The organism is Burkholderia sp. IO2, from assembly GCF_029522185.1.
Lineage (GTDB): Bacteria > Pseudomonadota > Gammaproteobacteria > Burkholderiales > Burkholderiaceae > Burkholderia > Burkholderia cenocepacia.
Genome location: NZ_JAKWFH010000021.1, coordinates 55760 through 113430, shown reverse-complemented (window position 1 = coordinate 113430; position 57671 = coordinate 55760). Strand labels below are relative to the sequence as shown.

Genomic DNA, 57671 nt, shown 5'->3' with positions numbered 1-57671 from the left:
GCATCGCGAGCGCCTGCGTGCGCAGCAGCGCGTCGTCGCGCGCATTGCGGCCGCTCGCGTCGTAGAGCGGCATGATCGCGCTCGTCGCGAGCTCGACGTAGTGTTTCAGCTCGACTTCCTTGCTCGACAGGTACGCGGCCTGGATCGTCGCGTGCTGCGTGCGCGCGAGCGACGTCGCCTGCTGGCGCACGCCGAAGCCGATGCCGGCGATCGCGAGCAGGAACGGCACGATGGCCAGAAGGAAGATCTTTGCCTTGAGTCTCATGGTGGTGCGAAGCGGCCGCGAACCGGCGCGGCCGTGGTGCGGCTGGCCAGGCGCGGCCAGCCAGGCGCGGCCCGGCCGGGGACGTCGGCCGCGCGGCGGCGCGGTGGCGTATCGAGCCGATATTGTCGGTGATTTTGCCTGCGGACGGCGGCGGCCCCGCCGCTGCCCGTACGCTCAGGCCCGCCGCGACTGGCGATCGTCGGGCGGCGTGGCCGCCTGCACGACGATGCGGTTGCGCCCGCCTTCCTTCGCCCGGTACAGCGCATCGTCGGCCAGCTTCAGCGCGGCCTGGATGTTGTCGTCGCGTTCGGGATAGCTGGTCGTCACGCCGATGCTCACCGTCAGCCGGCCGACCGTGCCGGCGTCGTGGCGGATGCCGAGATCGAGGACGCCCGTGCGGATCGTTTCGGCGATCGTCACCGCGCCGTCCGAGTCGATGTCCGGCAGCACCACGACGAATTCCTCGCCGCCATAGCGCGCCGCATAGTCGGCCGGGCGGCGCAGGCAGCCGGCGATGCAGTGGCCGACCGCGGCGAGGGCGTCGTCGCCGGCCTGGTGGCCCTGCGTGTCGTTGTAGCGCTTGAAGTAATCGACGTCGATGAACAGCAGCGACAGCGCATGTTGCGAGCGCGCGGCACGCCGCCATTCGCGCGCGAGCGTGACGTCGAGCATCCGGCGGTTGTCGAGGCCCGTCAGGCCGTCGGTGCGCGCGAGCGCCTGCAGCTCGGTTTCCGCGCGATGACGCTTGCGCAATTGCACGTCGAGCAGCAGCGACAGGCCGACGAAGCCGATCGCGAGCACGACCATCGCGGAGCCGATCGGGATCGCACGGTCGTACCACGCGGCGTAGGTGTCCGCTTCCGAGCGCGCGACCATGACGATCAGCGGCAGGCCGTCGAGGTGCCGGAACACGTACAGGCGTCGCACGCCGTCGATCGACGCGGTATCGGCGAAGCTCCCTTCGCTGGCGGTCATGAAATGCCGGAACGTGCTCGCGCGACTGATGTCGCGGCCGACAATCCTGGGGTCGTAGGGCTCGCGCGCGACCATCTTGCCGTCCGTGTTGATCAGGGCAACCGAGCCGCGGTCGCCGAGCGACAGGCGCGAGAACAGATTCTGGAAATATTCGAGCCGGATCGACATCACGGCGACGCCGCCGAACGACCCGTCGGGCCGCGTGATTCGCCGGCTGAGCGCGATGCTCGGCGAGCCGCCGCGCAGCCGAGAATGATACGGGGGGCTCACGTACAGGCCGATCTCGGGGTGGTCGCGGGGCACGGTGAAGTACGGTTCGTTCGCGAAGTTGGCCTTGCGCGGCACGTCGCTCTTGCCGTCGACCGCGATGTCGCCCTTTGCGTCGAGCACGTAGATGCCGCCGAGGTACTTGGCCGTCGTCGCGCGGTCGAACAGCACCTGGCGGCGCAGCGGCATCGGCAGCTTGGTGACGTCGGGGTCGTTCGCGCCTTCGACGACCGCCTGCAGCGACAGCGAATAGATCTCGATGTTGCGTTCGATGTCCCACGACGCCATCAGCGCGAGATTCTGCTGCATGCTGCGCGAACGGTCGCGCGCGTCGATGCGGCCTTCGTACAGCACGATTCCGCACAGGAGCAGCAGGATCAGCGCGATCAGCAGCCCCGTATAGAAGATCAGGTGCGGCAGCAGGAACCGGCGCAGATGAGCGGCGACACGGCTCGTCAGGCCGGATTCGCTGGGCATTGCGTAGTCGGTTTCGGCCATGGTCCGTGGATCGGGGGCATCGTCGCCGGGCGGCGGGTCGATGCGATTGTTCGTATGACTACCGGTGGCGATCCGGTGCGCAGCCCTCTGCCCGTGCCAGCCTTTCGTTCAGCGGAAAAAACGGCCGCCGATTATCGACAATCGCGACCGGATAAACCCTATATTTACAGGTAAACATTGACTGCAATTCGACGATCTGACGAATTGCGTGATGCGAATTCCACGGAGTATAACGCGCGTGTTTGCGTGCGCGGAAAATGTTGCATCCTGTTGATCGGGGTCAAATTACGGTGTAATCCCGGGCTTGCCAATATCGGGCGCAGCGTTGCGGCGCAAGGCTTTGCGGGGCAGCGGGGAGGTCGCGCCGACGGTTGCGGATACCGGCGGATTAATGGTGGGCCGGCGACAGGCGCCGATTATCGGTTTCAACGCTCGGCTGAACGCGAATATGAAAACGGGCAGCCGCGAGGCTGCCCGTTTCGCGAGGCCGGCGTACGGCCGGCGCCCGGCATGCGGGACGAACCCGCATGCGCAGGTTTATGCGCCGCGCTGTTGCGCCTTGAACGCGAGCCGGAACTGATGCAGCAGCGGCTCGGTATAACCGCTCGGCTGCGACGTACCTTGCAGCGCGAGCGCGCACGCGGCCTGGAACGCGGTCGACTGGTCGTAGCCGGGCGCCATCGGGCGATAGTTCGGATCGCCGGCGTTCTGCTGGTCGACGACGCGCGCCATCCGCTTGAACACGTCGAGCACGAATGCCTCGGTGATCACGCCGTGGCGCAGCCAGTTCGCGATGTGTTGGCTCGAAATGCGCAGCGTCGCGCGATCTTCCATCAGGCCGACGTCGTGGATGTCCGGCACCTTCGAGCAGCCGACGCCCTGTTCGACCCAGCGCACGACGTAGCCGAGGATGCCCTGCGCGTTGTTCTCGACCTCGCTCAGGATTTCCGCCTCGCTCCACGCGGCACGCTCGACGACCGGCACGGTCAGCAACCCTTCGAGCAGTGCGTCGCGCTCGCTCGCGTACGGCGTCTTCTCGAGTTCCTGCTGGACGGCCTGCACGTCGACGAGGTGGTAGTGCAGCGCGTGCAGCGTCGCGGCGGTCGGCGACGGCACCCATGCGGTGTTCGCGCCGGCGCGCGGATGCGCGATCTTCTGCTCGAGCATCGCATGCATCAGGTCCGGCATCGCCCACATGCCCTTGCCGATCTGCGCGCGGCCGCGCAGGCCGGCCGACAGGCCCGCGAGCACGTTGTTGCGCTCGTACGACTGGATCCACGCCGACGACTTCATGTCGCCCTTGCGGATCATCGGGCCCGCTTCCATCGCGGTGTGCATCTCGTCGCCGGTGCGGTCGAGGAAGCCGGTGTTGATGAACGCCACGCGCGCGGCGGCGGCGGCGATACATGCGGCGAGGTTCACGCTGGTGCGGCGCTCCTCGTCCATGATGCCCATCTTCAGCGTGTTGCGCGGCAGGCCGTACAGATCCTCGATGCGCGCGAACAGCGTGTCGGCGAACGCGACTTCCACCGGGCCGTGCATCTTCGGCTTCACGATGTAGATCGAACCCGTGCGCGAATTGCGCTTCGCCTTCAGGTCGTGCAGCGCGCACAGCACCGTGACGACACCGTCGAGAATCCCTTCCGGAATCTCGTTGCCGTCGCGGTCGAGCACCGCGCCGTTGGTCATCAGGTGGCCGACGTTGCGCACGAACAGCAGCGAGCGGCCATGCAGCGACAGCGTGCCGCCGGCGGGCGTCGTGTACTCGCGATCGGCGTTCAGGCGGCGCGTGAAGGTCTTGCCGCCCTTCGCGACTTCCTCGACCAGCGTGCCCTGCATCAGGCCGAGCCAGTTGCGGTAGAGCTGGACCTTGTCGTCGGCGTCGACCGCCGCGACCGAATCCTCGCAGTCGATGATCGTGCTGACCGCGGCTTCGAGCACGACGTCCTTCACGTTCGCGAGATCGGCGCGGCCGATCGGCGTCGACGCGTCGATCTGGATCTCGAGGTGGAGGCCGTTGTGCTTCAGCAGGATCGCGGACGGCGCATCGGCCGCGCCCTGGTAGCCGACGAACTGCGCGGGCTGCGCGAGCGCGACGTTGCCCTGCGCGGTTTCGACCGCGAGCTGGCCGTCCTGCACGCGGTAGCGCAGCGCGTCGCGGTGCGAGCCGCTCGCGAGCGGCGCCGCGGTGTCGAGCACGTTGCGCGCGTAGTCGATCACGCGCTGGCCGCGCGTCGGGTTGTAGGCCGACGTGCGTTCGGCGCCGCCGTCTTCGGGCAGTGCGTCGGTGCCGTACAGCGCGTCGTACAGGCTGCCCCAGCGCGCGTTCGCGGCGTTCAGCGCATAGCGTGCGTTCGACAGCGGCACGACGAGCTGCGGGCCGGCCTGCGTGGCGATCTCGCTGTCGACGTTCGCGGTGGCTGCCGCGACGTTCGACGGGACCGGCACGAGGTAGCCGATTCGTTCGAGGAATGCGCGATACGCGGCATGGTCGCGAACCGGGCCGGGGTGCGCGCGATGCCACGCGTCGAGTTCCTGCTGCAGGCGGTCGCGTTCGGCGAGCAGCTCGCGGTTGCGCGGCGCGAGGTCGTGCACCAGGGCCGAGAAACCGCTCCAGAACGCGGCCTTGTCGATGCCGGTGCCCGGCAGCGCTTCGTTTTCAATGAACTGGCTCAGCGCTGGCGCGACTTGCAGTCCTGCTTGGTCGATCATCGTGAATCCTCCCGGGGAAAATGCGCGCGGTTTGGCTGGTTATTCCGCGACGCTCTGTGTACCGGCGCGGGCGATCTGCGCGTCCTGTTCGGACTTTACGCCAGACACACCGATCGCGCCTGCAATCCGGCCGCCGACCGTGACCGGCACGCCGCCTTCGAGCAAGCCCGTTAGCGGCGCGCTCAGAAACGCGGTGCGGCCACCGTTGATCATATCCTCATACGCCTTCGTCTCGCGACGGCCGAGCGCCGCCGCGCGGGCCTTGTCCTGCGCGAGGGTGCTGCTGGCCGGCGATGCGCCGTTCAGCCGCGCGAACGCGAGCAGGTGGCCGCCGTCGTCGACGACGGCGATCGACACGGCCCAGCCGTGGCGTTCCGCTTCCGCGCGCGCCGCGGCGAGCATGCGCTCGGCATCGGCCAGTTCGAGTTCGGGTTTCGTTTGCATGGGTTTCCTCCGGAAGCGGCGGTCAGGTGACCAGCCGGTTGTCGACGAGCTCGATCCAGTGGCGCACGGGCGTGCGGCCCGCGCCGTTCAGATGAGTCTGGCAGCCGACGTTGGCGGTGACAATCAGGTCCGGCTGCGCCGCTTCGAGCGCATCGAGCTTGTTGTCGCGTAGTGTCGTCGCGAGGTCGGGTTGCGTCAGCGCATACGTGCCGGCCGAGCCGCAGCACAGATGGCCGTCGGCGACATTCGTCAGATCGAAGCCCAGCCGCGTCAGGATGCGCTCGACCGCACCGCCGAGGCGCTGCGCGTGCTGCAGCGTGCACGGGCAATGGACCGCGACGCGCCGTGGCGTCGCATCGGCGAGTGCGTCGAGCGGCTCGGCCGCGATCACTTCGGCCAGATCGCGCGTGAGCGCGCTGACGCGCCGCGCCTTCTCCGCATAGACGGGGTCGGAGCGCAGCAGGTCGCCGTATTCCTTCACGAACGCGCCGCAGCCGCTCGCGGTCAGCACGATCGCCTCCGCACCGGCCTCGATCGCGGGCCACCATGCGTCGATGTTGTGGCGCGCGCGCTGAAGGCCCGCATCCTGCGCGTTCAGGTGATATTCGGTCGCGCCGCAGCAGCCGGCTTCGCGCGCGGGGCTCACGCTGATGCCGAGCCGGTCGAGCACGCGCGCGGCGGCCGCATTGGTGTTCGGCGACAGCGACGGCTGCACGCAGCCCTCTAGCATCAGCACGCGCCGTGCATGACGCACGGCCGGGCGCGGCGCGGCGGCGGGCACGGCGGCCGGGATCTTGTCCCGCAGCGTGCCGGGCAGCAGCGGGCGCAGCGCGCGGCCGGCCTTCAGCAGCGCGGCGAACGTGGCCGGGCGCGGCACCACGTGACGCAACCCGGCGCGCAGCAGGCGTTCGCGCGCCGGCCGTTGCACGCGCTTTTCGGCTTCCGCGCGACCGATGTCGAGCAGCGTGTGATAGCGCACGCCGGACGGGCAGGTCGTCTCGCAGTTGCGGCACGTCAGGCAGCGGTCGAGATGCCGTTGCGTGCGTTCGCCGCACGGCTCGCCTTCGAGCAACTGCTTGATCAGGTAGATGCGGCCGCGCGGCCCGTCGAGCTCGTTGCCGAGCACCTGATAGGTCGGGCAGGTCGCATTGCAGAAGCCGCAGTGCACGCACGCGCGCAGGATCGCTTCCGCTTCGTCGGCCCGGGCGAGGGCCTTGCTTGCTTCGCTGAGATTGGTTTGCATCGGCGGGTCGGGATCGGGTTCGCGTCAGAAGTCGGCGTAGAGCCGGCCGGGATTGAAGATCGCGTGCGGGTCGAGCTGCGCCTTGAGCTGCCGGTGCACGCGCAGCAGCGCGGGCGGCAGCGGCTGGAACGGCTCAGGTGTCGTGCCCGGCGTGAAGCAGGTCGCGTGGCCGCCCCATTGCGCGGCCAGGCGCTGCACGTCGGCCGGCGCCGCGTCGCTTTTCAGCCAGCGCTGCGCGCCGCCCCAGTCGACGAGCTGCGCGCCCGGCCACGCGTCGAGCGGCGCGGCAGCCGGCACCGACACGCGCCACAGCGGACGCGGGTCGTCGAAGAACGGCAGCGCGAGATCGCGCAGCCGCGCCCAGCATGCGTCGCCGCGGTCGTCCATCCGGTCGCCGCCGATCATGTCGCGCGCGGCCTTCACCGAGCCGTCGCCGCCTTCGATCCGCACGCGCAGTACGCCGTTCGCGTGGCACGCACCCGCGAGCGGCAGCCCCGCGCGACGCCACGCGGCGACGCGCTGCACGGCTTCGCTTGCCGCAAGCGTCAACGCGAGATCGCACGTCGCGCGCGGCTTCGGCAGCACCTTCAGCGACACTTCGGTCACGACGCCGAGGCAACCGAAACTGCCGGCTAGCAGGCGCGACACGTCGTAGCCCGCGACGTTCTTCATCACTTCGCCGCCGAAGCGCAGATGCTTCGCGTGGCCGGTGATCACGCGGCAGCCGAGCACGAAGTCGCGCACCGCGCCGGCCCACGGACGACGCGGGCCCGACAGCGCCGCCGCGAACATGCCGCCGACGGTGGCCGCGCCGCCGAACGACGGCGGCTCGCACGGCAGCATCTGGCCGGCCGCGTCGAGCATCGCGTCCAGATCGGCGAGCGGCGTGCCCGCGCGCGCGGTGATCACGAGTTCGGTCGGGTCGTACGACACGATGCCGCGATGCGTGCGCACGTCGAGCGTGCGGCCTTCGACCGGGCGGCCGACGAACGCCTTCGTGCCGGCGCCGCGGATGCGCAGCGGCTGGCGATCGCGGATCGCCGCGTCGACCTGCGCGACGAGCGCCGCGCTGTCGTCGATGGATTCGATGTCGCGTCGCATCAGAAGCGCTCCAGTTCGGGAAACGGCAGCTTGCCGTGATGGACGTGCATTGCGCCGAATTCGGCGCAGCGGTGCAGCGTCGGGATGTTCTTGCCGGGATTGAGCAGCCCCTGCGGATCGAATGCGGCCTTCACCGCGTGGAAGAACGTGATTTCGTCGGCGTTGAACTGCACGCACATCTGGTTGATCTTCTCGCGCCCGACACCGTGCTCGCCGGTGATGCTGCCGCCCGCCGCGACGCACAGCTCGAGGATCTTGCCGCCGAGCGCTTCCGCGCGGTCGAGCTCGCCGGGCCGGTTCGCATCGAACAGGATCAGCGGGTGCATGTTGCCGTCGCCCGCGTGGAACACGTTCGCGACCGGCAGCCGGTATTCGGCGGACAGCGCGGCGATCCCTTCGAGCACGCGCGGCAGCTCGCGGCGCGGGATCGTGCCGTCCATGCAGTAGTAGTCGGGCGACATCCGGCCGACCGCCGGGAACGCGTTCTTGCGGCCGGCCCAGAAGCGCTGGCGCTCGGCTTCGTCGCGCGCGACGCGAATCTCGCTTGCGCCCGCGTCGCGCAGCAGCGCGGCGACGCGTTCGGCATCCTCGTCGACGTCGCTGGCCGCGCCGTCGAGCTCGCACAGCAGGATCGCCTGCGCGTCGACCGGATAGCCCGCGTGGATGAAGTCCTCGGCCGCGCGGATCGCGAGGTTGTCCATCATCTCGAGGCCGCCGGGGATCACGCCCGCGCCGATGATCCGCGCGACCGCGGCGCCCGCCTCGGCGACGTCGTCGAAGCTCGCCATCAGCACCTTCACGCTCGGCGGCTTCGGCAACAGCTTCACCGTCACCTCGGTGACGATGCCGAGCATCCCTTCGGAGCCGGTGAACAGCGCGAGCAGGTCGAAGCCCGGTGCATCGAGCGCGTCGGCGCCGAGCGTGAGCGTGTCGCCGTCGATCGTCAGGATCTCGACCTTCAGGATGTTGTGCACCGTGAGCCCGTATTTCAGGCAGTGGACGCCGCCCGCGTTCTCGGCGACGTTGCCGCCGATCGAGCACGCGATCTGCGACGACGGATCGGGCGCGTAGTAGAGGCCGTGCGGCGCGGCGGCCTGCGAGATCGCGAGATTGCGCACGCCGGGCTGCACGCGCGCGATGCCGGCATCGGGGTCGATGTCGAGGATCCGGTTGAACTTCGCCATCACCAGCAGGATGCCTTTTTCGAGCGGCATCGCGCCGCCCGACAATCCGGTGCCCGCGCCGCGCGCGACGACCGGCACGCCGTGCGCGGCTGCGACGCGCAACACCGCGCGCACCTGGTCGACCGTGTCGGGTAGCACGACCGCGAGCGGCACCGTGCGGTACGCGGCCAGCCCGTCGCATTCGAACGGCTTGAGCGCCTCGCGTTCGTGCAGCACGTCGAGGCCGGGCGCCGCCGCGTGCAGCGCGGCGACGAGGGTGGCGCGATCGACGGTCGCCAGCGGCCCGTCGATCCGTTCGTCGTAGATGAAACTCATTGGTTCGTCTCCACCATGCGGGCGGCCGCGCGAGGCGCGACACGCCGGAAGGACAGGATTCTTGGTGGCCCGCGCGGGCATGTCCAGACGTCGCGAAGGTGGTCATACCAGTTTTTGATACGCGATCGGTCCTGCGTTCGTGAAGGATCGGTAAAACCCAATGACTACAAGGCTTTATGCGAAAATCGGCGTCATCTGTCCAAAGTGGTCATACCAGTATGGAAATGCAGGAGCGGGAAGGGCCGGCGCGACGCGTGGCCGACGTCGTCGCCGAGCGGATCGAGCAGTTGATCGTCGACGGCGTGCTGAAGGCCGGGCAGGCGCTGCCGTCGGAGCGGCGGCTGACCGAGAAGCTCGGCGTGTCGCGCACGGCCGTGCGCGAAGGCATGAAGCTGCTGCACGCGCGCGGGATCATCGACACGACGCACGGCAAGGGTTCGTTCGTCGCGAGCCTGACCCCGCAGCGTGCGATCACGCCGATGATGCATCTGCTCGGCTCGCAGCCGCGTACGCTGTACGACCTGTTCGAGGTGCGCGGAATGCTCGAGGCCGAAGCCGCGCGGCTCGCGGCGCTGCGCGGCACGCCGGCCGATTTCATCCTGATCCGGCGCCGCTACGAGGAAATGACGGCGGCCGACGCGCAGGATCTCGATCCCGCCGCGCGCGCGAAACTCGACCACGCGTTTCATCTTGCGATCTGCGAGGCGTCGCACAACCCCGTGCTCGTCAATACGCTGCAGTCGCTGACCGACCTGCTGCTCAGCTCGGTGTTCGCGTCGGTGAACAACCTCTATCACCGCGAACCGCTGAAAAAGCAGATCGACCGTCAGCACGCGCGGCTCTACAACGCGGTCACGGGGCGGCTGCCCGACCAGGCGCGCAAGGCCGCGAGCGAACATATCCGTCAGTGCGTAGACTATCTGCGCGAGATCGAGCAGGAGGAGCAGCGGCTCGTGCGTTCGACGTTGCGGCTCGAAGGGTGGACGTAAACGGGCGGCGGCTCGCCTGCACGTTGATGTAAATCACGCTTGGTGCGTTGACGCTGCGGCCTCACGATCGAATATGTCACAATGTGATCTATTCGGTGCGCGGCTTGGCATCGCTCGTGCACGTGGATGCAACACGTACGGCGTACCGTCGAGCGTGATACGCCACCGATCCCGCTTCTGACAGGAGGATGCTGCATGTCGATTCCGACGCGTGGCGACGGGCACGACGCCCGCGCCATCCAGATCCTGCATCGCCCCGTCTGCGACCTGCTCGGCTGCACCTGGCCGATCGTGCTCGCGGGCATGGGCGGTGTCGCGCGCGCGGAGCTCGCGAGCGCCGTGAGCGCGGCCGGCGGGTTCGGCTTTCTCGGCATGGTGCGCGAGCCGGTTGCGCTGATCCGCAGCGAAGTGCAGCGAGTACGCGCGGCGACCGATCGCCCGTTCGGCATCAATCTGATTCCCGCGTCGACGCCGCCCGATCTGCTCGATGCCCAGCTCGACGCATGCGTCGAGCTGGGCGTGCCCGTCGTCGCGCTGTTCTGGGACGTGATGCCGGCCGTCGTGCGGCGCCTGCGCGACGCGGGCGTGTGCGTGGTGCATCAGGTCGGCTCGCTCGACGATGCGCGCGCGGCCGAAGCGGCCGGGGCGCAGGCATTGATCGTGCAGGGGCGCGAGGCGGGCGGCCATGTCCGCGGCGACCGGCCGCTTGCCGCGTTGCTGCCCGACGTGATCGGTGCCGCGAACGTGCCGGTACTCGCGGCGGGCGGGATCGTCGACGGTGCGGGCGTGGCGGCCGCGATGGCGCTCGGCGCGCAGGGCGCGGTGATGGGCACGGCCTTCATCGCGACCCACGAATCGTTCGCGCATGCGTATCACAAGCAGCGCATCGTCGAGGCGCACGAAGGCGACACGCTGCTGACCGACATCTTCCACATCAACTGGCCCCGCGGCGCGAGGGTGCGCGTGCTGCCGTCGAGCGTGACGCGCGGCGAACGCGGCGATCCGTTCGGCGACGCGCGGACCGTGATCGGCGACGAGGAAGGGCGGCCGATCTATCTGTTCAGCACCGATTCGCCGCTGCGCACGATGACCGGCGATGTCGAGGCGATGGCGCTGTATGCGGGCACGGGCGCGGGGCGGATCGAGGCGGTCGAGATGGCCGGCGACGTGTTGCAGCGGATCGTCGCCGGCGCGGCCGCGATACTCGACAAAGGCGGCACGGGGACGCCGGCCGGCGCCGTCGACGAGCGCGAACACGAGCGCCGCGCCGCGTTGCTGGCTACGCTCGATGAATTGCTGGAAGCCGAGCGCGCGGGTGCGCGCGTCGCGTCCGAGACGGCGACCGAGGTGACCGACGATCCCGAGCTGCATCGGCTGATCGCCCGTATCCGCCAGGACGAGGCGCACTGGTGCAGCGTGCTCGTCGACGCGATCCGGTCGCTCGACGCGGTGCCGACGCGCGCGACCGGCGCGTTCTATGAGAAGGCGATGGCGATCGACGATCTGGCGGAGCGGATGGCGTTCCTGAATCGCGGCCAACGCTGGGTCGTGCGCAAGCTGCAGACCTTGCTTCCGACGCTCGCCGATCCGGACATTCACCACGCGCTGTCGTTGATGCTGGTCGCGCACGAGAAGAATATCGGGGCGGTGGACGTGCGGCTGCGCGGCGGCGTGGGCGGGGCGCAACCGGCGCGGTAACCGCTAGAATTGCGGTTTTCGCCCGGAATACGTCCATGTCTTTTGCCTCGCTTGGCCTGATCGAGCCGTTGCTGCGTAACCTGCAGGGCCTCAATTACCAGACACCCACGCCGGTGCAGGCCAAGGCGATTCCCGCCGTGCTCGGCGGCAAGGACGTGATGGCCGCGGCCCAGACCGGCACCGGCAAGACGGCCGGTTTTGCGCTGCCGCTGTTGCAACGGCTGGTGCAACACGGCCCGGCGGTATCCAGCAACCGCGCGCGCGTGCTGGTGCTGGTGCCCACGCGCGAACTGGCCGAACAGGTGCTGCAAAGCTTCGTCGAATACGGCAAAGGCCTCGATCTGCGGTTTCTGGCCGCCTACGGCGGGGTGAGCATCAATCCTCAGATGATGAAGCTGCGCAAGGGCGTCGACGTGCTCGTGGCGACGCCGGGCCGCTTGCTCGACCTCAATCGCCAGAACGCGGTGCAGTTCGATCAGGTGCAGACGCTGGTGCTCGACGAAGCCGACCGCATGCTCGATCTCGGCTTCGCGCGCGAACTCGACGCGGTCTTTGCCGCGTTGCCCGCCAAGCGCCAGACATTGCTGTTCTCCGCCACGTTCTCCGACGAGATCCGCACGATGGCGGCGGGCATTCTGCGCAGCCCGGTCGATATCAGCGTCAGCGCGCCCAACGCCACGGCCAGCAAGATCAAGCAGTGGGTGGTGACGGTCGACAAGCGGAACAAGCCGGACCTGTTCATGCATCTGGTGGCGCAAAACAAGTGGGAGCACGCGCTGGTGTTCGTCAAGACCCGCAATGGCGTCGATTATCTGGCGGTGATGCTGGAGAAAGCCGGCTATGCGGTCGACACGATCCACGGCGACAAGCCGCAACCCGCGCGTTTGCGGGCGCTGGAGCGTTTCAAGGCGGGCGAAGTGCAGATGCTGGTCGCCACCGATGTGGCGGCGCGCGGACTGGATATCGACGATCTGCCGCTCGTGATCAACGTCGATCTGCCGATCGTCGCGCAAGACTATGTGCACCGTATCGGCCGCACCGGCCGCGCGGGCGCCAGCGGCGTGGCGGTATCCCTGGTATGCGCCGATGAAGCGCCGCAACTGGCCGCGATCGAAGCGCTGATCCGGCAGACGCTGCGGCGCGAAGAAGAGCCGGGTTTCGAAGCCGAGCATCGCGTGCCGGAAACCAGCGCGACGGGCCAGATCATCAAGAAACCGAAAAAGCCGAAGAAGCCCAAGGTGCCGCAAGCCGCGCCGGTCGCGAGGCAAACGCCGGGCAAGAAGCCGCATACGCCGAGCAACGACGGCAGGCGCAAGCCGGGGGCGCAGCATGCGACGGCCGCTGGTGCCGGTAAAGGTCCGGACTACACCATCGGCAGCCCGTTCAGCGTGCAGAAGCCGCGCAGCAAGCCAGCCGGGAAGACGGGGGCGGCGAAGCCCGCCGGGAAATCCGCCGGTGGGCGCGGCAAACCGGGCAAACCGTCCAGGTAGGCCGAATCTTCCTGTCCGGGGTGCCGAGACGATTGAATCGTCCGATGCAGTGGACGAATACGGGTGGCTGGAAGCAGCGCGGCCGGTTTTTTCGTTGCCGACCTGAAACCGGCCGCGACCCGGCCTTCCCGGCGTGACCGACGATGTGCGATGACTGAAGTGAGAGAGGGAATGACGACGACATTCGACGAGGCGACAACGGCGGCGATCGCCGCGTTTGCCCAACTGGATTTGTACACGGCCGTGCAAGCGATGCGCGCCGAGGCCGATTATGACCACGAGCGGGACCAGTGGATCACGCGCTATATCGACGAGCACGGCGGCGGCGTGGACGATGCCGAGTACGACGCCTTGCATGCTCAGGCGCAGGCAACGCCGGAATACGCGCACTTCATCGATGGGGTTCGCCAAGAAATCCGCGAATACTTCGGCGTGACCGACGATCAACTGGACTGCATGATCGTGCTGCGCGAGGATGACAGCGATGCGCTGTGGGCGGAGGTCAACCGCCAGCGGAGCGCGCTGGGAACCGGTGAAGTGCGCGGCGATCTCTGACAGGCCCGTCATTCGCCGGTACTGTGGGTGGGTCATTCGAGCATGTCGATTCCACCCGGGTATCGGATGCTCGCCTATCGGTCTTCTCGCGCAAGTCGCAGCAAGACGTCGGCGAGGGCCCGAATTTTCGGTTGTGCCGCACGTTGGGGCGGATAGACGACGAAGTACGAAAGGCCGTCTCGAGCCACGTCGTCGAACGGCGTCACCAGCGATCCGGCGCGGAGCCGGTCTCTTGCCATTCGCGGGTCGCCGATTGCAACGCCGTGTCCTTCCATCGATGCCGCGAGCGTCAATTCGAGGGTATCGAATACGAGTCCGCGTCCCGCATCGACCTGGCGTGCCCCGACATGATCGAGCCAGCACCTCCATTCCGCGTGGCTGGGCCCGGGATGGAGCAATTCGACCTGCGCAAGGTCGGCAACGGATCGCAGTGAGGTTGCCAAGGCGGGCGCGCACATCGGCGTGAGCATCTCGGCAAACAGCGGGATCGCCTCCATACCGGTCCATTGTCCCGTGCCGCGCACGACGACGGCATCGACGTCGGACGTCGTGAAATCCGGCGTGTCGTCCGCGGATGTCGAGATACGAAGCTCCGTTCCGCTCATCGCGCGCTGGATGTCCGGCAGCCGCGGGAGCAGCCAGCGAACGGCGAACGTGGAAGGCAGCTTCAACGTGAGCACCGAGATCGCCCGTGCATGGACGTCCGCGTGCCGAACCAATTGCGTGAGCACGTTGACCGCGACCGTCAGCAGTGCATTCCCTTCCGCCGTCAACGTCAGGCCCGATACGTGGCGCACGAAGAGTGCGCATCGGTAATGCGTTTCCAGCTGCTGTATCTGGCGGCTGACCGCACCTTGCGTCCGGCATAGGTGGTCCGCCGCCTTGCTGACGCTGCCCAGCTGCGCCGCGGCGACGAACGACTGAATCGCCGCCAACGGCGGGAGCGGCCGCGTCAGGTCGGCCAGCGGGTATGCATGCGCCGCATACCCGGGTTGCAAATTTTTCGATTGTTCGGTCATCGGGGCGTCGCTATCGTGCGTCTACCGGATGCCCTGTTCTTGCGAGTGAACGGGGTCGTCAACGAATGATCGGAGGATAGCCTTGGGCTCAACGTCGGGATCACTATATACGCAACAGGTTCGCGCCTACCTTCGGGAACTGGAGCGAGGCGATGTCGGCGCCATCTGCGCGCTATTTACGCCGGACGCGCGGATTTTCTCGCCCTTTCTCGGCTGGATGCAGCCTGAGCCCTTCTTTTCGAAGGTCGCTGCCGCGTCGGGAGAAAGCAGGATTACGCCGATCGATATCTGCGTCAGCACGAGTGGCGCTCGCCGTGCGACCGGTTACTTCATCTACGACTGGGGCCTGAAAGACGGCTCGGCGGCGCGCTTCGAGTGCGTCGACGTATTCGAGTTCGACGTCGCGGGGCTCATCGAACGAATGATCATCGTCTACGACACCCATCCGATTCGCAGTACGGTCGGCGACAAGTACGCGTAGCCGAATCGATGTCGAGCAAAGTCGCGCCCAGACGTCCAGGCGCGTCGAAACCGCCAGCATCCAGCTGCGCGTTTAATCGGTTGGCGGCATTGGAGCCTGGATGGCGGGCCGAGGTCGCCAACCGACATCGCCTCAATCTGCAAAGCATGAAAAAAGCCCGCCGAAGCGGGCAACCTCACGATGCGGAGGGGGAGATTCGAAACGCGAGCGGCGCGCGTTCAGCCTTTCGTCGCGCCGAACGTGAGTCCCGCGACGAAATGCTTCTGCATCGCGAAGAACATCGCGACCGACGGCAGCGCGGCGAGAATCGACCCGGCCGAGACGAGGTTCCACGAAGTCGTCCATTGACCTTTCAGCGCGGCGACGCCCGCCGTGATCGGCGCCGCCTCGTCGCCTTGCGTAAGGCACAGCGCCCAGAAGTAGTCGTTCCACACGAACGTGAACACGAGAATCGCGAGCGCGGCCAGCGCCGGCCGGATCAGCGGCAGCACGATCCGCCAGAACACCGTCCATTCGCCCGCGCCTTCGATGCGCGCCGCCTCGATCAGCTCGAACGGCAGCTGCTTGATGAAGTTGCGCAGGAACAGCGTGCAGAACCCCGTCTGAAATGCGACGTGGAACAGGATCAGCGCTTCGACGGTATTGAACACGCCGAGCCGCAGCGACAGGTCGCGCACCGGAATCATCAGCACCTGCACCGGCACGAAATTGCCGGCGACGAACGTGCCGAACAGCGCGGTATTGCCGCGAAACCGGTAGGTCGCGAGCGCGAAGCCGGCCATCGCCGCGAGCGCGATCGAGCCGATGACCGACGGCACGGTGATCTGCACGCTGTTCCAGAAGTAATGCAGCATCGGCGACGTGGTCAGCGCATCGCGATAGTTCTCGATCATCGCGAAGCGGCGCGGCCAGCCCCAGTAGTGACCTTCGACGAGTTCCTCCGTCGAGCGCACCGACGTGACGAACACCGCGATCATCGGCAGCAGCCAGATCACGAGCGCGACGGGCAGCGACAGCTTGTACAGCCGGCGCGATACCGGCTTCCAGTGGGCAACGGGTGTCGGAAACATGATGAGTGGGCTCCCGAAAGGTCACTGCTCGTTGCGCAGCATGCGGCGCAACTGGAACACGATGTAGACGAGCATGATCGCGAACAGCACGACCGCGATCGACGCGGAATAGCCGAGCCGGTAGTACTTGATCGCCTGGTCGTACATGTAATACGCAAGCACGGTCGAGCTTTCGAACGGGCCGCCGCCCGTCATCACCGAGATCAGGTCGAAGCTGCGCAGCGCGCCGATCACGGTGACGACGATCGCCATGAAGGTGGTCGGCCGCAGTTGCGGCAGCACGACGTGCCACAGCAGCGCGAAGCCGCGCGCGCCTTCCATCCGCGCGGCTTCGATCTGTTCCGGGTTGATCGACGTGAGGCCGGTCAGGTACAGGATCATGCAGTACGCCGTCTGCGGCCACAGCGCCGCGAACACCACGCCGAGCGTCGCATAGCGTGCGTCGCCGAGCACCGGGATGCCGTGCCCGGCGATGACCGCGAGCAGCCCGAAAGTCGGATCGTAGAACCACGAGAAGATCAGCCCGACGACCACGCCCGACAGCACGAACGGCGCGAAGAACAGCGACTTCACGAGCCGGATGCCGCCGACCGCCTGGTTCAGGTACAGCGCGAGCGCGAGGCCGAGCGGCGGTGCGAGCATGAACAGCACGAGCCAGATCACGTTGTTGCGCAGCGCGGTGTAGAACGTCGGCGCCTGCAGCAGCTCCGCGTAGTTCGCGAGCCCGACGAAGGTGCGCTCGGTCATCCCGTCCCAGTTGTACAGGCTCAGCCACAACGTCGACAGGATCGGCCAGATCACATAAATGGCAACCATTGCGCAGGCCGGCGCGAGAAACAGCCACGCGGCGCGCCGTTGCCGCCGCACGGCGGGCGACGGCCGGCGCGCGGGCAACGCGGTGGTGGACGGGCCGCGCGGCGGCGGTGCGGTGCCGGCGGGCGGGGTGGACGTGATCGGACTGGACACGGCAAGCCTCCTGAACGGACACGGCGGCGCGCGGCCGCCGGTTGGGTCACGCGGTCACTTCTTGTAGATCCGCTTGCGGGTCTGTTCGAGTTGCGCGAGCACCGTATCGAGCTGCGCGGGATTCGCGAGGAACTGCTGCATGCCCTTCATCCCTTCGTCGGCCATTTCCTTGGTCATGTCGCGGTCGTAGAACTGCGCGACGCCGCCCTTCGTGTCGGCGAGGATCCGGAAGCCGATGCGCGAGATCGGATCGGCCGGCTCGGGCGACTTGCTGTTGGCCGACAGCGAGCCGAGCCCTTCGGCGAGCTTCGCGCCCATCTCGGGCGTTTCGACGAACGCGAGGAACGTGTGCGCGTCGGCCTTGTTCTTCGCCTTGGTCGGGATGTGCAGCGATTCGACCGGGCCGTCCTCGGCGGTCGGCACCTTCGGGTCGATGATCGGAAAGCGGTAGTAACCCATTTCCGGCTTCACGTTCGGCGGGAAACCGGCCGCGATGAAGGTACCCATCAGCATCATCGCGGCCTTGCCCTGGAACAGGAACGGCTGCGCGCCGTCGAGATCGTAGGACAGCGCGTTGTCGATGAAGTAGCCCGAGTCGATCAGCGATTTCCACGTCGTGTAGACCTTCTTCACGCGCGGGTCGGTGTACGGCACGTCGCCGGCCATCAGTTGCTGATGGAACGCGTTGCCGTTCAGGCGCAGGTCGAGATAGTCGAACCAGCCGGCGAGCGTCCACGCGTCGCGGCCGCCGATCGCGATCGGCGTGATGCCGGCCGCCTTCAGTTTCTTGCACGCATCGAGAAACTGGTCCCACGTCTTCGGCTCGTCGGCGATGCCGACCTTGCGGAACAGGTCCTTGCGGTAGAACAGCCCCCACGAGTAGTAGACGGTCGGCGCCGCGTATTGCTTGCCGTTATAGGACGACGCGCTGCGCGTCGACGCATACATCGCATCCCAGCCGTTCTTCGTCCAGTCGCCGCTCAGGTCCTCGAACAGCCCGCGCTTCGCGTAGTACGCCATCCGTTCGCCCGCGTGCCAGTTCACGACGTCCGGCGCGACGGTGGTGAGCCACGCCGGGAGCTGCACCTTGTACGCTTCCTCGTCGACGAAGGTCGGCTTCACGTCGATGTCGGGATGCGCCTTGTGGAACGCTTCGATCGTCGACTGCCAGACCGCGCGCTGGCTCGCGCCCTTGAACGCGATGTTGAGGGTCAGCGTGCCGGCATCGGCGGGCGCCGTCGTGCCGAGCGACGCGAAGGCGACCGCGGCGGCCGTGGCGAGCCGGGGGGCGGCGCGAAGGGGGCGATGTGTCATGGTGTCTCCAGTCCTGTGTGTCGTTGTGCGTGCCCGGCGCGTCGCGGCGCCGGTGAGGGGTTACGAACGGCTTCGATACACGGCTACGTCCTGCGGTCCGACCTGCGCGGCGCCGAACACGAACGCCGACGGCGGTACCGCGTCGATCGTGTGCGGCGTGCTGCCGTAGTTGAACACGTAGGTCAGGCCGCCGCGGCGGCTCACGCGTACGCCGTCGGGCAGCGGCGTCGGCGCGAGGCCCGCTTCGGCCGCGACATCGGCGAACAGGCGCATGGTGGTCGCGTCGTCGAACAGCGCGGCCCAGTAATGCAGCGCGCCATGCGACACGCAGGCCGGATGACCGTCGGCGAAGCGCGCATGCACGACGCTGCGCGTGTCGTCGTGCAGTTCGACGAAGTCGCGCCAGTGGCGCGCCGCGCCCGCGAGCGGCGAGCCGTCGCGCAGCGTGCCGTCGATCCGTTCGGTCAGGTTCGGCCGCAGCGATTCGACGCGCCACACGCGTACCGGCAGGATCGACGCGAGCGGGCCGGGCGGCAGCGCCGGCGGAATCTGCAGGTCGACGGTTTTCGAGCCGGTGCGCGGCCCGAACACCACATGGGCGCCCGATGCGGCGAGTCGTGACGCGAAATCGTCCGGCACGATCGGCAGCGGCGGCACCACGACGACGCGGTAGCCGTCGAGCGGCGCGTGCGCGGACACGATGTCGACGTCGAGGCCGAGCGCGCGCAGCGCCGAGTAGTACTCGAACGCGAAACGCGGGTAGTGGAAATCGGCACCCTGCGGCTGCACTTCGAACAGCCACTTCGCCTCGTAGTCGAACACCAGCGCAACGGGCGCGCGCACCGCGCCGTCCGCGTCCGCGCCGGCGTCGTGCACGGTCGCGATCTCGCGCGCGACGCGCTGCGCTTCGCGGCCGCCTTCGTCGAGCTTGTCGTCGGGCGTGTGCAGCCCCGCGTGCATCTGTTCCTGCGCGAACGGCGCTTGCCGCCAGCGGAAGTAGGACACGCAGCCGGCGCCGTGCGCGAACGCCTCCCAGCTCCACAGCCGCACCATGCCCGGCAGCGGCGCGGGGTTCCACTGCGCCCAGTTCACGGGCCCCGGCTGCTGTTCCATCACCCAGAACGGCAGCTTCGACATGCCGCGATACAGATCGTGATTGAACGACGCGAAATCCGGATGGCCGGTGCGCAGCCAGCGCGCCTTCACGTCGGGCGCGAACCATTGCTCCTCCAGCGCGCCGAGCGGGTAGCTGTCCCACGTCGCGATGTCGAGGTCGCGGGCGACCTCGTAGTGATCGAACTCGGTGAACAGCTGCATGAAGTTGTGCGCGACCGGCCGGCCCGGCGAGTGTGCGCGGATCACGTCGACCTGCATCCGGTGATAGCGCGCGAGCTCGTCGGACGCAAAGCGTCGGTAGTCGAGGCGATGCGACGGATGGGCTTCGGTCACGGTGCCCACCGGCGCGTCGACTTCGTCGAAATGGCGATACTCCATGCTCCAGAACACGGTGCCCCATGCACGGTTCAGCGCGTCGATCGTGCCGTAGCGCGCCTTCAGCCATTCGCGGAAGCGCACGAGCGCGGCCGGCGAGTAGCTGACGACGGTCTGGTGGCAGCCGAGCTCGTTGTCGGTCTGCCAGTAGCGCACGGCCGGATGGCGGCCGTAGCGCTCGGCGACCGCCGTGCAGATCTGGCGCGACGCTTCGAGATAGGTCGGCGACGAGAAATCGTAGTGGCGGCGCGAGCCGAACGCGCGCGGCCGGCCGTCCGCGCCGATCGCGAGGATGTCGGGATGACGGTCGACCAGCCATTTCGGCGGCGTCGCGGTCGGCGTGCACATCACGATCTCGAGGCCGGCCGCGCCGAGCACGTCGACCGCACGGTCGAGCCAGCCCCAGTCGTATTCGCCCGGCGACGGCTCGATGCGGCTCCACGCGAATTCGGCGATCCGCACCTGCTCGATGCCGAGCGTTTTCATCCGGTGGGCGTCGTCGGCCCACATCGATTCCGGCCAGTGTTCCGGGTAGTAGCAGACTCCGAGGCGCATGCCGATCCTTATGCGTAGTGGTGAACGTGGACGTCGGCGCACGCGGGCACCGCGCGGCCGTCTTCGGTGAACAGGTGGCAGGCCGCGGCCGGCGCGTGCACGTGCACGCGTTCGCCGGTGCGCACCTGCGCGTCGCCGGGCACCTTCGCGATCAGCGGCGTCGCGTCGGCCAGGCCAGGCGAATCGAGGTGCACGTAGGTCTGTTCGCCCAGGCGTTCGACGAGCGCGACGTCGCGCGCGAGCGTCGTTGCGTCGGCCGCGGCGCCGAGCGTCAGGTGTTCGGGACGGACGCCGAGCGTCACGGTGGCGCCGGCGCCCAGCGCCGAGCCGTCACGCGGCAGCGCGAAGGTTTCGCCGGACGGCACCAGCTTGACGGTCGTGCGCTGCGCGTCGCACGCAGTCACGACGGCCGGCAGGAAGTTCATCCGCGGCGAGCCGATGAAGCCCGCGACGAAGCGGCTGGCCGGGTGGTGGTAAAGGTCGAGCGGCGCGCCGACCTGCGCGATGCTGCCGTGCTGCGCGGTATCCGCGCCGGCGTGCAGCAGCACGATCTTGTCGGCGAGCGTCATCGCCTCGGTCTGGTCGTGCGTCACGTAGACGACGCTCGCGCGTTCGAACTGCCGGTGCAGCCGCGCGATCTCGATGCGGGTCTGGCCGCGCAGCGCCGCGTCGAGATTGGACAGCGGTTCGTCGAACAGGAACACGCCGGGCTCGCGAACGATCGCGCGGCCGATCGCGACGCGCTGCCGCTGGCCGCCCGACAGCGCCTTCGGCTTGCGTTCGAGCAGCGTGTCGAGCTGCAGGATGCGCGCGGCGTCGCGCACCTTCCGGTCGATCTCGGCTTTCGGCACGCGCGCGAGCTTCAGCCCGAACGCCATGTTCTCGTACACCGTCATGTGCGGAAACAGCGCGTAGCTCTGGAACACCATCGCGACGCCGCGCTCGGCGGCCGGCACGTCGTCGACGCGGCGGCCGTCGATCGACAACTCGCCCGCGCTCAGATCCTCGAGCCCGGCGATCATGCGCAACAGGGTCGACTTCCCGCATCCGGACGGCCCGAGAAACACGCAGAACTCGTGCGCGCCGATCTCCAGATCGACGTCGCGAATGACCGGCGCGTGCTCGCCATAGACTTTCTGCACGCGTCGCATCGAGATGCTCGCCATTGTCTCCGCTCCATGTTTTAATGCGTCACACTGCTTGATTAAGCGCTTAATCATCGCGATCAAAAAAAGGGGCGATGCGATCGCGGCCGAGTCGCGCCCGTCGGTCGGGCGGCAGGGTGTGCGGCGATAGTGCGCCGCTTCGGTGAGCGAAGCAAATATTGGATCGACGTCTCATATAATGAGCAAACGATGGCAACTCTGGATGAAGTGGCGCGCCGCGCCGGCGTGACGGCCGCGACGGTGTCGAACGTGCTGCGCGATCGCGGCCGGGTCGGCGACGCGACGCGGGCGCGGGTGCTCGAAGCGGTCGACGCGCTCGGGTATCGCCCGCACCTCGCCGCGCGGGCGCTGGCGGAAGGGCGCGCGCCGACGGTCGCGCTGATGGTATCGAGCATCGCGAACCCGTTCTATCCGGAGTTCGCGCTGGCGGTCGAGCGCGCGGTGCGCCGCAACGGGCAGTTCCTGATCGTCTGCAATACGAACGAAGATCCGTTGCAGGGGCGCGCGTATCTCGACCAGATTGCCGGCACGATCTCCGAAGGGATTCTCGTGACCAATGCGAACCTGCACCTGCCGGACCTGCTCGACGTCGCGCGGCGCGGCGTGCCGGTCGTGCTGTGCCTGTGGGAGCGGCCCGACGCGCCGCCCGACGGGTTGCCGTGCGTGGCGATCGATTTCCGCGAGGCGGGACGGATCGCGACGCGGCATCTGCTCGAACTCGGTCACGAGACAATCGGCGTGATCGTCGGCGGCGCGGCGAGCGGCGTGCAGGCGGCGCGCTACGACGGCTTCGTCGACGTGATGCGCGATGCGGGGCTCGACGCGTCGATCGTCGCGGCCGAGCGTGATTCGATCGAAGGCGGGCTGCGTGCGGCGGGCCGGCTGCTCGATGCGCACCCGCGGTTGACCGCGCTGGTCGCGACCAACGACCTGCCGGCGATCGGCGCGATGCATGCGGCGGCCGATCGTGGCCGGCGCGTGCCCGACGATCTGTCGATCGTCGGCATCACCGACATTCATCTCGCGCGCGACACGCGGCCCACGCTGACGACCGTCGCGATCCCCACCGCCGAAGCGGCCGGCCTCGCAGTCGAGCTGCTCAATACGCTGCGCGAGGCGGGCGGGCAGGGCGACGACGCGTCGCGCGTGCGGGTCGCGTCGCTGCCGACGCTGACGGTGCGCGGCACGACCGGGCCGGTGCCGCGCGCGGCATGACGAAACGCGAGCGGTAGCCCGCCGGCTTCAGCCGCCTTCGACGAGCCGCAGCACGATGCGGCGGGCCGAATCGAGATGCGCGACGGTCATCGCGCGGGCGCCGCGGGCATCGCGTTCGAGGCACGCCTTCAGGATATCGTCGTGTTCGACCTGGAACGACGGGGTATCCGCGAGCAGCGTGGCCTGCAGGCGCTCGTAACGTTCGACCTGGCCGCGCAGTTCGGCGATCGACTTCAGCTGCCGCGCGTTGCCGCAGCACGAATACAGCAACGCGTGGAATTCGCGGTTCAGTTCGCCTTGCCGGCGTGGCACGGTTGCATCGCCGAGCAGCCGATGCACGAGTTCGGCGCGGGCGAGCGTTTCGTCGTCGAGCCGCTTCACGCTGCGGTAGATCGCATCGCCTTCGAGCAGCACGCGCAGATCGTAGATTTCCTGCACGTCCGACGCGCTCAACATGCGCACGACGGCGCCGCGATTCCGGAAGATGTCGAGCAAGCCCTCGCGTTCCAGCCGCTGGATCGCCTCGCGCATCGGAATCCGGCTGATGCCGAAGCGCTCGGCCAGATCGCGCTCGACGAGCCGCTCGCCGGCCGCCAGTTCGCCGTTGATGATCATGTCGCGCAGCGACGCGGCGACCGCGTCCGCCGTGGAGTCGAGTTTGGCTTCCATGCCTGCCTGTTTCGTCATTTTGGAATAATGGTATACCAAACGGCCATCCAGTGCCACAATGGCGACCATCGGCGGGCTTCACGCAACGGCGTCCGGCCCGGTCGAGGCAACCGACATCAATGGAGAGCGAGATGGCATCGGGCGAACACCAGTATCGCGTCGCAGTGGAGTGGACGGGCAATCGTGGCACCGGCACGTCGGGGTATCGCGAGTACGGGCGCGATCATGTGATCCGCGCAGACTCCAAGCCGGATATCCCTGGCTCGTCGGACCCGGCGTTTCGCGGCGACGCGGCGCGCTGGAACCCTGAAGACCTGCTGCTCGCGTCGGCATCGGCGTGCCACAAGCTGTGGTATCTGCACCTGTGTTCGGAAGCCGGCATCCGCGTGCTGGCCTATGTCGACCACGCGGAAGGCACGATGCTCGACGGCGCCGAAGCGGGTCGCTTCACCGAAATCGTGCTGCGCCCGCAGGTGACGATCCGGGCCGGCGACGATCGTGAACGCGCGGCGCAGCTGCATCACGATGCGCATGCGAAGTGCTACATCGCGAATTCGGTCAATTTTCCGATTCGGTGCGAGCCGGTGATCGAGGTTGCCGCGGCGTAGAAAACCGCGGCTGCGTCGTCACAGCGCGACCCCATAAACCTCCCGCGCCGCGGCCCGAATCGCCTCGACCATCACCGTCACCGCCGGCGAATGCAGCCGGTCGGTGCGCGTGATGATCCCGAAATCGTCCATCCGGCAATCCATCTCCAGCGGCAGCATCGTGACGATCCCGTGCCGCGCGTAGTAGCGCGCGACGTCCTCGGCGAGCACCGCGATCATGTCGCTCTGTTCGAGCAGTTGCGTGATGAACAGCAGCGCCGACGTTTCGACGAGGTTCGCCGGCGGCGCGAGGCTCGCGCGCTGGAACACGAGTTCGAAGCGGTGCCGCAGCACGCTGCCGGCCGGCGGCACGACCCACGCGGCGCGCTGGACGTCCGCGAGCGCCAGCGGCGCTTGCGCGAGCAGCGGATGGCCGGGCCGCACGACCGCGGCCACCGATTCGCCGGTCAGCGGCTCGTAGCGCAGGCGCAGCTTGTCGTGTTCGGCGGACAGCCGGCCGAGCACGATGTCGATCTTTTCCTGCGCGAGATGTTCGAGCAGCACGTTGCTGGTGTCGATCTCGACCGACACGTGCAGGCCCGCATGCGTGCCCTTCACCGCGGCGACGGCCGGCGGCACGAGCCGCAGGGCCGGCGACGTGATCGCCCCCACCGCCACGTGGCCGAGATGGCCGGCCTTCAGCGCGGCCAGCTCCTCGCGTGCCTGGTCGAGGCTGCCGAGCGCCGCGCGCGCGTGGCGGATCAGCGCGTCGCCGTACAGCGTCGGCCGCATCCCGCGCGGCAGACGCTCGAACAGCACCGCGCCGATCGATTCCTCGAGTTCGCGCAGCAGCTTCGACGCGGCCGGCTGCGTCATGTTCAGCGCGGCCGCCGCGCGGTGGATGCTGCCTTCGTCGGCGAGCGCGACGACCAGCAGCAACTGGCGCGTCTTCAGGCGGGCGCGGTTTCCCCACGGACTGGCTTCGGTCATCGTACGGGTTTATATCGATATCGGAATCGATATCGTAATCGCCAAAAACGTCATTAGCCAGTTATCAAAATTCTGCCTAGACTGCGCCGGTATCCCGTCACCACAGGACTGACGATGTCGGCAACAAAACCCAGGCTGCGCTCCGCCCAATGGTTCGGCACGAACGACAAGAACGGCTTCATGTACCGGAGCTGGATGAAGAACCAGGGCATTCCCGATCACGAATTCGACGGCCGGCCGATCATCGGCATCTGCAATACGTGGTCCGAACTGACGCCGTGCAACGCGCACTTCCGCAAGCTCGCCGAGCACGTGAAGCGCGGGATTTCGGAAGCGGGCGGCTTCCCGGTCGAGTTCCCGGTGTTCTCGAACGGCGAATCGAACCTGCGGCCGTCGGCGATGCTCACGCGCAACCTCGCGTCGATGGACGTCGAGGAAGCGATCCGCGGCAACCCGATCGACGCGGTCGTGCTGCTCGCCGGCTGCGACAAGACGACGCCCGCGCTGCTGATGGGCGCGGCGAGCTGCGACGTGCCGGCGATCGTCGTGTCGGGCGGCCCGATGCTCAACGGCAAGCTCGAAGGCAAGAACATCGGTTCGGGCACGGCCGTGTGGCAACTGCACGAAGCGCTGAAGGCCGGCGAGATCGACCTGCATCACTTCCTGTCGGCCGAAGCCGGGATGTCGCGCTCGGCCGGCACCTGCAACACGATGGGCACCGCGTCGACGATGGCGTGCATGGCCGAGGCGCTCGGCGTCGCGCTGCCGCACAACGCGGCGATTCCGGCCGTCGATTCGCGCCGCTACGTGCTCGCGCACATGTCGGGCATCCGCATCGTCGAGATGGCGCTCGAAGGGCTCGTGCTGTCGAAGGTCCTGACGCGTGCGGCGTTCGAGAACGCGATCCGCGCGAATGCGGCGATCGGCGGCTCGACCAACGCGGTGATCCACCTGAAGGCGATCGCCGGCCGCATCGGCGTGCCGCTCGAACTGGAAGACTGGATGCGTATCGGCCGCGACACGCCGACGATCGTCGACCTGATGCCGTCGGGGCGCTTCCTGATGGAGGAGTTCTATTACGCGGGCGGGCTGCCGGCCGTGCTGCGCCGGCTCGGCGAAGGCGGGCTGCTGCCGCACCCGGACGCGCTGACGGTCAACGGCAAATCGCTGTGGGACAACGTGCGCGAAGCGCCGAACTACGACGACGAGGTGATTCGTCCGCTCGACCGGCCGCTGATCGCGGACGGCGGGATCTGCATCCTGCGCGGCAATCTCGCGCCGCGCGGCGCGGTGCTGAAACCGTCGGCGGCGAGCCCCGAACTGCTCAAGCATCGCGGCCGCGCGGTGGTGTTCGAGAACCTCGACCACTACAAGGCGACGATCAACGACGAAGCGCTCGACGTCGACGCGAGTTCGGTGATGGTGCTGAAGAACTGCGGGCCGCGCGGCTATCCGGGCATGGCCGAGGTCGGCAACATGGGGCTGCCGCCGAAGCTGCTGCGCCAGGGCGTGAAGGACATGGTGCGGATTTCCGATGCGCGGATGAGCGGCACCGCGTACGGCACGGTCGTGCTGCACGTCGCGCCGGAAGCGGCCGCTGGCGGGCCGCTCGCCGCGGTGCGCAACGGCGACTGGATCGAACTGGACTGCGAGGCCGGCACGCTGCATCTCGACATTCCGGATGAAGAGTTGCAGCGCCGCCTGTCCGACGTCGATCCGACCGCGGCGCCGGGCGTGGCCGGCCAGCTCGGCAAGGGCGGCTACGCGCGGCTGTATATCGATCACGTGCTGCAGGCGGACGAGGGGTGCGACCTCGACTTCCTGGTCGGCACGCGCGGCGCGGACGTGCCGAGCCATTCGCATTGAGCAGGCGGGCGGCGCGACCTGCGTCGCCGCCGGTTGCGGGCCTTCCCGGCCCGCGCTTCATGAAACCGTGAACGCATGACGGCCGGCGACAACCGGGCCGAAGCAGGACGCGAACCATGACATCGAGCAGCACGCCGCGCTATCGCGGCATCTTTCCCGTCGTTCCGACGACGTTTGCCGATACCGGCGAGCTCGACCTCGCGAGCCAGAAGCGCGCGGTCGATTTCATGATCGACGCCGGCTCGGACGGGCTGTGCATCCTCGCGAACTTCTCCGAGCAGTTCGCGATCACCGACGACGAACGCGACGTGCTCACGCGCACGATCCTCGAGCACGTGGCCGGCCGCGTGCCGGTGATCGTCACGACGTCGCACTACAGCACGCAGGTGTGCGCGGCGCGCAGCCTGCGCGCGCAGCAGCTCGGCGCCGCGATGGTGATGATGATGCCGCCGTATCACGGCGCGACGTTCCGCGTGCCGGAAGCGCAGATCTTCGAGTTCTATGCACGCGTGTCCGACGCGATCGCGATCCCGATCATGATCCAGGACGCGCCTGCGAGCGGCACCGCGCTGTCCGCGCCGTTCCTCGCCCGGATGGCGCGCGAGATCGAGCAGGTCGCGTACTTCAAGATCGAGACGCCGGGCGCGGCGAACAAGCTGCGCGAGCTGATCCGGCTCGGCGGTGACGCGATCGAGGGGCCGTGGGATGGCGAGGAAGCGATCACGCTGCTCGCCGACCTCCATGCGGGCGCGACCGGCGCGATGACGGGCGGCGGCTTTCCGGACGGCATCCGGCCGATCCTCGAAGCGTTCCGCGAAGGGCGGCACGACGATGCGTTCGCGCATTACCAGGCGTGGCTGCCGCTGATCAATCACGAGAACCGCCAGTCCGGGATCCTCACCGCGAAGGCGCTGATGCGCGCAGGCGGCGTGATCGCGTGCGAGCGGCCGCGGCATCCGATGCCGGAACTGCACCCGGACACGCGCGCGGAATTGCTCGCGATCGCGCGCCGGCTCGATCCGCTCGTGCTGCGCTGGGCGCGCTGAGCGATTCGCGAAGGAGAAAGGCACGATGAGTGAACCGATTTCGCTGGGCGTCGTCGGGATCGGCAAGATCGCACGCGACCAGCATCTGCCGGCGATCGCCGCCGAACCGGGCTTCGCGCTGACCGCATGCGCGAGCCGTCACGCGGAAGTCACGGGCGTACGCAACTACCCCGACCTGCGCGCGCTGCTCGCCGCCGAACCCGAACTCGACGCGGTGTCGCTGTGCGCGCCGCCGCAGGTGCGCTACGCGCAGGCGCGCGCCGCGCTCGAAGCCGGCAAGCACGTGATGCTCGAGAAGCCGCCGGGCGCGACGCTCGGCGAAGTGGCCGCGCTGGACGCGCTGGCCCGCGAGCGCGGCCTCACGCTGTTCGCGACCTGGCATTCGCGTTGCGCGAGCGCGGTCGAGCCCGCGCGCGCATGGCTCGCGCACCGCGCGATCCGCGCGGTGCAGGTGCGCTGGAAGGAAGACGTGCGGCGCTGGCATCCGGGGCAGCAGTGGATCTGGGAGCCGGGCGGCCTCGGCGTGTTCGATCCGGGCATCAACGCGCTGTCGATCGTCACGCGCATCCTGCCGCGCGAACTCGTGCTGCGCGAGGCGACGCTCATCGTGCCGAGCGACGTGCAGACGCCGATCGCGGCCGAACTCGATTGCGCGGATACCGACGGCGTGCCGGTGCGCGCGGAATTCGACTGGCGCCACGGCCCCGTCGAGCAATGGGAGATCGCGGTCGACACGGCCGACGGCGTGCTCGCGATCAGCCGCGGCGGCGCGCAATTGTCGATCGCGGGCGAGCCGGTCGAGATCGGGCCCGAACGCGAATACCCGGCGCTGTATGCGCACTTCCATGCGCTGATCGCGCGTGGCGAAAGCGATGTCGACGTGCGGCCGCTTCGGCTCGTCGCCGATGCCTTCCTGTTCGGCCGGCGCGTGCAGACCGACGCGTTCGGCCGCTGAACCTGCGCGCGCGCTTCGGTACGAACAAGCGCGCGCGACGAATGATTGATTACGGCACACATCACGGCATCAGCCGATACAAAGGAGACACCCATGAACCGCACGACTCACACGATTCGCCGCCATACCCTGCGCGCGCTGCTGGCCGCGCTCTGCATCGCGCCGCTCGGCATGCAGGGCGCCGCGCACGCCGACGCGCCGCTGAAGATCGGCTTCCTCGTGAAGATGCCGGAGCAGGCGTGGTTCATCAACGAGCAGAACGCGGCGTCCGCGCTCGGCCAGAAGGAGAATTTCTCGGTCGTGAAGATCGGCACGCCGGACGGCGAGAAGGTGCTGGCCGCGATCGACAACCTCGGTTCGCAGGGCGCGCAGGGCTTCGTGATCTGCGCGCCGGATGTACGTCTCGGGCCGGCGATCGCGTCGCGCGCGAAGCGCTACAACATGAAGTTCGTGACGGTCGACGACCAGCTCGTCGATTCGAGCGGCAAGCCGCTGCCGAACGTGCCGCACCTCGGGATGTCGGCGACCAAGATCGGCAACCAGGTCGGCCAGGCGATCGCCGACGAGATGAAGCGGCGCGGCTGGAAGCCGGAAGAAGTCGGCGCGCTGCGCGTGACCAACTACGAGCTGCCGACCGCGAAGCTGCGCACCGACGGCGCGACGCAGGCGCTGCTCGCGAACGGCTTCCGCAAGGAAAACATCTTCGACGCGCCGCAGAAGACCACCGACGACGAAGGCGGCTTCAGTGCGGCGGCGCCGGTGCTCGCGCGCCATCCGAACGTGAAGAAATGGGTGATCTACGCGCTGAACGAGGAAACCGTGCTCGGCGCGGTGCGCGCGACCGAACAGCTGCACATCCCGGCGGCCGACGTGATCGGCGTCGGCATCAACGGCGCGGGCGAGGCGTTCGCCGAGTTCCAGAAGAAGGAGCCGACCGGCTTCTACGGGACGATCGCGGTCAGCTCGACGAACCACGGCAAGGACAGCACGCAGAACCTCGTCGACTGGATCCGCAACGGCAAGACGCCGCCGGCCGACACGCAGACGAGCGGCAAGCTGATGACGCGCGCGAACTGGCAGGCCGTGCGCGCCGAACTCGGTATCTGAGCGGGGCGAGGCGAGAACGCGATGACGATGCAGACGATCACGGCCGCGTCCGGCCACGACGCCGAAGCGGGCATGCGGCCGGACGGCCCGCTGCTCGCGCTCGACGGCATCACGGTGACGTTTCCGGGCGTGCGGGCGCTCGACGCGGTGTCGCTGTCGGTGCGCGCGGGCGAGGTGCACGGGCTGATGGGCGAGAACGGCGCGGGGAAATCGACGCTGCTGAAGGTGCTGTCCGGCGTGAACCAGCCGCAGGCCGGCACGCTGACGCTGAACGGCACGGCGCAGCGCTTCGCGTCGACGCGCGCGGCGCTCGAGGCCGGCATCGCGATCATCTACCAGGAACTGCATCTGGTGCCCGAGCTGACGGTCGCGGAAAACCTGATGCTCGGGCAATTGCCGAGCCGGCTCGGCGTGGTCGACGAGCGCACGCTCGCCGCGCGCGCGCTCGATGCGCTGGAGCGGCTCGGCGAGCACATCGATCCGGGCATCCCGGTGAAGTATCTGTCGATCGGCCAGCGCCAGATGATCGAGATCGGCAAGGCGCTGATGCGCGACGCGCGCGCGATCGCGTTCGACGAACCGACGAGTTCGCTGTCCGCGCGCGAAACCACGCAGCTGTTCCGGATCATCCGCGCGCTGCGCGCGGAAGGCCGCGCGATCATCTACGTCACGCACCGGATGGAGGAGGTCTATGAACTGTGCGACCGCGTGACGGTGTTTCGCGACGGTCGCCGCATCGACACGTTCGATTCCGTCGCCGATCTCGACCGCGACCGGCTGATCGGCTGCATGGTCGGCCGTTCGATCGAGGACGTGTACGGCTACCGGCCGCGTGCGGCCGGCGACGTGCTGATCGAAGCGAAGGGGCTGGCGGGGCCGGGGCTGGCCGAGCCCGTGTCGTTCACCGCGCGGCGCGGCGAGATCGTCGGCTTCTTCGGGCTCGTCGGCGCGGGCCGCTCCGAGCTGATGAAGCTGCTGTACGGCGCGGTGCGACCGAGCGCCGGGCACGTCGAGCTGAACGGCAAGCGGGTGGCGTTCGGCAGCCCGCGCGACGCGGTGCGCGCCGGCATCGCGCTGTGCCCGGAAGACCGCAAGCAGGAAGGCATCGTCGCGATCGCGTCGGTGGCCGACAACCTGAACATCAGCGCGCGCCGTCATTTCAGCCCGGCGCGCGTGCTGCTCGACGGGCGGCGCGAACGCGAGCTCGCGCAGCAATACATCGAGCGCCTCGCGATCAAGACCCGCGACGGCGACACGCCGATCGGCGCGCTGTCGGGCGGCAACCAGCAGAAGGTCGTGCTCGCGCGCTGGCTGGCCGAGCGCATCGACGTGTTCCTGATGGACGAGCCGACGCGCGGTATCGACGTCGGCGCGCGCGCGGAAATCTACAACCTGTTCTACGAACTCGCGGAAGCGGGCCGCACCGTGATCCTCGTGTCGAGCGATCTGGCCGAGGTGATCGGCGTGTCGGACCGCATCGTCGTGATGAAGGAAGGACGGATCGCGGGCGAGGTCGCGAAGGCGCACGCGACGCCCGATGCGCTGATCAAGCTCGCGCTGCCGCGCTAGCGGCGTGCTGTTCAACCGGAAAGCAAGTGAACTGATATGAGCCAGGCAATGCAACCCCAACGTACTTCCCCGTCCCCGGATGCCGCGGCCGCGGCCACGCCCGCGCGGCCACGCGGCGGCGTGTGGCAGCTGATCAACCGCTCCGGCATCGTGATGGTGTTTCTCGTGCTGTTCGCGGTGCTGTCGATGACCGTGCCGGACTTCCTCACGCCGCGCAACATCCAGGGCCTGCTGCTGTCGGTCACGCTGATCGGCTCGATCGCGGTGACGATGATGTTCGTGCTCGCGCTCGGCGAGGTCGACCTGTCGGTCGCGTCGATCGTCGCGTTCTCGGGCGTCGTCGCGTCGACGCTGATCACCGCGACGCACAGCGTCGTGCTGGGTATCGCGGCCGGCGTGCTCGCCGGTGGGGCGGTCGGGCTCGTGAACGGCGTGCTGATCGCACGCTACCGGATCAACTCGCTGATCGTCACGCTCGCGATGATGGAAGTCGTGCGCGGGCTCGCGTTCATCACGTCGAACGGCGACGCGGTGATGATCTCGGAAGAGCGCTTCTTCGATCTCGGCGGCGGGTCGTTCCTCGGTATTTCGTATCCGATCTGGAGCAACATCGTCGGCTTCGTCGTGTTCGGTTTCCTGCTGCGCAAGACGGTGTTCGGCAAGAACGTGCTGGCCGTCGGCGGCAACGGCGAGGCGGCGCTGCTCGCGGGGCTGCCGGTGATGCGCATCAAGATCGCCGTGTTCGTGCTGCAAGGGCTCGTGACCGGCTTCGCCGGCGTGATGCTCGCGTCGCGGATGAGCCTCGGCGACCCGAAGACGTCGGTCGGCCTCGAACTCGGCGTGATCTCCGCATGTGTGCTCGGCGGCGTGTCGCTGACGGGCGGCGTCGCGACGATCTCCGGCGTGCTGGTCGGCGTGCTGATCATGGGCTCCGTGCAGGATGCGATGAGCCTGCTGAACGTGCCGACCTTTTACCAATATCTGATACGCGGCGGAATTCTGTTGCTCGCGGTGCTGTTCGACCAGTATCGTCGCAACCAGCGGCGCGCGATGAAGATCTGACTTCGGTGATGGCGCGGCCGCCCGCGAACGCGACAGATCAGACATCGGGAGACGGCATGCAACAGACTCATCCGGCCGCGTCGGCGACGCTGCTGGCCGACAGCCGCAACACGCTCGGCGAAGGCGCGACGTGGTGCGACAGGACGCACGCGCTGTATTGGGTGGACATCGAAGGCGCGCGGCTGTGGCGCTGCCGCGCGGACGGCTCGGACCTCGCGCAGTGGGCGATGCCCGAACGGCTCGCGTGCTTCGCGCTGACCGACGAGCCGGACGTGCTGCTCGTCGGGCTCGCGACCCATCTCGCGTTCTTCGACCTGCGCAGCGGCGCGTTCACGCGGATCGTCGACGTCGAGCCCGACTTGCCGACGCGGCTCAACGACGGGCGCGGCGACGGGGCCGGCGCATTCGTGTTCGGGATGAAGGACGAAGGCGCCGAGCCGCCGCGCGCGGTCGGCGGGTTCTATCGCCTCAACCCCGACCTCACGCTCGAACGGCTCGCGTTGCCGCCGGCCGCGATCGCGAACAGCATCGGGTTCTCGCCGGACGGTTCGAAGATGTATTTCTGCGATTCGCTGGTGCGCGAGATTTTCGTGTGCGATTACCGTGCGGGTGGCGACGTCGCGAACGTGCGGCCGTTCGCGCGGCTGATCGATGCCAATGGTGATCCGGACGGGTCGATCGTCGATCGCGACGGTGGGCTGTGGAATGCGCAGTGGGGCGGCAGGCGCGTGGTGCGTTATGGGCCGGACGGGGTCGAGACGGATCGCGTTGAAGTGCCGACCGCGCAGCCGAGCTGCGTTGCGATCGACGGTGAAGGCCGGCTGTATGTGACGAGTGCGCGTGTTGACCTGAGCGATGACGCGCTGGCCGGCGATGTGCACGCGGGCGGCGTGTTCGTCGCGCAGACGCGCTACGCGGGGCTGCCGACCGCGCGGTTCGCGGGCCGGCGCGCGTCGCACGGCTGACCGCCGCAGCCGACCGCGCGTACCGCGCGTGTCGCGTACAACCGGACAGAACGACGTTTCGCGTGCTGGTAAGATGGCTCGCAATTCCATCCAGCACGCGCCATGAGTTCCACCCCGACCAAGCCCGCCCGTTCGAAACCCGCCGCGAAGGACGCCGCCCGCGCCACGGGCGACAAGCCGAAAGCGCGCGTGCAACAACGTCTGACCTACGTGATCGGCGGCCTCGACAGGCTGCTGCGCCGTCACATGACCGACGCGCTCGCGCCGCTCGGCATCACGCTCGCGCAATACACGGCGCTGTCGGTGCTCGAGGCGCGCGGCGCATCGTCGAACGCGCAACTGGCCGAGCGCTCGTGGATCACGCCGCAATCGGCGAACGAGGTGATGAGCGTGATGGCCGCGCGCGGTTTCGTCACGCGCGAAGCCGACCCGTCGCACGGCCGCATCATCCTGCTGAAGCTGACCGACGCAGGCGCGGCGATGCTGCGCGAATGCGAAGCCGTGCTGCGCCCGCTCGAGGCCCGCATGCTGGGCGACATCCCGGCCGACGACGCCGCGCACGTGCAGCGCGCGCTCGAACTGTTCTCGCGCAACCTGCGCGGCTGAGCGCCTCCCCGATTTTCACGACGCGGGCCCGTTCGGCCCGTGCGCGCTTCGTCCGCGCCATCGGCGATCGCTCGACCGCTCCCTGATTTCCCCGCCGCATTCTCCGGTTTCCGCTCCGGGTTTACACCGGCGCTCGTGCCGCTTGCAATATCAGGTAGCCTGATATTAAATGAAGTCGTCCGCAGCACGCAGGCTGCGCACCGAATCGCACTGGAAACGAACGACAGGAACAGACATGAGCAAGTACGACAACCGCTGGCAGACCGTTGAAGTGAAAGTGGAGGCCGGCATCGCGTGGGTGACGTTGAATCGCCCCGAGAAGCGCAACGCAATGAGCCCCACGCTGAACCAGGAGATGCTTCAGGTGCTCGACGCGGTCGAGTTCGACGACGAGGCGAAGGTGCTCGTCCTGACCGGCGCGGGGGCCGCATGGACGGCCGGCATGGATCTGAAGGAGTATTTCCGCGAGATCGACGGCGGCCCGGACGCGTTGCAGGAAAAGGTGCGCCGCGACGCATCGGAATGGCAGTGGCGCCGCCTGCGGATGTACGGCAAGCCGACCATCGCGATGGTGAACGGCTGGTGCTTCGGCGGCGGGTTCTCGCCGCTCGTCGCGTGTGACCTCGCGATCGCGGCCGACGAAGCGGTGTTCGGGCTGTCGGAGATCAACTGGGGCATCCCGCCCGGCAACCTCGTCAGCAAGGCGATGGCCGACACGGTCGGACACCGCCGCGCGCTGCACTACATCATGACCGGCGACACGTTCACCGGCGTCGAAGCAGCGGAGATGGGCCTCGTGAACAGCAGCGTGCCGCTCGCCGGGCTGCGCGACGCGACGATCGCGCTCGCGGCACGGCTGATGGACAAGAACCCGGTCGTGCTGCGCGCGGCGAAGCACGGCTTCAAGCGCTCGCGCGAACTCACGTGGGAGCAGTGCGAGGATTACCTGTATGCGAAGCTCGACCAGGCGCAACTGCGCGACCCGGAGCGCGGCCGCGAACAGGGGCTGAAGCAGTTCCTCGACGACAAGGCGATCAAGCCGGGTCTGCAAGCCTACAAGCGCTGATACAAGCGCGGACGCAGCCGCCGGCTTCCCGCCGGCGTAATCGCAAGAGACAGGCAAGGCAGGAGACGACATGACCGACAGACGGATGCTGATCGGCGGCGAGTGGTGCACCGCCCGCGACGGCCGCACTTTCGACCGCTTCAACCCCGCGACGGGCGCGCTTGCGTCGCGCGCGCCGGCGGCCGGCAGCGCCGACGCCGACGCGGCGATCGACGCCGCGCACCGCGCGTTCCCCGCATGGGCGGCGCTCGCGCCGACCGAGCGCCGCCGGCTGCTGCTGAAGGCGGCCGACCTGATGGACGCGCGCATCGACGAGATCATCGCGACCGGCGTCGCCGAAACCGGCGCGACGCCCGGCTGGATCGGCTTCAACGTGACGCTCGCGGCGAACATGCTGCGCGAGGCCGCGTCGATGACGACGCAGATCGCCGGCGACGTGATTCCGTCCGACGTACCGGGCAATCTCGCGCTCGCGATGCGGGTGCCGTGCGGCGTGGTGCTCGGCATCGCGCCGTGGAACGCGCCGGTGATCCTCGGCACGCGGGCGCTGGCGATGCCGCTTGCGTGCGGCAACACGGTCGTGCTGAAGGCGTCCGAGGCGTGCCCGGGCGTGCACGCGCTGATCGGCGCGGTGCTGGACGAAGCCGGGCTCGGCGCCGGCGTGGTCAACGTGATCACGCACGCGGCGGCCGATGCACCGGCGCTTGTCGAACGGATGATCGCGCATCCGCATGTGAAGCGGATCAACTTCACCGGGTCGACGCACGTCGGCCGCATCATCGCGCGCCACGCGGCCGCGCACCTGAAACCCGTGCTGCTCGAACTCGGCGGCAAGGCGCCGGTGCTGGTGCTCGACGATGCGGATCTCGATGCAGCCGTCGACGCGATCGCGTTCGGCGCGTTCTTCAACCAGGGGCAGATCTGCATGTCGACCGAGCGCGTGATCGCCGCGCGGCCGGTCGCCGATGCGCTCGTCGAGCGGCTCGCCGCAAAGGCGCGCACGCTGGTTGCCGGCGATCCGCTGGCCGGCCATCCGCTCGGCACGATGGTCGATGCGTCGGCCGCCGCGCGCGCGGCGTCGCTGGTCGAGGATGCGCGTGCGCACGGTGCGCATCTGCCGCTCGGCTGCCGCGTCGAAGGCGCGACGATGCAGCCGGCGATCGTCGACGGCGTGACGCCCGAGATGCGCCTGTATCGCGAGGAATCGTTCGCGCCGGTCGTCGCGATCCTGCGTGCGGACAACGACGACGAAGCGGTCGCGCTCGCGAACGACAGCGAGTTCGGGCTGTCGGCGAGCGTGTTCAGCCGCGACGTCGCGCGCGCGATGGCGGTCGCGCGCCGAATCGAATCGGGGATCTGCCACATCAACGGGCCGACCGTGCACGACGAAGCGCAGATGCCGTTCGGCGGCACGAAGGCGAGCGGCTACGGCCGCTTCGGCAGCCGCGCGTCGATCGCCGAATTCACCGAGCTGCGCTGGATCACCGTGCAGACCGCGCCACGGCATTACCCGGTATGAGCGAGCCGACGATGAATGTTGAGACGCCCGCCAGCGGCCCGATGAACGACACGGGCGCCGTGCGCTATCGCGCGGCCGCCGTCGCGGTCGGCGCGGCCGAGATTCGCCGCGCCGACGACGGTACCTGGTACCTGCGCTCGCGCGAACCGCTCGGCGATTACCCGACTCGCGTGACCGACTGCCTCGTGCGCGGCGCGCAAGCGCATCCGGACCGTGTGCTGGCCGCGCGGCGCGGCGCCGACGGCCGCTGGATCGAGATCACGTACGCGCGGATGCTCGAACGCGCCCGCGCGCTCGGCCAGGGCCTCGTCGATCTCGGGCTGTCGGCCGAGCGCCCGCTCGCGGTGCTGTCCGGCAACGACCTCGAGCATCTGCAGCTGATGTTCGCGGCGATGCTGGCCGGCGTGCCGTACTCGCCGATCTCGCCCGCGTATTCGCTGGTGTCGACCGACTACGGCAAGCTGCGTCACACGCTCGGCGTGCTGCGGCCGGGCGCGGTGTTCGTCGCCGAACGCGCGCCGTTCGCGCGGGCGCTCGATGCGACGTTGCCGGCCGATGCGGCGCTGATCGTCGCGCACGATGCCGATGTCGATGCCGAGGGCCGCGCGGTGCCGCTGTCGCGCCTGCTCGCTACCGCCCCGCGCACGATCGACGCGATTCACGAGGCGGTCGGCCCCGACCATCTCGCGAAGATCCTGTTCACGTCCGGCTCGACGAAGCAGCCGAAGGCCGTGCCGACCACGCACCGGATGCTGTGCAGCAACCAGCAGATGTTGCGCCAGACGATGCCGGAACTGACGCGCGAGCCGCCGGTGCTGGTCGACTGGCTGCCGTGGAATCACACGTTCGGCGGCAGCCACAACTTGGGCATCGCGCTGTACAACGGCGGCACGCTGTATATCGACGACGGTCGCCCGGTGCCCGGCCGCTTCGACGAAACCGTGCGCAACCTGCGCGAGATCGCGCCGACGATCTACTTCAACGTGCCGAAGGGCTGGGAGGAACTGACCGCCGCGCTCGAACGCGATGCCGAATTGCGCGACACGTTCTTCTCGCGCGTGAAGCTGTATTTCTTCGGCGGCGCGGGGCTGTCGCAGGCCGCGTGGGACCGGCTCGATCGCGTGACCGAAGCGCATTGCGGCGAGCGCATCCGGATCATGGCCGGCCTCGGGATGACGGAGGCGTCGCCGTCGTGCCTGTTTACGACGGGGCCGCTGATGCGCGCCGGGTATATCGGGCTGCCCGCGCCCGGCTGCGACGCGAAGCTGGTGCCGTGCGGCGGCAAGCACGAACTGCGCTTCAAGGGGCCGAACGTGATGCGCGGCTACTGGCACGCGGACGTCGATCCGCGCGACGTGTTCGACGACGAAGGCTACTACCGCAGCGGCGACGCAGGCGTCTTCGCCGATCCGGCGCGGCCGGAACTCGGGCTGCTGTTCGACGGGCGGCTGACCGAGGATTTCAAGCTGAGCAGCGGCACGTTCGTCAGCGTCGGGCCGTTGCGCGCGAACGCGGTGTCGACGGGCGCGCCGTACGTGCAGGACGTGGTCGTCACCGGGATCAATCGCGACGACATCGGCTTGCTGGTGTTTCCGCGTGTCGACGCGTGCCGTGCGCTGGCGGGGCTCGCCGCCGATGCGTCGGTGACCGACGTGCTGCGCGCGCCGGCCGTGCGCGCGGCGTTCGCGGCGTGGCTTGCCGCGCTGAACCGGAACGCGAGCGGCGGATCGACGTTCGTCGCGCGGATCCGGCTGATCGACACGCCGCCGTCGCTCGATCTCGGCGAAGTGACCGACAAAGGTTCGCTGAACCAGGCGGCCGTGCAGAAGCATCGCGCGGCGGCGATCGAAGCACTGTACGACCCGGCGCGGCGCGATCCCGACGTGATTTACGCGTAAGCGCACGCACGGGCAGCAACGAGCAGCAAGCAGTCAGCAACAACAAGCAGGCACAACGACCGGCCGGCCACGACACCGGCGGGCATTCTTGCGGCCAGTGAATCAGGTTGCCTGATAAAGGCGGCCTTTCATTCGACACCTCGCGCGCCGAACCGCCACTGGCCGGCGGCGGCGCGACGGTCGTTGCACGGCCGACCGACTACAAAGACATGGGACTGGAGACATGAACACTTACGTTGCCGAAAAATCCACGGTCGCGACCACGCTGGCGTTGTGTTTCGCGATCGCCCTCCTCGAAGGGCTCGACCTGCAGTCGGTCGGCGTCGCCGCGCCGCGGATGGCGCGCGAATTCGGGCTGTCCGTATCGCAGATGGGCATCGCGTTCAGCGCGGGCACCTTCGGGCTGCTGCCGGGTGCGATGCTCGGCGGGCGGCTCGCAGACCGGATCGGCCGCAAGCGCGTGCTGATCGCGTCGACCGTGCTGTTCGGGCTGCTGTCGATCGCGACCGCGCAGGTCTCGAGCTTCGCGATGCTCGTCGTCGTGCGCGTGCTGACCGGTATCGGCCTCGGCGGCGCGATGCCCAACCTGATCGCGCTGTCGTCCGAAGCGGTCGAGCCGCGCTCGCGCAGCAGCGCGGTCGCGACGATGTACTGCGGGATCCCGTTCGGCGGCGTGATCGCGTCGCTGATCGGCGTGCTGCTCGCGGGCGATACCGAATGGCGCCACATCTTCTACGTCGGCGGCCTGGGGCCGCTGCTGCTCGTGCCGCTGCTCGTGTGGTGCCTGCCGGAATCGCGCGCGTATCTCGACGTCGCGGGCACGCAGGCCGCGCGCGCCAGCGTCGCCCGGACGCTGTTCGGCGACGGCCGTACGACGTCGACGCTCGCGCTGTGGGTCAGCTACTTCTGCACGCTGATCGTCCTCTACTTCCTGCTGAACTGGCTGCCGTCGCTGATGGCCGCGCGCGGGCTCGATCGCGCGCACGTCGGCCTCGTGCAGATCGCGTTCAACGTCGGCGCGGGGCTCGGCGCGCTCGGCATCGGCGCGGCGCTTGACCGGATGCGCGCGTCGCGCGTGGTCGGCGGCATGTACGTCGGAATCGTGCTGTCGCTCGCCGCGCTGGCGGCCGCACCCGGCTTCGCGTCGCTCGCGGCGGCTGCGTTCGCGGCCGGGATGTTCGTCGTCGGCGGCCAGTCGGTGCTGTATGCGCTGGCCGCGATGTACTACCCGACCGCGATGCGCGGGACCGGCGTCGGCTCGGCGGTCGCCGTCGGCCGGCTCGGCTCCGTCGTCGGCCCGCTCGCGGCTGCGACGTTGCTGGCCGCCGGCCGCAGCGCGCCGGTCGTGATCGGCGCGAGCATCCCCGTCACGCTGGTCGCGGCCGTGGCCGCGCTGCTGTTGATCCGCCGCCCGCGGGCCGGCGACTGACATTGCCCGGTTTTTTCGATGCGCGCCGTCAGAGCGCGCGATTCAACATGGTCTGGAGACGCAACGAAATGAAGACGAAGACAAGGAATGGCCTGCTGGCCGCCGGCGCGTGCTGCGCGCTCGCCGCGCCGGGCGCGCACGCGCAGTCGAGCGTGACGCTGTACGGGATCATCGATACGGGCGTCGAATTCGTGTCGCACGCGAACGCGGCCGGCGATCACGTGGTGCGGATGCCGGGCGTGACGGGCGAACTGCCGTCGCGCTGGGGGCTGCGCGGCAGCGAGGATCTCGGCGGCGGCTATCAGGCGGTGTTCACGCTCGAAAGCGGCTTCAACGTGCGCGGCGGCGATCTCGGCCAGGGCGGCCGGCTGTTCGGGCGCCAGGCGTTCGTCGGGCTGAAGAGCGGCTTCGGCACGCTCGCGTTCGGCCGCCAGTACACGATGACCTATCTCGCGCTGCAGGGCGCCGACATCATCGGCCCCGACATCTACGGGCTCGGCTCGTTCGACGCGTACGTGCCGAACGGCCGCGCCGACAATGCGGTGACCTACCTCGGCACGTATCGCGGCGTGACGCTTGGCGCCGCGTATTCGTTCGGCCGCGACGGCGCGGGCACCGGCAACTCGCCGGGGCAGGGCACGTGCGCGGGGCAGGTGCCGGGCGACGCGGTGCAATGCCGCAACTGGTCGGTGATGCTCAAGTACGACAGCGCGTACTTCGGTGCGGCGGCGTCGTACGAGGAACAGCGCGGCGGTACCGGCGCGGCCGCGAACTTCTTCGACGGCGTGGCGCCCGTTCCCTTCACCAGCAGCGGCGGCAAGGATGCGCGCACCCACGTGAGCGCGTATGCGCAAGCGGCCGGCGCGAAGATCGGCGCGGGCTGGATCGGGCGGCGCGTGTCGACCGGTTCGCCGGCGGCGGCGGGCGCGCATTCGGACCTGTTCTTCGTCGGCGCGTCGTATGCGGTGAAGCCCGATTTCATCGTCGACGGCGAAGGCTACCGGATCGTCAATTCCGCGCACGACACGCGCGCGACGATGGCCACGCTGCGCGCGACCTATCTGCTGACCAAGCGCACGGCCGTCTATGCGCAATCGTCGTATCTGTGGAACAGCGCGCATGCACGCTACTCGGTCAGCGGCGGCGGGCCCGGCACGACGCCCGGCGCGGGGATGGGGCAGCTCGGCGCGATGGTCGGCATGCGGCACATGTTCTGATTCACTGGCGCGACGAACCGAACGGGAGCTATCTTGAACAGAAAATCTGCATTCCTTTGCATTGCGCCGTTGTCTGCCGCCGCGATGCTCGCCGGGTGCGGCGGCGACGATTCGGTCAGCGCCGCGCCCACGCACCTGAGCGCCGCGACGCCGGCCGCGATGGCGCAGACCTGCGACGCGCTCGCCGCGAAGCTCGCGTATGCGAACACGTCGTTCACGTCGGTGACGACCGCCGCGGCCGGCACGCTGACGGTGGCCGGCAAGCCGGTCGCCGAGCACTGCGTGATCGCCGGCAAGATGAACGAGCGCGTGAGCGCGGTGGACGGCAAGACCTATGCGATCGGCTTCGAGATGCGTTTGCCGAAAGCATGGAACGGCCGCTTCTTCTACCAGGCGAACGGCGGGCTCGACGGCAACGTCGTGACCGCGACCGGCGAGATCGGCGGCGGCGGCCCGCTGACCAACGCGTTGAACCAGGGGTTCGCGGTGATCAGCTCGGATTCGGGGCACAGCGCCGCGCAGAATCCGCTGTTCGGTCTCGATCCGCAGGCGCGGATCGATTACGGCTACGGCGCGGTCGACGCGCTGACGCCGATGGCCAAGCAGGTGATCCGGCTCGCGTACGGCAAGGCGCCCGATCGCAGCTATTTCGGCGGCTGCTCGAACGGCGGCCGTCACGCGATGGTCACGGCGGTGCGCAACCCGGCCGACTACGACGGCATCATCGCGGGCGATCCGGGCTTCCATCTGCCGAAGGCGGCGATCGGCGAGATGTATGGCGCGCAGCAGTTCGCGAAGATCGCGTCGGCCACCGGAACGAACGGGCTGCCGGATATCCGCAGCGGTTTCAACGATGCGGAGCGCCAGTTCGTCGGCGCGAAGATTCTCGAGAAATGCGATGCGCTCGATGGCGCGGCCGACGGGATGGTGCAGGACGTCGCCGCGTGCCAGACGCATTTCAGCGTCGACACGGACATCCCGACCTGCGCGAACGGCACGCGCACCGGGTCGTGCCTGACGCCTGCGCAGAAAACCGCGCTGGAGAACGTGTTCGCCGGTGCGCGCAACAGCGCGGGCTCGGCGCTCTACGCGAGCTTCCCGTACGATCCGGGCATCTCGGGCCCTGGTTGGGCCGGGTGGAAGCAGTCGAATTCCGTCACGCTCGATCCGGCCGCGATGGCGTTCACGTTCATGACGCCGCCGAAAACCGCCGCGGCGCTCGCGAACCTGCCCGGTTTCGCGCTCGGCTTCGACATGGACAACGATGCGCCGGCGATCTTCGCGACGAACGGGGTTTATACCCAATCGTCATGGTCGTTCATGACGCCGCCCGACGAGACGAACCTCGCCGCGCTGAAGGCGCGCGGCGCGAAGCTGCTCGTCTATCACGGCACGGGCGATCCGGTGTTCTCGTTCAACGACACGCGCGACTGGTATGCGAACGTCACGCAGGCGAACGGCGGCGACGCGTCGAACTTCGCGCGCTTCTATCCGGTGCCGGGGATGAATCACTGCTCGGGCGGGCCGGCGGCCGACCAGTTCGACATGCTGACGCCGCTCGTCGCGTGGGTCGAGCAGGGGCAGGCGCCGGCCGCGATCGTGGCTGCCGCGCGCGACACGACGAACGCGGTGCCGAACGCGGACGTGCTCGCGTCGTGGGGCGCGGGACGCACGCGGCCGTTGTGCCCGTATCCGCAGGTCGCGCGCTACAACGGCTCGGGCGACGTGAATTCGGCGGCGAGCTTCAGTTGTCGCTGACGTAGCCGTCGATGGGAGGCGGCCGGCGCATGCAACGATGTGCCGGCCGCTTCATGGCCTCATTCATTTACTCGCCGGCATCGACCGGCACGTCGAGCCCGACCTTCACGCGGCTCATGCTCACCAGCGTCTTGAACCGCTTCACGTTGTTGTTCGCGAAGAACAGCTCGCGCGTGAGCGCGTTGTACTGATCCATGTTGCGCACCGCGAGGATCAGCACGAAATCCCATTCCCCCGTCACGTAGTAGCACTGCTGGATCTGCGGGCAGCGCTCGAATGCGCGCTTCATCGCGTCGAGCTGGTCGATCTGCTCGCTCTCGACCTCGACGTTCACGACGATCGTCAGCGGATGATCGACCTTGTCCGGCGCGACGACGGCCGTGTAGCGCTCGATCACGCCATCTTCCGCGAGGCGCCGCAGCCGCCGGTTCACCGCGGCGGTCGACAGGTTGACGCGCGCGCCGAGCTCGGCTTGCGGCGTCTGCGCGTCGCGCTGGACTTCCATCAGCAACTTGCGATCGAACGCATCGAGAGGGATCGTCATGACGGTGTGTCGAACCTCGGAAGAATGAGAAATTTTTGCGTCTGGGCCATCGATTTGGCGATTTTGTTGACCGGCATGCGCAATATTATTTTTCCAACCGACGGCAAGCGCAACCCGCGCCTGCCCGACCCGACCCACCCGACGGACCGCCCGCGCGGTCCCGATCCGGAGCCTTTCGTCATGCTGATCGCCAACCCGCGCGCGTCGCGCACCGCTTACCCGAACGCGCTGCGCCGCGTGATGAACATCGCGTCGGCCGACGAAAGCGGCGCGTGGCTCGCGCACTGGCCGCTCGTCGGCCACGCGCGCACGCCGCTGCGCGCGCTGCCCGATCTGGCCGCGCGGCTCGGCGTCGCGAGCGTCAGCGTGAAGGACGAGTCGTGCCGCTCGCCGCTCGGCAGCTTCAAGGCGCTCGGCGCGCCGATCGCGCTGGTGCGGCTCGTGAAGCGGCTGCGGCGCACGCAGGCGCTCGATCCGCAGGGGCTCGTCACCGGCCGCTATGCGGCGGAGCTGGCCGACCTGACGGTGATCAGCGCGACCGACGGCAATCACGGCCGCGCGCTGGCCGCCGCCGCGCGCGCGATCGGCTGCGGCTGCGTGATCGTGCTGCATGCGAACGTCGACGCCGAGCGCGAACGCGCGATCTCGGCCTACGGCGCGCGGATCGTGCGCATCGCGGGGAACTACGACGAATCGGTCGTCTGCGCGGCGCAGCTCGCGCAGGCGAACGGCTGGTACGTCGTGTCGGATACGTCGTACGACGGCTACGAAGCGATTCCGCGCGACGTGATGCAGGGCTACGGCGTGATCGCCGCCGAAGCGGCCGCGCAGGCCGCGGAGGACGACGGACGGCCGTTCACGCACGTGTTCCTGCAAGGCGGCGTGGGCGGCCTCGCCGCGGGCGTCGCGAGTTACCTGTGGGAGCGCGACGGCGTGCAGCGGCCGCGCTTCGTCGTCGTCGAGCCGCGCCAGGCCGATTGCCTGTACCAGAGCGCGTTGGCCGGCCGTGCGACGAAGGCGACCGGCAGCGTCGATTCGGTGATGGCCGGGCTCGCATGCGGCGAGGCGTCGCCGCTCGCGTGGGATTTCCTCGAGATGTGCATCGACTACTTCATGCTGATCGACGACGAGGACGCGGTGCAGGCGATGCGCGGCCTCGCGGCCGGCAGCGCACGCGATGTGCCGGTCGTCGCCGGCGAATCGGGCGCGGCCGGCGTGGCCGGGCTCGACGTGCTGATGCGCGACCCGGCGCTCGCGCGGCAGGTCGGGCTCGATGCGAATGCGCGCGTGCTGGCGATCAACACGGAAGGGGCGACCGCGCCGTCCGTGTACCGGCATTGCGTCGGCGAGACGGCCGACGCGGTGCTGGCGCGCCAGCGCGACTGGCTGAGCCGCGCGGCGGTGGCGGCCTGAACGACATGACGACCGACGTGACTATCGACGAGGCCAACGCAATGGACACAATCGACGCAACGGCAGAAAGCACGCTGCAGGGGCAGCTGAAAACCTGGCGCCGCCATCTGCACCAGTATCCGGAGACGGGTTTCGAAGAGGTGAACACGTCGGACTACGTCGCGCGGATTCTCACGACGCTCGGGCTCGACGTACATCGCAGCATCGGCGGCACCGGGCTCGTCGCGAACCTGACGGCCGGCACGGGCCGGCGCGCGATCGGCATTCGCGCGGACATGGACGCGCTGAACATCGCCGAGCACGCACCGGGTCGCGAACACGTATCGCGCACACCGGGCAAGATGCATGCGTGCGGACACGACGGCCACATGTCGATGGTGCTCGGCGCCGCGCAGTTGCTGGCCGAACGCAAGGATTTCGACGGCACGGTGCGCTTCATCTTCCAGCCGGCGGAAGAGCACGGTCGCGGCGCGAAGGCGATGATGGCAGACGGGCTGTTCGAGCGCTTTCCGGTCGATGCGATCTTCGGCGCGCACAACATGCCGGGCATGCGCGCGGGCACGTTCGCGACGCGTGCGGGCGGCATCATGGCGAGCGAGGACAACTTCGTGATCCGGATCGACGGGCGCGGCACGCATGCGGCGCGTCCGCACATGGGCATCGACCCGATCGTGATCGGCTCGCAGATCGTGCTCGCGCTGCAGACGATCGTGTCGCGCAATCTCGACCCGGGCCAGCAGGCGGTGATCTCGTGCACGGAATTCATCACCGACGGGCTGCGCAACGTGCTGCCGTCGACCGTGACGATCAAGGGCGACACGCGCAGCTATTCGCGCGACGTGCAGGCGCTGCTGGAAACGCGGATGCGCGAGATCAGCGAAGGGATCTGCCGCACGCACGGCGCGACCTGCACGTTCGAATACACGCACGAGTTCGCGCCGACGGTGAATTCGCCAGAATGGGTCGACACGGCCGTGCAGGCCGCCGCGCACGTCGCGGGCGCCGACGCGGTGCACGCCGACGTGCAGCCGATGATGATCTCGGAGGATTTCGGCGCGTTCCTGCAGGCAGTGCCGGGCAACTTCGTGTTCATCGGCAACGGCGAGGCGGCCGGGCAGGGCGGCGTGCCGCTGCACAACGCGACCTACGATTTCAACGACGCGATCCTGCCGGTGGGCGCGCGGTATTTCGCGGAAGTGGCGCGGCGAGCGTTGAAGGCGGTGTAGCGAAAGCGGCGGCCCGGTACGCGCTCGCGCGCGTACCGGGCCTGCGTCAGCGCATCACACCAGCTCACCGAGACACGCATCGAACTGCGCGACGAGCCGGTCGACATCGTCGTCGGTCGTTTGCGGGCACACGAGCATCATGTTGTGGAAGGGCGTGATCAGCACGCCGCGATTCAGCAGGTACAGGTGCACGATGTGCTCGAGTTCGCTGTCGAGCTGCGCGCCGGCCAGCGTGCCGTTGCGCGGCGGCACCGGCGCGAACTGAAACTCGGTGCGCGCGCCGATGCGCGTCACGCACCACGGCAGCCGGTGTGTCGCGATCGCGTGTTCGAGGCCCGTCGCGAGCCGCGCGGCGAGTGCGAACATGTGCGCATACGCGGCGTCGGTCGCGACTTCGGCGAGCGTCGCGCGCATCGCATGCATCGCGAGCATGTTCGCGGTGAGCGTCGTGCCGATGCCCGAGTGGCCGGGCGGCGCGTTCAGCTTCGCCTGCTTGGCGCGCGCCGCGAATTCGGCGCTGAACCCGTACACCGCGCACGGCACGCCGCCCGCGATCGGCTTGCCGACCACCAGCATGTCCGGTTCGAGACCGTGCGCGACCGTGTAACCGCCGGGGCCGCTGCTGATCGTGTGCGTCTCGTCGATCACCAGCAGCGTGCCGGTGCGGCGCGTCAGTTCGCGCGCGGCTTCCCAGAAACCCGGGTCGGGCAGCACCATGCCGATGTTCGTCATCGCGGGCTCCGCGAGCACGCACGCGACATCGCCGTCCTGCAGCGCCGCTTCGAGCGCGGCCAGATCGTTGAACTCGACGACGCGCGTGTTCGCGAGCAGGTCGTACGACTGCCCGAGCAGGCTGTCGCGCTGTACCGGGCGGCCGTCGACGAGATCGACGAACACGTCGTCGACCGTGCCGTGATAACAGCCGTTGAACACGACGATCGTGTTGCGGCCGGTGGCCGCGCGCGCCCAGCGCAGCACGAAGCGGTTCGCGTCGCTCGCGCTCAACGCGAATTGCCAGACCGGCAACTTGAAGCGCCGCGCGAGTTCGCGCGACACCCACGCGGCGTCCTCGCTCGGCAGCATCGTCGTGTAGCCGCGCGTGGCCTGTTCGACGAGCGCGCGGGCGACGGGTTCGGGCGCATGGCCGAACATCGCGCCGGTGTCGCCGAGGCAGAAATCGACGTAGCGATGACCGTCGACGTCGGTAAACGTCGCGCCGCGGGCTTCCTTCACGTAGAGCGAGAACGGGGTCGACCAGTCCTGCATCCAGTGCAACGGCACGCCGAACAGCAAGTGCTCGGACGCTTCCGCGGACAGCGCGCGGGAAACCGGCATGGCTTCGGTGAACGTCTGGCGTTCGCGATCGAACAGCGCGCGGGCGCGGATGAGGTCGACTCCGTGGCGGGTAGGCAAAGGCAGCTCCTGGGCTGTGGGGATGGGGGAAACGATAGCGCGGGTGGCGCGGGGCTGACCAGAGGCGGAATTACCGAGGCGGTTGGCAGTGGGCGGGAGGGGGGGCGCGTACCGATGGAGAGCGTTAGCGGCGGAGGATTGATTTGTAGTTTTTGCGCATAAACATACGACAACATATCTCTAAAGGCGCGCTCGACAATGTGAGTGTGCGCACACATATGCCGAATATATTCAATAAAAACAGGGTAAACGACAAATACGTCCCTTGCGCTAATCGCGTCTAGACTGCGCAATGTAGTACGACGACGTATAAATTGCGATCCGCTACCCGGCGCATCGATACCCATTACCCTGAAGGAGTGCCCATGGCCGCTCATCGCCGCCGTCCGTCTTCATCCGTCCGATCGTCCCCGTCGAAACGGGTATCGCGCCGCGCCTTCATCAGCTGGACCGGTGCACTCGCCGGCGGTGCGATGCTCGGCGGACCGTTGGCGGCCACCCGGGCGCTGGCGGCAGGCACGACGCCCGGTGCGTCGGCGGTCGATCTCGTGTGGGGCGAGCACGGCGCGGCGGCGCGCATCGCCGCGTCGCTCGCGCACGTATCACGGCTCGCGCGGCGCGGCCGCGACTTCGACGTGACGCACTACGGCGCGCGCCCGTGCGCGACGGTCGCGCAGACGTCGCCGTACCCGGCGGCGAAATCGCCGGTCAGCCCCGGTTCCGACCTGACGACCGCGCCCGGCGCCTTCGATTCGCGCCCGGCGTTTCTCGCGGCGATCGACGCGTGCCGGCGCGAAGGCGGCGGCCGGGTCGTCGTGCCGTCCGGCAACTGGTACTGCGCGGGGCCGATCGTGCTGCAGAGCAACGTCACGTTCCACCTGAGCGCGAACTGCACGATCTACTTCAGCCCGAACCCGGCCGACTACGCGAAGGACGGCCCGGTCGATTGCGGCGCGAACGGCCGGCTGTACTACAGCCGCTGGCAGGCGAACGATTGCCTGAACTACGGCGCACCTGTCTACGCCCGCAATGCGACGAACATCGCGTTGACCGGCGAGGGCCCGACGTCGGTGCTCAACGGACAGGCGATGACGCCGTTCTCCGGCAGCGGCGCGAACAGCGTCTGCTGGTGGACCTACAAGGGCTCGTCGGGCGCGTACGGCGCGAGCGCGACGGTGCCGGCGCAGAACACCGCGAATCCGAACAACGTCGACCTGCGGATCGTCGCGCCCGCGATTCCCGACACGCTCTATGCGCTGCTCACATCGCCCGTCACGCCGTGGCAGCAGGACCAGAACTACCTGCCCGCGCTGTCCGAGGCCGGCGTGCCGGTCGAGAAGCGCATCTTCGGCCTCGGTCACTACCTGCGGCCGTGCATGGTCGAATTCATCGGCTGCACCAACGTGCTGATGGCGAACTACCAGACGCAGAACACGCCGTTCTGGCAGCACCATCCGACCGCGAGCCGCAACGTCGTGATCCGCGGCGTGACGACCAACAGCATCGGCCCGAACAACGACGGCTTCGATCCGGACGCATGCACCGACGTGCTGTGCGAGGACTGCACGTTCAACACCGGCGACGACTGCATCGCGATCAAGTCGGGCAAGGACCGCGACACCGAATACGGCCCCGCGAAGCGGCACCTGATCCGCAACTGCACGATGAACAGCGGGCACGGCGGCATCACGCTCGGCAGCGAGATGGGCGGCGGCGTCGAGCAGATCTACGCGACGAACCTGTCGATGCTGAACGCGAACTGGCAGACCAATCCGCTGAACATCGCGATTCGCGTGAAGACCAACATGAACCGCGGCGGATACGTGAAGGATTTCCACGTGAAGGGCGTCACGCTGCCGAACGGCGTGACGCTGAAGGGCGGCGGCTACGGCAGCGCGCTGCTCGCGGGCAGCCCGGTCAACGCGAGCGTGCCGCTCGGCGTCGTGACGCCGTCGGCCGGCAATCCGTCCGCGGCGCAGGGCGGCATCGTCACGTTCGACTGCGACTACCAGCCGGCGAACGATGCGGTGCGCACGCGCGCACCGGTCGTGCAGAACGTGACGATCGCCGACGTGAAGGCGAGCAACGTGACGCTGAACGGCATGACCGCGTCGTGTTTCCAGGCGATCGTCGCGCAGGGGCCGGTCGCGTTCGACTATAACGGCACGCCACCGACGCCGGCCGTGCAGCCGATCTCCGGCGTGACGATCAGCAATTGCGACTTCGGCACGCCGGTCGCGTCAGGCGCGCCGACGGTCACGTCGCCGGGGCCGATCTATGCATTCAACGTGAGCGTGATGACGCTGACGAACGTGACGATCGCCGGGCAGGTCGTCAACACGACGATCAACGACAAGCGGTGAGAATGAGGTAACACGCACGACGTCCGCGTGCGGCCCCGCCGGTGCCCGCACGCGAGCGCGAATGCGCATGCGTTACGTCAGCGTCTTGATCATGTAGTGCTCGTCGTAGAAGCGGCCATCGACGAACAGGGAGCGCGGCTCCGTGCCGAACCGCACGAACCCCTGCGATGCATAGAGCCGCTCCGCGGTACGGTTGACGTCGTTCACGCACAGCATCAGTTGCTTGCATCCCCACGCGTTCGCCGCATGCCCGGTCGCGCTGTCGAGCAGCGCCTGCGCGATGCGTTGCCCGCGATACGCGGCATCGACGTACACGCCCCAGATCGTCGCCTTGTGCGCGATCTTCGTGCGCGCGTCGCGGCGCACGCCGGTGATGCCGACGAGCGTGTCGCCGTCGAACGCGCCGAACACGGCCTGTGCCTGCGTCGGCGTGAGGCGCTTCGCGAATTCGTCGACCGGCACCTGCGATTCCTCGTCGAGCGTCGGCAGGAAGGACGTGGGCGCGGTGTCGACCGCACGCAGGCGGACGGTCTGGAACTGCGCCGCGTCGGCGGCGTCAAGCAGGCGGATCGTGATCGTCATCGGGAGCATTCCGGGTGAGGGGCTTGCATGCCGGCGCGCCGCTGCGACGCGCCGCGGGATGCATCGCCCTTATCGTAATAGGAATCCGGATGTCGCGGAGCGATGGTCGGTGCGTCGCAGGGGTAGCGGGCACGATCGTGAACGGAGAAGACAGGGATGGCGGCGCGTCGTGCCGCGATCAAGGAGGGCGCGCGTAAAGGGTGTAAAGCGCATGCGCCGTCGCGCCGTACCGGCGCCCGACGTCAACCGGCGACGTGCGCGCGATCAATTCACGCGCACGCCAGCGGCATCAATAGCGCGACAGCTGATTGCCGTTGATCTGCACGCGGTCGCCCGGACGCAGGTTGCCCGGCGACTGCACGTCGAACGAGCGCATCGAGCCGTCGCTGACCTGCACGTCGATCCGGTAGCTGCTCGGGCCCTGCGCGGCGCCCATCTGCTGGCCGATCTGGTTGCCCGCCACCGCACCGCCGAGCGCGCCGATCACGGTCGCCGCATCGCGGCCGTGGCCGCGGCCGAACTGGTTGCCCACGAGGCCGCCGACCAGCGCCCCGACAACGGTGCCGGCCACGCCCGACGGGCCGACCGAGCCGTTGACCGGCTGGATGTTCGACACGGTGCCGTACTGCGTGCCGTACGGGTTCGCATATTGCTGTTGCTGATTGCCGTACTGGTCATACGGCTGCGAGCCGTATTGCGACGGGTTGCCGTATTGGTCGTACGGTTGCGGCGCCTGGTTCGGATACGCCGGTTGCTGCTGCACATAGCCCGGTTGCGAATACGCGGGCTGCGCATAGCCGGGCGTCGCGTATTGCTGCTGCTGCGGATAGCCCGGCTGCGCGCCGTAGTAGCCCGGCGCGACGCAGGCGGTGAGCGGAAGCGCCGCCACGGCGACGAGCGAGGCGAACAGAACGGTCTTCGTGGAAGGCATGCGCATCATGATGTTTCCTGCATCGGCAACGTGTCCGCCGATGGATTCCCCTCTCGGGTGGCGAACTCGGCGTGAGTATAAGGAATGGCCGGATGCGCGTCCGGTGCGGCCGGGTAACAACGTGTAAAGTCTGTTGCCGCGTAAATCGCCGCCGGGGCGGGCGTCGAAGCCCGCTGGTGGCGATGGCGCGACGCGGTTTCCGGGCGCCGTGTGCCGACGATGCGCGACCGCCGACAGGCTGTGTTTCCACGGTGATCGCACCCGCCGTCGCGGCCGGCCCGGCGGACCTCCGCGCCGCACATCGCGAAATCGAATGCGCGGCATCGCGACATTTAATTGGCCTCGCGCAGCGTCGTCCGATATCGTGGCCGGATTCCCTGCCAACGGTCGCGCCGCGCCGGTCGCGGTTCCCTCCCCTGTCCGCGCCGGGCCGCGTCGCGACCGCCCCACATTCCAAGCCATGACCGAACGATTCTTCATCAACGCCGTCGACGCCGGCGGCCAGCCCGTCAATCTCGTCGTCCGTGACGGCCGCTTCGCCGCGATCGGCGCCGATTGCGCGGCCGCGCCGGGCGCGCAGACGATCGACCTCGACGGTCGCGTCGTGCTGCCCGGTTTCGTCGACGGCCACATCCATCTCGACAAGAGCTTCGTCGGCGATCGCTGGGTGCCGCATGAATCGGCCGGCTCGCTGCGCGAGCGGCTCGCGGTCGAGAAGCGCCAGCTCGCGGCCGCGCCGCCGATCGTCGAGCGTGCGAACGCGCTGATCGCGCAGGCCGCCGCGTTCGGCACGATCGCGATGCGCAGCCACGTCGACGTCGATGCGACGACGGGCCTGTCGAACCTGCAGGCCGTGATGGCCGCGCGCGAACAATGGCGCGGCATCGTCGACATCGAACTGGTCGCGTTTCCGCAGGCCGGCGTGATCACGTGCCCGGGCACGGCCGAGATCCTCGATGCAGCCGTGCGCGAAGGCGCGGACGTGGTCGGCGGGATCGACCCGACGACGCTCGACGGCGACGCGGACGGCCAGCTCGACATCGTGTTCGGCATCGCCGAGAAGCGCGGCGCGAAAATCGACATCCACCTGCACGAGCCGGGCGAGGCAGGCATCGCGCAACTGCTGCGGATCGCGGCGCGCACGCGCGCGGCCGGGCTCGGCGGGCGCGTGAACGTGAGCCACGCGTACGCGCTGGGCCAGGTGAGCGACGACGACGTGCAGCGCACCGCGGCGGCCTTGGCCGACGCCGGGGTATCGATCCTGACGAATGCGCCGGGCGACTGCGCGTTTCCGCCGGTGCAACGGCTGCGCGACGCGGGCGTGCACGTGTTCGCGGGCAACGACAACATTCGCGACGCATGGTGGCCGTACGGCAACGGCGACATGCTGCAGCGCGCGATGATGGTCGGCTACCGGTCGGGCTTCTACACCGACGAAGCGCTCGGCATTGCACTCGACATGGCGACGCACGCCGGCGCGCGCGCGATCGGTAAGGAAAACTATGGAATCGCGGTCGGCTGCGACGCGAGCTTCGTCGCGGTGCGTGCGCCGAATGCGGCGGCGGCCGTCGCGGGCGTGCCGGCCGAACGCTGGGTATTCCGCCGCGGCGAAAGCGATACGGGCGCGCCGTTCGCCCCGTCGCTGCGCTTCACGCGCTGATCCACCCGACCGACGGCACGGCGCGCGCCGCGCGCGCCTTGCACTGACCGACCGCACCGGAACCGACATGACGACCCTGCTGATCCGCAATGTCCGCACGAGCGCCGACGCCGCGCTCGATATCCTGATCGAAGACGATCGCATCGCGCGCGTCGGCCCGTCGCTCGATGCGCCGGCCGGCTGCGCGATCGAGGATGGCGGGCTCGCGTTGGCGCTGCCTGGCCTCGTCGAAGGCCACACGCACCTCGACAAGACTCACTGGGGGATGCCGTGGTATCGCAACCAGGTCGGGCCGCGCCTCGTCGATCGCATCGAGAACGAACGCCACTATCGCGCGACGAGCGGCCATGACGCGGGCACCGCGTCGCTCGCGCTGGCGCGTGCGTTCCTCGCGGCCGGCACGACGCGCATCCGCACGCACGTCGACGTCGATACCGAAGCCGGGCTGCGCCATCTGCACGGCGTGCTCGCGACGCGCGAGACGCTGCGCGGGCAGGTCGAGATCCAGATCGTTGCGTTTCCGCAATCGGGCGTGCTCAAGCGGCCGGGCACCGATGCGCTGCTGTCCGACGCGCTCGGCGCCGGCGCCGACCTGCTCGGCGGGCTCGACCCGTGCGCGATCGAAGGCGATCCGGTCGAGGCGGTGGACGTGCTGTTCGCGATCGCCGATCGCCACGGGTGCGGGCTCGATATCCATCTGCACGAGCGCGGGTCGATGGGCGCGTATTCGCTCGACCTGATCCTGCAGCGCACGGCCGCGCACGGCATGCAGGGGAAGGTCACGATCAGCCATGGTTTCTGTCTCGGCGACATCGCCGAACGCGAGCGCGGTGCGCTGCTCGCGCGGATGGCCGGGCTCGGCGTCGCGATCGTCACGACCGCGCCGGCGGCGGTGCCGGTGCCGCCGGTGGCCGCGTGCCGCGCGGCGGGCGTGATCGTGATCGGCGGCAACGACGGCGTGCGCGACACGTGGACGCCGTACGGTTCGCCCGACATGCTCGAACGCGCGATGCTGATCGGCATGCGCAACGATTTCCGCCGCGACGATGCGCTCGAAGTCGCGCTCGACTGCGTGACGCACGGCGCGGCGCGCGGCTGCGGTTTCGCGGATTACGGGTTGCAGCCGGGCAGCCGCGCGGACGTCGTGCTCGTCGATGCGCTGACGTTCGCCGAGGCCGTCGTCGCGCGGCCGGTGCGGCGCCTCGTCGTATCGTCCGGGAAGATCGTCGCGCGCGACGGCGCGCTGGTCTGAGTGCCACGTCGCCCCGGTATGATCCGGTTTTCAGCCGGATTTCCGGGGAGACGACGATGCGACGCACGACCGCGGCACGGGCCGCACGAGGGATGGCGGCAGCCCTGTTCGCCGTGACGGCCGCGCAGGCGGTGGCGGCCGGTCCGGCCGACGCGCAACAGGAAGCCAACCGGCGCACGGTGCTGGCGTTCTACGAGAAAGGGCTGAACGAGAAGGATGCGGACGCCGCGCTCGCATATGTCGGCGATCGCTACGTGCAGCACAACCCGAACGCGGCCGACGGGCGCGACGGCTTCCGGAAGTTCGTCGCGTTCCTGCGCGACAAATATCCGCAGTCGCACAGCGAGATCAAGCGCTCGTTCGTCGACGGCGACTACGTGATCCTGCACGTGCACGCGGTGCGCGAACCGGGCACGCGCGGCAGCGCGATCATGGACGTCTTCCGGCTCGAACACGGCAAGATCGTCGAGCACTGGGACGTCAACCAGCCGGTGCCCGAGCAGGCCGCGAACGGCAACACGATGTTCTGATTGTTCTGACGCGTGTGGTGCGCGGCGCCCTTGTGCGCCGCTGCCGTTGGCATTCCGCTGCGCTTACCGCCCTTCGAGTTCCAGCATCGCCGCGAGCGCTTTCGTCAGCTCGCTGACCATCGGGTCGGCCGTCGGCCGGTGCAGGATCGCGATGTCCATGTGCTCGATCGGTGCGAAGCCCTGCTTCGCGGTCAGCACCACATGCTCGTCCGTCACCACGCGCGCGGGCAGCACGCTGATGCCGAGCCCGTCCGCGACGGCCGCCTGGATGCCGCTCAGGCTCGACGTCGTGAAGCTGATCCGCCAGCGGCGGCCGCGCTCCTCGATCGCCTTGATCATGTCGTCGCGATAGAGCCCGCGCGGCGGGAACACGACGATCGGCACCGGATCGAGATCGATCGACGGATGCTTCGCGCTGTCGATCCAGCGCAGCTTCTCCGGCCAGCGCACGACGGCCTCGCGACTGTCGCGCCGCTGCTTGATCAGCACGAGGTCGAGTTCGCCGCGATCGTACGCGGCGCTGATGTCGCGGCTCAACCCGCACGTCACTTCGAGCTTGACCTGCGGGTGCTCGCGCTTGAATGCCGCGAGCGCGTGCGTCGTGCGGCCCGCCGCGAAATCGTCGGGCACGCCGAGCCGGATCGTCAGCGCGACCGTCGCGCCCGACAGCGCCTCCAGCATCTCGTCGTTCAGCGCGAGCATGCGCCGCGCATAGCTGAGCACCGTCACGCCCGCGTCGGTCGGCCGCACGTCGCGCGTGCCGCGGTCGAGCAGCCGGTGACCGGCGATTTCCTCGAGCCGGCGCACCTTCTGGCTGACCGTCGACTGCGTCGAATGCAGGCGCGCGGATGCCGTCGTGAAGCTGCCGCAGTCGGCGACCATCACGAGCGCGCGCAGCAGGTCGATGTCGAACAGGAGTCTATTCATTTCTGCACTTCTGTGGAATCGCGCATTTCATTTTCAAATGCGTGCGATGACTTTTAACATGGCCGGACGCCATGGGCAATCGCGGTTTCGCCGGACTTGGGGGCGGTGTTTTGCGGGGTTTGAAGGCACCTGGCGCATATTCAACGAGCGGTATAGGGTGCGTTGCGGGAACGGCGGGAACCGCATTCGGAAAGCGCTACGCTGATTGCCTGCATAGACATCGCCGTTCGGCGAATATCCGAGGAAATACGCTCCGTGGCGAATGCGCGTCACGTAGGGTAAACGCTCGAAATTCCCGGCTGGATGGCGGTAAATCAAGCGCTGTGCCGGCCTTCGGGTTCGCGGCCGCCTCTGCCCCTTTCTATTCTTGATTCCCCCGCTTGCGCTCAAAAATCAAGCAGTCTAGACTGCATCGCAATTTCACCGAAGTCCCTCGTCTTTCGCACCCCGCGCCGGCCTCCCGTCGCGACGCTTCCACCGTACGCCGGCATCCCCCGCCGCGTCGAGACTCACAAGGACCCGCCATGAACCGCACCGCAAAGCTCCTCGTCACCGCGCTGGCGTTCGCGCCGCTCGCGTCGTTCGCGCAGGACACGTCGACGATCCGCTGGGGTATCGACCCCACGTATCCGCCGTTCGAGGCGAAGCAGCCCGACGGCTCGCTCGCCGGCTTCGACATCGACCTGCGCAATGCGATCTGCGAGCAACTGCATGCGAAGTGCGTGTGGGTCGAGCAGGGCTTCGACGGGATGATCCCGGCGCTGCGCGCACGCAAGTTCGACGTCATCATGTCCGCGATGACGGCCACCGACGAGCGGCTCAAGCAGATCGACTTCTCGAACAAGCTGTATGCGTCGCCGGGCGCGCTCGTCGCGCCGGTCGGCTCGAAGCTGCTGCCGACCGCCGCGTCGCTCGCCGGCAAGCGCATCGGGATCGACCAGGGCACGACGCAGGAGGCGTACGCGAAGGCCGAATGGGCGACCAGAGGCGTGACGATCGTCTCGTACCAGAACCAGGACCAGGTGTATCAGGATCTCGTCAACGGCCGCCTCGACGCGACCTTCCAGGACAAGACGCAGGCCGGCTACTCGTTCCTGAAGACGCCGCGCGGCAAGGGCTACGCGTTCGCGGGGCCGGACGTGACCGACGCGCGGATCACCGGCTACGGCGTCGCGATGGGCATCCGCAAGGGCGACGCCGACATGAAGAAGCGGCTGAACGACGCGATCGTCGCGATTCGCGCGAACGGCACCTATCAGAAGATCGCCGCGAAATACTTCGACTTCGACATCTACGGCGCGAAGCAGCAACTGACTTCGGCACCGTGACTCCGTGACTCATTCGATCGACAGGCACACCATGACGAGTATCCAGGAGCGCGTCGCGCAAGCCGTGACGCCCGAACTGATCGCCGCGTTCCGAGAGGAAGGCGCGGTCTGCATCAAGGGCATTTTTTCGCCTGACGAAGTGGCCGCGCTGCGGGCCGGCATCGACGCGAACCTCGCGCA

At 68.6% G+C, this 57671-nt stretch carries 49 protein-coding genes (2 of these 49 running past the window's edge); 29 read left to right on the top strand and 20 right to left on the bottom strand.

Annotation, left to right across the window (positions count from 1 at the left end; all coding sequences use genetic code 11):
* The 7 genes from MMB92_RS15925 to glcD form a co-directional block, all read right to left on the bottom strand.
* Positions 1-265, bottom strand: the beginning of a protein-coding gene (locus MMB92_RS15925) for a cache domain-containing protein (protein WP_006496242.1). The gene continues 1118 nt to the left of window position 1, outside the view; only the first 265 of its 1383 coding nucleotides appear in the window; the start codon lies at positions 263-265; its stop codon lies beyond the left edge, outside the window.
* A 174-nt stretch (positions 266-439) separates the two neighbouring features.
* Positions 440-2005 carry a sensor domain-containing diguanylate cyclase gene (locus MMB92_RS15920; RefSeq protein WP_059722224.1) on the bottom strand — a complete coding sequence of 522 codons (1566 nt, stop codon included), beginning with the start codon at positions 2003-2005 and terminating at the stop codon, positions 440-442.
* A gap of 537 nt (positions 2006-2542) precedes the next feature.
* Positions 2543-4717: a malate synthase G gene (locus MMB92_RS15915; RefSeq protein ID WP_048988876.1), complete on the bottom strand. Its 2175-nt coding sequence runs from the start codon at positions 4715-4717 to the stop codon at positions 2543-2545.
* Positions 4718-4756: 39 nt separating this feature from the next.
* The gene (locus MMB92_RS15910) at positions 4757-5161 is read right to left on the bottom strand and encodes a heme-binding protein (protein WP_006481612.1); all 405 of its coding nucleotides are present in this window, start codon (positions 5159-5161) and stop codon (positions 4757-4759) included.
* A 22-nt stretch (positions 5162-5183) separates the two neighbouring features.
* The gene (gene glcF, locus MMB92_RS15905; protein WP_125332587.1) at positions 5184-6404 is read right to left on the bottom strand and encodes a glycolate oxidase subunit GlcF; all 1221 of its coding nucleotides are present in this window, start codon (positions 6402-6404) and stop codon (positions 5184-5186) included.
* A gap of 24 nt (positions 6405-6428) precedes the next feature.
* Positions 6429-7505, bottom strand: a complete 1077-nt coding sequence (gene glcE, locus MMB92_RS15900; protein ID WP_124633471.1) for a glycolate oxidase subunit GlcE — start codon at positions 7503-7505, stop codon at positions 6429-6431.
* Entirely contained in the window at positions 7505-9004 is a 1500-nt protein-coding gene (gene glcD / locus MMB92_RS15895; protein WP_006483541.1) for a glycolate oxidase subunit GlcD, read from the bottom strand. Before glcD ends, glcE begins: the two co-directional genes overlap by 1 nt.
* 218 nt (positions 9005-9222) lie before the next feature.
* Here glcD and glcC point away from each other — a divergent pair, with 218 nt between their 5' ends.
* The 4 genes from glcC to MMB92_RS15875 all read left to right on the top strand — a co-directional run bounded on the left by glcC (position 9223) and on the right by MMB92_RS15875 (position 13736).
* The gene (glcC, locus tag MMB92_RS15890; protein ID WP_006483542.1) at positions 9223-9993 is read left to right on the top strand and encodes a transcriptional regulator GlcC; all 771 of its coding nucleotides are present in this window, start codon (positions 9223-9225) and stop codon (positions 9991-9993) included.
* A gap of 195 nt (positions 9994-10188) precedes the next feature.
* Complete coding sequence (locus tag MMB92_RS15885; RefSeq protein WP_125332589.1) at positions 10189-11691, top strand: nitronate monooxygenase; 1503 nt, start codon at positions 10189-10191, stop codon at positions 11689-11691.
* A gap of 35 nt (positions 11692-11726) precedes the next feature.
* Positions 11727-13181, top strand: a complete 1455-nt coding sequence (locus MMB92_RS15880; protein ID WP_125332591.1) for a DEAD/DEAH box helicase — start codon at positions 11727-11729, stop codon at positions 13179-13181.
* 171 nt (positions 13182-13352) lie between these two features.
* On the top strand, positions 13353-13736 hold the full coding sequence (locus MMB92_RS15875) for a hypothetical protein (protein WP_006494285.1): 384 nt from the start codon (positions 13353-13355) through the stop codon (positions 13734-13736).
* Positions 13737-13810: 74 nt separating this feature from the next.
* Here MMB92_RS15875 and MMB92_RS15870 read toward each other — a convergent pair whose 3' ends face one another.
* Complete coding sequence (locus tag MMB92_RS15870; RefSeq protein WP_277562780.1) at positions 13811-14755, bottom strand: LysR substrate-binding domain-containing protein; 945 nt, start codon at positions 14753-14755, stop codon at positions 13811-13813.
* Between the two features lie 82 nt (positions 14756-14837).
* Here MMB92_RS15870 and MMB92_RS15865 point away from each other — a divergent pair, with 82 nt between their 5' ends.
* Positions 14838-15236, top strand: a complete 399-nt coding sequence (locus MMB92_RS15865) for a nuclear transport factor 2 family protein (RefSeq protein ID WP_171983974.1) — start codon at positions 14838-14840, stop codon at positions 15234-15236.
* A 218-nt stretch (positions 15237-15454) separates the two neighbouring features.
* On the opposite strand, the gene MMB92_RS15860 is transcribed toward MMB92_RS15865, so the two are convergent.
* The 5 genes from MMB92_RS15860 to ugpC are packed head-to-tail and all read right to left on the bottom strand — an operon-like array spanning position 15455 to position 21798.
* Positions 15455-16306, bottom strand: coding sequence for a carbohydrate ABC transporter permease (locus MMB92_RS15860; RefSeq protein WP_006482683.1), 852 nt, complete (start codon positions 16304-16306; stop codon positions 15455-15457).
* Positions 16307-16327: 21 nt separating this feature from the next.
* Positions 16328-17272, bottom strand: coding sequence for a sugar ABC transporter permease (locus MMB92_RS15855; protein WP_125332593.1), 945 nt, complete (start codon positions 17270-17272; stop codon positions 16328-16330).
* 54 nt (positions 17273-17326) lie between these two features.
* Positions 17327-18586 (bottom strand): extracellular solute-binding protein, encoded by a 1260-nt coding sequence (locus MMB92_RS15850; RefSeq protein WP_125332595.1) that lies wholly within the window; start codon positions 18584-18586, stop codon positions 17327-17329.
* A 60-nt stretch (positions 18587-18646) separates the two neighbouring features.
* Positions 18647-20632 carry a beta-galactosidase gene (locus MMB92_RS15845; protein WP_060211069.1) on the bottom strand — a complete coding sequence of 662 codons (1986 nt, stop codon included), beginning with the start codon at positions 20630-20632 and terminating at the stop codon, positions 18647-18649.
* A gap of 8 nt (positions 20633-20640) precedes the next feature.
* Entirely contained in the window at positions 20641-21798 is a 1158-nt protein-coding gene (ugpC, locus tag MMB92_RS15840) for a sn-glycerol-3-phosphate ABC transporter ATP-binding protein UgpC (RefSeq protein WP_125332597.1), read from the bottom strand.
* Positions 21799-21987: 189 nt separating this feature from the next.
* Between ugpC and MMB92_RS15835 the strand changes: the two genes are divergently transcribed.
* Positions 21988-23013 (top strand): LacI family DNA-binding transcriptional regulator, encoded by a 1026-nt coding sequence (locus MMB92_RS15835; protein ID WP_048988860.1) that lies wholly within the window; start codon positions 21988-21990, stop codon positions 23011-23013.
* A 27-nt stretch (positions 23014-23040) separates the two neighbouring features.
* Here MMB92_RS15835 and MMB92_RS15830 read toward each other — a convergent pair whose 3' ends face one another.
* Positions 23041-23682 (bottom strand): GntR family transcriptional regulator, encoded by a 642-nt coding sequence (locus MMB92_RS15830; protein WP_193759714.1) that lies wholly within the window; start codon positions 23680-23682, stop codon positions 23041-23043.
* 131 nt (positions 23683-23813) lie between these two features.
* Between MMB92_RS15830 and MMB92_RS15825 the strand changes: the two genes are divergently transcribed.
* Complete coding sequence (locus MMB92_RS15825) at positions 23814-24290, top strand: OsmC family protein (RefSeq protein ID WP_277562779.1); 477 nt, start codon at positions 23814-23816, stop codon at positions 24288-24290.
* A gap of 18 nt (positions 24291-24308) precedes the next feature.
* Here MMB92_RS15825 and MMB92_RS15820 read toward each other — a convergent pair whose 3' ends face one another.
* Complete coding sequence (locus tag MMB92_RS15820; protein WP_006485089.1) at positions 24309-25259, bottom strand: LysR family transcriptional regulator; 951 nt, start codon at positions 25257-25259, stop codon at positions 24309-24311.
* A gap of 114 nt (positions 25260-25373) precedes the next feature.
* Here MMB92_RS15820 and MMB92_RS15815 point away from each other — a divergent pair, with 114 nt between their 5' ends.
* From MMB92_RS15815 to MMB92_RS15750, 14 genes are all read left to right on the top strand, one after another.
* Positions 25374-27125, top strand: coding sequence for an IlvD/Edd family dehydratase (locus tag MMB92_RS15815; protein ID WP_006485093.1), 1752 nt, complete (start codon positions 25374-25376; stop codon positions 27123-27125).
* Positions 27126-27241: 116 nt separating this feature from the next.
* Positions 27242-28171 (top strand): dihydrodipicolinate synthase family protein, encoded by a 930-nt coding sequence (locus MMB92_RS15810; protein ID WP_077021425.1) that lies wholly within the window; start codon positions 27242-27244, stop codon positions 28169-28171.
* Positions 28172-28196: 25 nt separating this feature from the next.
* Positions 28197-29126: a Gfo/Idh/MocA family oxidoreductase gene (locus tag MMB92_RS15805; RefSeq protein WP_048988857.1), complete on the top strand. Its 930-nt coding sequence runs from the start codon at positions 28197-28199 to the stop codon at positions 29124-29126.
* Between the two features lie 93 nt (positions 29127-29219).
* Entirely contained in the window at positions 29220-30233 is a 1014-nt protein-coding gene (locus MMB92_RS15800; protein ID WP_006485098.1) for an arabinose ABC transporter substrate-binding protein, read from the top strand.
* A gap of 21 nt (positions 30234-30254) precedes the next feature.
* Positions 30255-31802 (top strand): L-arabinose ABC transporter ATP-binding protein AraG, encoded by a 1548-nt coding sequence (gene araG, locus MMB92_RS15795; protein WP_125332599.1) that lies wholly within the window; start codon positions 30255-30257, stop codon positions 31800-31802.
* A 36-nt stretch (positions 31803-31838) separates the two neighbouring features.
* On the top strand, positions 31839-32864 hold the full coding sequence (gene araH / locus MMB92_RS15790) for an L-arabinose ABC transporter permease AraH (RefSeq protein WP_006485094.1): 1026 nt from the start codon (positions 31839-31841) through the stop codon (positions 32862-32864).
* A gap of 56 nt (positions 32865-32920) precedes the next feature.
* On the top strand, positions 32921-33829 hold the full coding sequence (locus MMB92_RS15785; RefSeq protein ID WP_077189869.1) for an SMP-30/gluconolactonase/LRE family protein: 909 nt from the start codon (positions 32921-32923) through the stop codon (positions 33827-33829).
* A 102-nt stretch (positions 33830-33931) separates the two neighbouring features.
* Positions 33932-34435: a MarR family winged helix-turn-helix transcriptional regulator gene (locus MMB92_RS15780; RefSeq protein ID WP_034203131.1), complete on the top strand. Its 504-nt coding sequence runs from the start codon at positions 33932-33934 to the stop codon at positions 34433-34435.
* A gap of 235 nt (positions 34436-34670) precedes the next feature.
* A complete protein-coding gene (locus tag MMB92_RS15775; protein WP_006494300.1) occupies positions 34671-35501 on the top strand; it encodes a p-hydroxycinnamoyl CoA hydratase/lyase in 831 nt (276 codons plus the stop codon).
* A 70-nt stretch (positions 35502-35571) separates the two neighbouring features.
* A complete protein-coding gene (locus MMB92_RS15770) occupies positions 35572-37020 on the top strand; it encodes an aldehyde dehydrogenase (protein WP_125332601.1) in 1449 nt (482 codons plus the stop codon).
* An 11-nt stretch (positions 37021-37031) separates the two neighbouring features.
* Positions 37032-38918: a feruloyl-CoA synthase gene (locus MMB92_RS15765; RefSeq protein ID WP_227746325.1), complete on the top strand. Its 1887-nt coding sequence runs from the start codon at positions 37032-37034 to the stop codon at positions 38916-38918.
* 223 nt (positions 38919-39141) lie between these two features.
* Positions 39142-40347, top strand: coding sequence for a 3-(3-hydroxy-phenyl)propionate transporter MhpT (mhpT, locus tag MMB92_RS15760; protein ID WP_006494303.1), 1206 nt, complete (start codon positions 39142-39144; stop codon positions 40345-40347).
* Positions 40348-40415: 68 nt separating this feature from the next.
* The gene (locus tag MMB92_RS15755; protein WP_043204478.1) at positions 40416-41564 is read left to right on the top strand and encodes a porin; all 1149 of its coding nucleotides are present in this window, start codon (positions 40416-40418) and stop codon (positions 41562-41564) included.
* A 33-nt stretch (positions 41565-41597) separates the two neighbouring features.
* Positions 41598-43322 (top strand): tannase/feruloyl esterase family alpha/beta hydrolase, encoded by a 1725-nt coding sequence (locus tag MMB92_RS15750; protein ID WP_125332603.1) that lies wholly within the window; start codon positions 41598-41600, stop codon positions 43320-43322.
* Positions 43323-43389: 67 nt separating this feature from the next.
* Here the strand turns inward: MMB92_RS15750 and MMB92_RS15745 are convergent, their stop codons facing one another.
* Entirely contained in the window at positions 43390-43866 is a 477-nt protein-coding gene (locus tag MMB92_RS15745) for an Lrp/AsnC family transcriptional regulator (protein ID WP_069352735.1), read from the bottom strand.
* A 180-nt stretch (positions 43867-44046) separates the two neighbouring features.
* On the opposite strand from MMB92_RS15745, the gene MMB92_RS15740 reads away from it, so the two are divergent.
* Complete coding sequence (locus MMB92_RS15740) at positions 44047-45279, top strand: diaminopropionate ammonia-lyase (protein WP_125332605.1); 1233 nt, start codon at positions 44047-44049, stop codon at positions 45277-45279.
* Positions 45280-45320: 41 nt separating this feature from the next.
* Positions 45321-46505, top strand: coding sequence for a M20 aminoacylase family protein (locus MMB92_RS15735; protein WP_125332607.1), 1185 nt, complete (start codon positions 45321-45323; stop codon positions 46503-46505).
* A gap of 54 nt (positions 46506-46559) precedes the next feature.
* On the opposite strand, the gene MMB92_RS15730 is transcribed toward MMB92_RS15735, so the two are convergent.
* Complete coding sequence (locus MMB92_RS15730) at positions 46560-47918, bottom strand: aspartate aminotransferase family protein (RefSeq protein ID WP_125332609.1); 1359 nt, start codon at positions 47916-47918, stop codon at positions 46560-46562.
* Between the two features lie 365 nt (positions 47919-48283).
* On the opposite strand from MMB92_RS15730, the gene MMB92_RS15725 reads away from it, so the two are divergent.
* Positions 48284-50281 carry a glycoside hydrolase family 28 protein gene (locus tag MMB92_RS15725; protein ID WP_125332611.1) on the top strand — a complete coding sequence of 666 codons (1998 nt, stop codon included), beginning with the start codon at positions 48284-48286 and terminating at the stop codon, positions 50279-50281.
* 72 nt (positions 50282-50353) lie between these two features.
* Here MMB92_RS15725 and MMB92_RS15720 read toward each other — a convergent pair whose 3' ends face one another.
* On the bottom strand, positions 50354-50863 hold the full coding sequence (locus MMB92_RS15720) for a GNAT family N-acetyltransferase (RefSeq protein ID WP_125332613.1): 510 nt from the start codon (positions 50861-50863) through the stop codon (positions 50354-50356).
* A 289-nt stretch (positions 50864-51152) separates the two neighbouring features.
* Positions 51153-51803: a glycine zipper 2TM domain-containing protein gene (locus tag MMB92_RS15715; protein WP_034203140.1), complete on the bottom strand. Its 651-nt coding sequence runs from the start codon at positions 51801-51803 to the stop codon at positions 51153-51155.
* A gap of 451 nt (positions 51804-52254) precedes the next feature.
* Here MMB92_RS15715 and MMB92_RS15710 point away from each other — a divergent pair, with 451 nt between their 5' ends.
* From MMB92_RS15710 to MMB92_RS15700, 3 genes are all read left to right on the top strand, one after another.
* Positions 52255-53454, top strand: a complete 1200-nt coding sequence (locus MMB92_RS15710) for an amidohydrolase family protein (RefSeq protein ID WP_006494314.1) — start codon at positions 52255-52257, stop codon at positions 53452-53454.
* 67 nt (positions 53455-53521) lie between these two features.
* On the top strand, positions 53522-54706 hold the full coding sequence (locus MMB92_RS15705) for an amidohydrolase family protein (RefSeq protein WP_277562778.1): 1185 nt from the start codon (positions 53522-53524) through the stop codon (positions 54704-54706).
* A 56-nt stretch (positions 54707-54762) separates the two neighbouring features.
* Positions 54763-55236, top strand: a complete 474-nt coding sequence (locus MMB92_RS15700; RefSeq protein WP_059722185.1) for a nuclear transport factor 2 family protein — start codon at positions 54763-54765, stop codon at positions 55234-55236.
* Between the two features lie 63 nt (positions 55237-55299).
* Here MMB92_RS15700 and MMB92_RS15695 read toward each other — a convergent pair whose 3' ends face one another.
* Complete coding sequence (locus tag MMB92_RS15695; RefSeq protein WP_277562777.1) at positions 55300-56163, bottom strand: LysR family transcriptional regulator; 864 nt, start codon at positions 56161-56163, stop codon at positions 55300-55302.
* A 524-nt stretch (positions 56164-56687) separates the two neighbouring features.
* Here MMB92_RS15695 and MMB92_RS15690 point away from each other — a divergent pair.
* Positions 56688-57491, top strand: coding sequence for an ABC transporter substrate-binding protein (locus MMB92_RS15690; protein WP_006485061.1), 804 nt, complete (start codon positions 56688-56690; stop codon positions 57489-57491).
* 31 nt (positions 57492-57522) lie between these two features.
* Positions 57523-57671, top strand: partial view of a phytanoyl-CoA dioxygenase family protein gene (locus tag MMB92_RS15685; RefSeq protein WP_006485056.1) — the start only. Its footprint extends 700 nt past the window's final position; only the first 149 of its 849 coding nucleotides appear in the window; the start codon lies at positions 57523-57525; its stop codon lies off the right edge, out of view.

Coding starts and splice junctions, on each gene's coding strand:
- glcD (WP_006483541.1), bottom strand. CDS start 9,004: ATGAGTTTCATCTACGACGAACGGATCGACGGGCCGCTGGCGACCGTC.
- MMB92_RS15805 (WP_048988857.1), top strand. CDS start 28,197: ATGAGTGAACCGATTTCGCTGGGCGTCGTCGGGATCGGCAAGATCGCA.
- MMB92_RS15690 (WP_006485061.1), top strand. CDS start 56,688: ATGAACCGCACCGCAAAGCTCCTCGTCACCGCGCTGGCGTTCGCGCCG.
- araH (WP_006485094.1), top strand. CDS start 31,839: ATGAGCCAGGCAATGCAACCCCAACGTACTTCCCCGTCCCCGGATGCC.
- MMB92_RS15695 (WP_277562777.1), bottom strand. CDS start 56,163: ATGAATAGACTCCTGTTCGACATCGACCTGCTGCGCGCGCTCGTGATG.
- MMB92_RS15880 (WP_125332591.1), top strand. CDS start 11,727: ATGTCTTTTGCCTCGCTTGGCCTGATCGAGCCGTTGCTGCGTAACCTG.
- MMB92_RS15845 (WP_060211069.1), bottom strand. CDS start 20,632: ATGCGCCTCGGAGTCTGCTACTACCCGGAACACTGGCCGGAATCGATG.
- MMB92_RS15860 (WP_006482683.1), bottom strand. CDS start 16,306: ATGTTTCCGACACCCGTTGCCCACTGGAAGCCGGTATCGCGCCGGCTG.
- mhpT (WP_006494303.1), top strand. CDS start 39,142: ATGAACACTTACGTTGCCGAAAAATCCACGGTCGCGACCACGCTGGCG.
- glcC (WP_006483542.1), top strand. CDS start 9,223: ATGGAAATGCAGGAGCGGGAAGGGCCGGCGCGACGCGTGGCCGACGTC.
- MMB92_RS15910 (WP_006481612.1), bottom strand. CDS start 5,161: ATGCAAACGAAACCCGAACTCGAACTGGCCGATGCCGAGCGCATGCTC.
- MMB92_RS15785 (WP_077189869.1), top strand. CDS start 32,921: ATGCAACAGACTCATCCGGCCGCGTCGGCGACGCTGCTGGCCGACAGC.
- MMB92_RS15700 (WP_059722185.1), top strand. CDS start 54,763: ATGCGACGCACGACCGCGGCACGGGCCGCACGAGGGATGGCGGCAGCC.
- MMB92_RS15850 (WP_125332595.1), bottom strand. CDS start 18,586: ATGACACATCGCCCCCTTCGCGCCGCCCCCCGGCTCGCCACGGCCGCC.
- MMB92_RS15815 (WP_006485093.1), top strand. CDS start 25,374: ATGTCGGCAACAAAACCCAGGCTGCGCTCCGCCCAATGGTTCGGCACG.
- araG (WP_125332599.1), top strand. CDS start 30,255: ATGACGATGCAGACGATCACGGCCGCGTCCGGCCACGACGCCGAAGCG.
- MMB92_RS15825 (WP_277562779.1), top strand. CDS start 23,814: ATGGCATCGGGCGAACACCAGTATCGCGTCGCAGTGGAGTGGACGGGC.
- MMB92_RS15765 (WP_227746325.1), top strand. CDS start 37,032: ATGAATGTTGAGACGCCCGCCAGCGGCCCGATGAACGACACGGGCGCC.
- MMB92_RS15740 (WP_125332605.1), top strand. CDS start 44,047: ATGCTGATCGCCAACCCGCGCGCGTCGCGCACCGCTTACCCGAACGCG.
- MMB92_RS15780 (WP_034203131.1), top strand. CDS start 33,932: ATGAGTTCCACCCCGACCAAGCCCGCCCGTTCGAAACCCGCCGCGAAG.
- MMB92_RS15775 (WP_006494300.1), top strand. CDS start 34,671: ATGAGCAAGTACGACAACCGCTGGCAGACCGTTGAAGTGAAAGTGGAG.
- MMB92_RS15735 (WP_125332607.1), top strand. CDS start 45,321: ATGGACACAATCGACGCAACGGCAGAAAGCACGCTGCAGGGGCAGCTG.
- MMB92_RS15870 (WP_277562780.1), bottom strand. CDS start 14,755: ATGACCGAACAATCGAAAAATTTGCAACCCGGGTATGCGGCGCATGCA.
- MMB92_RS15770 (WP_125332601.1), top strand. CDS start 35,572: ATGACCGACAGACGGATGCTGATCGGCGGCGAGTGGTGCACCGCCCGC.
- MMB92_RS15800 (WP_006485098.1), top strand. CDS start 29,220: ATGAACCGCACGACTCACACGATTCGCCGCCATACCCTGCGCGCGCTG.
- MMB92_RS15715 (WP_034203140.1), bottom strand. CDS start 51,803: ATGATGCGCATGCCTTCCACGAAGACCGTTCTGTTCGCCTCGCTCGTC.
- MMB92_RS15745 (WP_069352735.1), bottom strand. CDS start 43,866: ATGACGATCCCTCTCGATGCGTTCGATCGCAAGTTGCTGATGGAAGTC.
- MMB92_RS15710 (WP_006494314.1), top strand. CDS start 52,255: ATGACCGAACGATTCTTCATCAACGCCGTCGACGCCGGCGGCCAGCCC.
- MMB92_RS15820 (WP_006485089.1), bottom strand. CDS start 25,259: ATGACCGAAGCCAGTCCGTGGGGAAACCGCGCCCGCCTGAAGACGCGC.
- MMB92_RS15885 (WP_125332589.1), top strand. CDS start 10,189: ATGTCGATTCCGACGCGTGGCGACGGGCACGACGCCCGCGCCATCCAG.
- MMB92_RS15915 (WP_048988876.1), bottom strand. CDS start 4,717: ATGATCGACCAAGCAGGACTGCAAGTCGCGCCAGCGCTGAGCCAGTTC.
- MMB92_RS15720 (WP_125332613.1), bottom strand. CDS start 50,863: ATGACGATCACGATCCGCCTGCTTGACGCCGCCGACGCGGCGCAGTTC.
- MMB92_RS15725 (WP_125332611.1), top strand. CDS start 48,284: ATGGCCGCTCATCGCCGCCGTCCGTCTTCATCCGTCCGATCGTCCCCG.
- MMB92_RS15830 (WP_193759714.1), bottom strand. CDS start 23,682: ATGGAAGCCAAACTCGACTCCACGGCGGACGCGGTCGCCGCGTCGCTG.
- MMB92_RS15875 (WP_006494285.1), top strand. CDS start 13,353: ATGACGACGACATTCGACGAGGCGACAACGGCGGCGATCGCCGCGTTT.
- MMB92_RS15835 (WP_048988860.1), top strand. CDS start 21,988: ATGGCAACTCTGGATGAAGTGGCGCGCCGCGCCGGCGTGACGGCCGCG.
- ugpC (WP_125332597.1), bottom strand. CDS start 21,798: ATGGCGAGCATCTCGATGCGACGCGTGCAGAAAGTCTATGGCGAGCAC.
- glcF (WP_125332587.1), bottom strand. CDS start 6,404: ATGCAAACCAATCTCAGCGAAGCAAGCAAGGCCCTCGCCCGGGCCGAC.
- glcE (WP_124633471.1), bottom strand. CDS start 7,505: ATGCGACGCGACATCGAATCCATCGACGACAGCGCGGCGCTCGTCGCG.
- MMB92_RS15810 (WP_077021425.1), top strand. CDS start 27,242: ATGACATCGAGCAGCACGCCGCGCTATCGCGGCATCTTTCCCGTCGTT.
- MMB92_RS15705 (WP_277562778.1), top strand. CDS start 53,522: ATGACGACCCTGCTGATCCGCAATGTCCGCACGAGCGCCGACGCCGCG.
- MMB92_RS15755 (WP_043204478.1), top strand. CDS start 40,416: ATGAAGACGAAGACAAGGAATGGCCTGCTGGCCGCCGGCGCGTGCTGC.
- MMB92_RS15920 (WP_059722224.1), bottom strand. CDS start 2,005: ATGGCCGAAACCGACTACGCAATGCCCAGCGAATCCGGCCTGACGAGC.